We start from the raw sequence: 57,671 nt of genomic DNA, 5'->3' as shown, positions 1-57,671 counted from the left end.
TCGAGGTCAGGCGGCTGGACGGCGCGACGGCACGGACCCTGCGCACCGGCGGCCCTGAGGTCGAATCGGTCGCGGTGACCCCGGACGGCCGCGTCGTCGTCGCCGGGGACGACGCCGGTGGCGTACGGCTGTGGGACCGGGAAATCGTTTCCCACTACCGGTTCGGCGGCGCGGGCGCGGTCCACGTGGTCGCGATCTCGGCCGACGGCGAGCAGGTGCTGTCCGCCGAGGGCGAGATGGTCCGGTTGTGGGGGCGCAAGGGCGATCCGGCCCTCGTCTTCCCCGGGCACACCGGCGTGGTGCGGGCGCTGGCCTTCGGCGCCGACGGCAAATTGGTGCTTTCCGGCGGTTCCGACGGCGAAGTGCGCGTCCGCGAGATCGACGATCCACGGGACTACACACTCCTCAAGGGACATCAGGGGAACGTCCGCGCGATCGTCTGCACCGCGGGCAACGAGAAGATCGTCACGGTCGGGGACGACCGCACGATCCGGGTGTGGGACCGCTTCGGCAACCAGATCGACGGCACCGGTTTCGTCGAGCCCAAACCGGGCCGGGCGCGGCCGCGGATCACGCCCGACGTCGAAAGCCCGGTCGACCTGATCGGCTTCCACGACGACGTGCGCACCCTCGCCGCGGTCATCGCCGACCGCGAGACCAGCCCGCCGCTGTGCGTCGCGCTGCTGGGCCCGTGGGGTTCCGGCAAGTCGAGTTTCGTCCGCCAGGTGACCGACCGGGTGGCCGAACTGGCGCGCCGGTCCCGCGGCGACGCCGCGAACAGCGTGTTCACCGGTGAGATCCGGCAGATCCGGTTCAACGCCTGGCAGTACCACGACGACCATCTGTGGGTCGGGCTGGTGGACCACCTGTTCCGCAATCTCGGCGCGCCCGAGACGCACGCGGACGCCGGCGAGGTCCGCGCCGAACGGGAGGAGCTGCGGAACCGGCTCGCGGGGCTGAAGGCCGTCAAGGCGGATTCCCCGCTCACCTGGCGCTGGCGGCTGCTGGTCTCCGGGGTGGACCGGGCCGAACGCCGTCGGCGGAGGCTCGCAGTCGCCGGGTACGCGGTGCTGGGCGTGCTCGGTGTGGCCGCGGCGATCACCGGCTGGGCCTTGTGGCACAACGCGATCCTCGCCGCGGCGGGTGCCGTCGTCGCGCTCGGCGCCGTGCTGACCCCGGCGCTCACCACCGCCAGATCCGCGCTCGCGCCGGTCAAGTCCACATTGGACAGGCTGCGGCACGACGTCGACAAACGCGCGGAACGGTTCGACGCCGAGGTCCGGGAGACCGAGGAACGGCTGCGGCGGCTGGACGCGGCCAGCAGGCTCGGCGATCTCATCGAGGAGGCGAAAACCGGGAGATACGGGGACTACCAAGGGGTTTTCGCCCGGGTCCGGGAAGATCTCGCGAATCTGAGCGCCGATCTGGTGGACGCCAGGGAGGAATGGGCGCGGGCGGGCGGCAAGGGCAAGCCGCCGCTGGAACGGATCGTGCTCTACATCGACGATCTCGACCGCTGTCCGCCGTCGAAGGTGATCGAAGTGCTGGCCGCGGTGCATCTGCTGCTGGCGCTGCCCGCGTTCGTCGTGGTGGTCGCGGTCGACCCGCGGTGGTTGCGGCGCTGCCTCGACCAGCACCACGAGGAACTGTTCGGCGCGGGGGAGGCGCGGCGGGCGGAGTACCTCGACAAGATCTTCCAGATCGTGTTCGCCCTGCGCCCCATGGGAACCGCGGCGGACGAGCTGATCGACGCCCTGATGCCGATCGAGGAACGGGAACCGGAGCCGTCCGAGCCCGAAGAATGGCCGGAGGACGAGAGTGCCCCCGAAGACGGTGGAACAAGGGAGGTCGTCGTCCAGGAAACGGCGCCGCCGACGTTCTACAACATGCGGCCGGACCGGTTGCGGCTCACCGAGGTCGAACGCGCTTTCGTCCACGTACTGCGGAAAAGGCTGAACACGCCGCGCGAGATCCGGAAGCTGGTCAACCTCTACCGGCTCGTGCGCATCGGTATCCCGGACGCGGAACTGGCGCGGTTTGTCGACGGCCCGTACCGCGCCGTGCTCGTCCTCCTGACCCTGCTGGTCGCCGATCCGGACGCCGCGCGCAAGACGTTCATCGCCCTTTCCGACGGGGAATCGTTACGGGAGGCCTTTCCACCTGAATGGCGGCTAGACGCCGAATCCTTCGATGATCTACAGGTCTACCGGAATTGGGTGGGCACCCTCGCCCGCTTCAGTTTCGAGACCTACGATCTCGTGACCGAGGAGGCGGAACCGGGAACCATGTTGTAGCTACACTTGCCCGCTACGACGGCTAGGGGGCGGCGCATGCGGAGAACAGGCTGGCTTTCGCTCGTCTTCGGCGCGCTCGTCGGGACGCTCGTGATCGTCCTGCTCGCCACGGCGATCACCCCGCCCTCGAACGCGACCAGGCCCGACTGTGTCCGCCTCATCACCAGTTCTTCCACGGAGAAGGGTGATCTGATCGCCGAACTGGCCGAGCGGTACAACAACACCGGCCGGACGTTCGACGGCGGCCGGTGCGCGAGGGTCGAGGCGCACAAGAAGACCTCGGGCGCCACGCTCGACCTCATCGCCGACGGCTGGAACGACCTCGACCAGCACCACCCCGAGCCCCAGGTCTGGCTGCCCAGTTCGTCGCTCTGGCTCGATCTGCTGCGCCAGCGCGGAAAAGGCGAGCGGATCAAGTCCGGCCCGAAGACCTCGCTCGCGACCAGCCCGATGGTGATCGCGATGCCCGAGCCGATGGCGAAGGCGATGGGCTGGCCGGGCAAGACCCTCGGCTGGGGCGACGTACTGGAAGTGAACCGGAACGGCGGCTGGGCCTCGAAGGGCGCGGCGTACGCCCAGTGGGGGAACTTCACGCTCGGCAAGGACAACCCGCGGCGGTCGACGTCCGGGCTCGCCGCGACCATCGCGACCTATTTCGCGGCGACGGGCGGCGACTACGGCAAGATCGGCACCGCGGAGACCGTGCAGTTCGTCCGCGGGATCGAGGCGTCGGTCGCCTACTACAGCGACGATTCGGTGGCCTTCCTGAAGACGCTGTACGACGAGGACCGCAAGAAGCCGACGCCCTACATCAGCGCGATGGCGATGCAGGAGCAGATGGTCTACCTCTACAACCGCGGCGTGCCGACCGGGGATCCGGCGCAGCTGAAGGCGAACCCCGTCCCGCCGCTGCGCCCGCTGGTCGCCGTCCACCCCAGGGAAGGGACGATGCTGATCGATCATCCCTTCCTGGTCACCGCGAACGCGTCCCCGGAGCAGCAGTCGGCGGCCAAGGATTTCTACGACTTCCTCCTGGAGGCCGCCCAGCAGGACCGGTTCCGTGAGCTCGGATTCCGCGACCCCGGCGGTAACGGGACCCCGGAGCTGGCCGGGGTCGTGGGCACCCAGGGAGCCCAGGAGCCGCCGAAGATCGGCGTCCCCACCGGCGAACAGATCCAGAAGATGCTGGACGGCTGGGAGTACACGCAGCGGCGGGGCCGGATCCTGCTGGTGCTGGACCTGTCCGGCTCGATGAACGAACCGTTCGACAAGAACCGCAAGGACAAGCCGTACTCCGAAAGCCGGATCGCCCTGCTGAAACCCGCGATCCGGAAACAGCTCGAGTACCTGCATCCCGAGGACGAGGTCGGGCTGTGGACGTTCTCCGACGGGTACGAGGAGAAGATGCCGATCGGCAAGGTGAAGAACGTCCGCGGCCCGATGCTCGACCTGGTCGAGAACCTGACCCCGAAAGGCGATACGGCGCTGTACCAGACCGTGATGGCCGCCAACGAGAAGATGCGGCGCGAGTTCGACCCGAACCTGATCAACGCCGTCGTCTTCCTGACCGACGGCGAGAACACCGAGGCCGGGACGAAGGAGCAGGTGTTGCAGAACGTCGACGCCGAGCGGCTGGACAACTCCGTCCGCATCTTCACCATGGCCTACGGCGCGCAGGCCGACAGCCGCGTCCTCGACGAGATCGCGCAGAAGTCCAAGGCCCGCAGCTATCAGGCCGTCGACCCGCACGGCATCGACAAGATGTTCGTCAACGTGTTCAGCAACTTCTGACATGGCCGAGTACGACAACCGGCCGTTCCACGTCGTCGCGGTGGTGCTCGGCCTGATCGCCGGGATGATCGGCCGCGCGGTGACCTATCCGCATCCGCAGGCCTGGCTTTTCGGTGCCGTCGCGGCGTTGGCCGTGCTGGTCCCGGCCGAGACCGCGTTCTTTGTGCTGAACGGCAGGCGACGGAGGCCGGCGCGGGAGAAGCGCGCGCCGGAGCCCGCCGCCGCCTTCGATCACTACAGCCTGCTCGGGCGGGCGCTGACGGCCATCGAAACGGTGCGGCCCGGGGAGACGGAGCTGTCCGCCGTCTTCCGCCGGGCGGTGGCCCGGCTCGAAAACCGCAAGGACCGCAACGCTCCCGAAGTCGTCGAGCTGCGGGTGACGGTGAAACAGACCACCGAGAAGCTGGAGCGACACGCGCGGGACGAGAACCCTGATCCGGTGATGCTCGTCGAGCGGATGAGGCTGTACCGGGAAACGCTCGAAGACGCCCTCGCGGCGGTCGAACCACGGTGAGTGTTCGGTGGCGAACAGACTACGGCCGTGCGTCGTGCTGATCTGAGGGCATGCCGTTGATCGGGCGCCGGGTTGTCGAGGGCGTGGAACATGTGGTCGTACCGGTGGAGCACCGGTTCAGCCTGGAGGAGGCCGTGCTGGCGGTGATGGCCGCCAAGAGCACCGTGCGGCCCGCTCCGGGGATCAAGGTCGCTCCGCTGAAGGTGTCGGAGGTACGGTCAGCGCTGCTCTACGCGGCGAAGCACGCCGACAGACGACACCAGATCGTGGACAGCTACTTCGTCGAGGCCGAAGACGGACCGTTGCACCGGTTGGCCGAGTGGATCAGATCGGAACTGGTCCGGCTGGGCATCTTCACCACCCACGACGGTTCCGCCGCCGGATCGGGTGGCCGATTCGGTTACTCTCCGCGATAGGTGTTCACGACTGCCTGGGAGGGTGTTTCGTGGGTTTGGGCCAGGAGGCCGCCGAAGAAAGAGAACGTCCGTTCCTGGAGCGACTGGACGAACCCGTCCGCGCCCGGTTGCTGGAGATGGGCACCCCGCAGACCTACGAGGGACGGCAGGCGCTCATGCGGGCGGGCGAACCCGGCGACTTCGTCATGCTGCTGCGGCACGGCTACGTGAAGGTGACCAGCGCCGACCGGATGGGCGCGACGGTCATCCTCGACGTCGGGGTCCCCGGCGATCTGCACGGCGAGATCGCGGTGATCGCGGGCGGGATCCGGATGGCCGACGTCGTCGCCATCGAAGAAGTGCACGTCCGGCGCATCGCGGCGAGCGAGTTCAACCGGTTCCTGCTGGAACATCCGGCGGCGATGCGGGAGGTGCTCGTCAGTGTCGCCCGCCGGTTCGTGCTCGCCCAGCGGCAGCGGACCCAGTCGTGGAAACCGCAGGCGGTGGCCAGGGTCGCGACCAGATTGGACTACCTCGTCGACGTCTGTGGCATCCGGACACCCGCCGGCTGGCGGATCGGGATCCCGTTGAGCCAGGACGAACTCGCGCAGTTCATCCCGATGGGCCGGACCATGGTCGCGCAGGCACTGGACAAACTCCGGAAGGCGGGAGTGGTGGCCAGTTCGCGCCGTGCGATCACCGTCATCGACCGCGAGGCATTGCGGGTGGTCACGGAAAAAGGTGTGACTTAGCTCACTGGCGTTGACCTGCGCGAGGTCATGTTTTGTTCGGTTCCGAACAGAACTTCCGGTGAGGAGTGGGAACACTGCTTCCTGCCGCCAGTTTTCACCGATCAGGGGAGGGGTCGCAGAGATGCAGGTGCTGACCTCAGGCCGATACAACGCGCACACCCACGCCGTCCTGTCCGTCGACATCGTCGGTTCGTCGAAGGCCAGTGACGACCTGCTGGACCCGATGAAGACCGAGATGGAAACGCTGGTTTCCCGCTCGTTCACCGCCGTCGGGCTCGCGCCGGGGGAAGCGCGTCACTTCCGGGAGACCGGGGACGGGCTGATGGTCGCGTATCCGGACCACGCCGTCGGCCAGCTCTGCGAGGTCGTGTTCCACCTGGACCATCTCCTCCGGACCCGCAACCGCTACGCCCGGGTGCCGATGCGGGCGCGTGTGGCGGTCCACATGGGACCGATGGCGGACAACCACCGCTACCACCGCACGTACATCACGCTGACCCGGTTGCTGTGCGCCTCCACCTTCAACGACGCCGTGGGCTACTGGTGCCGTTCGGATCCCACGGGCGACAAGTTCGGCGCCGGGATGATCGTGTCGCAATCCGTGTGGCGCAACGTGGTCGAGCCGTTCGGGGTCGCGCTGGTCCCGCCCGCCCGCTGTGCCCGGATCAGCGTCACCACTCCGGATTTCGCGGACAGCGCGTGGATCCACCTGCCCGGCCTGGACGCGGAAGCGGTCCTCGCCGAACTGAACCCGGCCGTCGCGGTGCCGCTCGTGTTCGACCGGGTGAGCCGGTTGTCCACGACGGCCTGACCCAGACCGGGCGGTCCGGTTTCCAGGGAGGGAAAACCGTATCGCTCGCCGGTTCCCGGCCCGGTACCCCTACGCCGGGCCGGGAACCGGACCCCCGGCGCGGGGGTGGGGGCGCGGGTCATCCCCGCCGCGCCCCCACTTGCTCCGCTACTGCCGGCAGCGCTTCCCGCTGTTGACGCACTTCACCAGCTGGTTCATCAACCGTTGCGACATGACGTTCGCGAAGTCGTCGTGGTCGGAGCGGGGATTGTGCTTCTCCTGCGCGAACGCGTCGACCGCGTACTGTCCGGCGGCCTGCACCTCCGGCGGGATGTTGTAGACGAGCGTGATCCGCAGCTGCGGCACGTTCTTGAAGCCGCGCGGGCATTTCCCGTTGCGGTCGGAGAACACGATATGCGTCCGGTGGTTCGCGCTGTCGGTGTTCTTCCCGTCCCAGCAGTTCGGGAACGAGTGGATCCGCGTGACCTTGCTGCCCCGCGGGCAGATCGGGTACAGCTCGGTGAGCCGGTCTTCGAAACCGGTGCAGGTCCAGCTCGGCCGCGCGTTGGCCGGGCCGTTGGTGCTCTGCTTGGCGTCGCCGTAGAGCACGCGCAGGAACTTCGGCATCGCGACGACCCGGCGGGCGCCGCCGCTGGTGAAGGTCAGGTCGACCTTCTCGGCACGCTGGATTTCGCCTTCGTTGTTACCGATCTCGTTGTTGTCATCGACGCCGGGCAGGTCGGCGGCGTTGCCGTCGGACTTCTTCTTCTCGGCGTCGCCCGCGGCGTTGACGTTGCTGTTGTCGCCGCCGTTGTCGAGGCCGCCCTCGCCGTTCTGCTTCACCGCGCAACCGGCGAGCTGCTCCTCGTTCTTCGCGACCGGCCTGCCCGCCTGTCGCATGGTGTCGCCGATCTGCTTGATCGACGGCTTCCGCTTGTTCTTCAGCTCGTCGAGTACCTGGGCGGCTTGTTTTCCTTGCGCCAGCTGGTTGTTCGCGTTCTCGGACTCCTGGTCGAGTTTGTCGAGGTTCTCGTCGACCGCGGGCATGGCCTGGTCGGGGACCTCTTCCAGTTCACTGGCGACGTCGGGGCAATCGACCTGGGCGCCGGCCTCGTCCTTGGCCGCGTTCGCGCGGTCGGCGGCGAGTTTCTCCTCGTTCGCCGCTTCGTTTTCTTCCTCTTCTTCGGTGTTGATCCGGATGACCGGCCAGAAGTAGGCCGACTTGTCCCCGTTCTTGCACGTGGTGCCCGCGCGCAGCAGGCTCTTGTTGTTCGAGTCCGCGTTGGTCGACAGGTTCCCGACGTAGTCGTGCAGATGCTCGGCTCCATTGCGGACACCGGGCTGCGCGATGAAGTTGTCGCCGTTGAAGTGGCCGTTCTCGTTGCGGCCGCAGTCCACGGTGAACGTCCCTCGTGCGCCTCGTTTCGCGAGGTCGAGGTTGACGTTGTTGCCGCGAGGGACCTTCGTGATGTCGATGAAGAAGGATTTGTCCGCGCCGTCGGCCCTGGCGGCGTCGGGGGTTCCGGTCGTGTTGAGCACGACGATCCCGCCGACGGCGAGGGCGAGGGCGGTGGCGCCCGTGGCGACCTTGGTGCGGCGCGCCATGCGATGGCGGCCGGCGGTTCTTTGGTTACGGGGCATGAACTTGTTCACCTCGTTCGGTGTCGTTGCGCGGAGCCCGGGGGATGCGGCGCCGGCTGCACCGGCGTCACTGACTCCGCGTTGGCTGAAACGGCCCCGACCGACAGCCGGTTCAAAACGCGACCTCGCCGTTATGCTTTCGTTACCTTGCGGCGGTGGTGATAGGCGAGTCCCAGAACGATGGTGATCGGTCCCCACAAGGCGAGCGGCGCGATGCAGATCGCGGCCAGCGTTTCCCAGGCCTCGTTGACGTAGGCGGCGTTTTCGGCGACGCCGAAGAGGGTCAGCCTCCGACCGTCACCGAGGGGGATCGAGCTGAAGAGCGCGGTGAGGATCAACCCGCCGACGACAGCGGGGACGACGGCCGCGAGAGGCCGGATCTGTTTGCCGCCGAGGACCGGGATCCACCGGGGCGCCACCTCACCCCAGCCCCGGACCAGACCGATGGCCAGGATCGCGAGCACCTCGGAAAGCACGCTCAGCGTGAGGACGTACGGGATGCTCAACCAGAGTTCCGGCATCGCGCGATCCTGGACCTGCCCCATTTCGAAATGCACCGCGAAGGGCAGCCGCCACAGGCACGAAGGCAGCAGGAGCCAGGGGAGCGCGTAGGCCAAGCGAGTCGCCCAACGGGGAACCGGCCGTTCCGTGTCGCTGACGGCCGGGGCGCGGTGGAGGATCTTCATGAAGTCGATCCTGTCGCCGTGCGGCACCGGAAAGATCACTCGCGCGGACAAGCGTCCTCCTTCCGGAGAGGGAGAAGGCCCGGCCTCGGGGCAGTCGAGGCCGGGCCGGTTTCCCACCGATCAGACGTCCACCTTGTCCTTGGGCTCCGCCTCGGTGGCGGTGGGACGGGCAGGCAGGAAACGCTTGATCAACGGGAAGAACAGGATCACCAGGATGATCACGTAGACCACGATCGCGAACGGCGTGTTGAACAATCCGGTCAGGCTGCCGTCGCTCAGTTGCAGCGCGCGCCGCATCTGCTGTTCGGCTGCCGGGCCGAGGATGACGCCGATGATCGCCGGCAGCACCGGCAACCCGTAGCGGCGCATCGCGAAGCCGATCAGGCCGATCACGAACATCACCAGCAGATCGAAGATGTCCGCGTTGACCGCGTACGCGCCGACGCTGGCGAAGAACAGGATGCCCGCGTAGAGGTACGGCCGCGGGATCCGCAGCAGCTTCGCCCACAGCGGCGCCAGCGGCAGGTTCAGCACCAGCAGCAGGGTCAGCCCGACGAACAGCGAGGCGATCAGGCCCCACACCAGCGACGACTCCCGCTCGAACAGCAGCGGTCCCGGCTGGATGCCGTACTGCTGGAACGCCGCCAGCATCACGGCCGCGACCGCGGTGGTCGGCAGACCGAGCGTCAGCATCGAGACCAGCGTTCCGGCGGCGGAGGCCGACGCCGTCGCCTCCGGGCCCGCGACGCCTTCGATGGCGCCCTTGCCGAACTCGTCCTTGTGCTTCGAGAGCCGCTTTTCCGTGACGTAGGAGAGGAAAGTCGGGATCTCGGCGCCACCGGCGGGCACCGCGCCGAACGGGAAGCCGATGACCGGACCGCGCAGCCACGGCTTCCACGTCCGCTTCAGGTCGGCACGCGAGAGCCACGGCCTGCCGACCGGGATCGGTTTGAACGCGTTGCGCCGCAGATGCGCGGCGACCCAGAGCGACTCGCCGACCGCGAACAGCGCGACCGCCACGATCACGACGTCGATCCCGTCCGCCAGATGCAGCGAGCCGAAGGTCAGCCGCGACTGCCCGGTCATCTCGTCCAGGCCGACCAGCCCGATGGTGAGCCCGATCAGCAGTGACGCCACACCGCGGATCCGGGAACTGCCGAGCACCGAGGTGACCGCGATGAACGCCAGCACCATGATCGCGAACAGATCCGGCGCGCCGATGTCGACGGCGTGCTTCGCGATGATCGGAGCCAGCACGACCAGCGCGATCGTGCCGAGGATGCCGCCGACGAAATGCCCGATCGCGGCCGCCGCAAGCGCTTGCGCGCCCCGGCCCTTGCGGGCCATGGGGTTTCCGTCGATCGCGGCGACCACCGCCGCGCTCTCGCCCGGCGTGTTCAGCAGGATCGACGTCGTCGAACCGCCGAACATCCCGCCGTAGTAGATGCCGGCGAACATGATGAACGCGCCGGTGGGCTCCAGCCCGTAGGTCACCGGAAGCAGCAGTGCCACCGCCATGGCCGGGCCGATCCCCGGCAGGACACCGATCGCGGTGCCCAGCAGTACCCCGATCGCCGCCATCGCGATATGGGTGGGGGTCAGCGCGGTGCCGAAGCCGTCGATGAGTTGCTGGAACATCAGAACACCTCCATCAACGGGCCACCGGGGAGCGGGACTCCGAGCAGGTTGTTGAAGATCAGGAAGGTCACGACGGACATGCCCGCCGCGATCAGCGGGTCACGCACCAGGTTGCGGCTGCCGAGCGCGTACGCCGCGCCCCAGAACAGGATCGCGCCCGAGATCGGGAATCCGACCAGGCCGATCAGCGCCGCGTTGGCGAGGAAGGCGCCGCACAGCAACAGCACCGTGCGCAGGTCGGCCGGCGCGGTCAGGTCGACGTCCTCGCCGCCTTCGGCCTCGCCCTTGCCGCCGCGCAGCACGTCGCGTGCCAGCAGCACGGCGACGAGCAGCAGCAGCGAGCCGACCAGGATCGGCACCGCCTTCGGGCCCACCGGCCCGCGCTGGGCGAAGTCGGTGGGAATGCTCAGCGCGTCGGTGAGCACCAGGACACCGAGCACCACGAGCCCGACGCTCACCCCGAGTTCGGAGCGCTCCTTCAGCCATGTGGTCGTCATGCCAGACCCAGCTCTTTCAGCACCGTTGCCACTCGAGTGTTCTCCTCTTTGAGAAACGAGCCGAACTGCTCGCCTGGCGCGAACGCGCCGGTCCATCCGTTGCGCTGCAGGGCTTCCTGCCACTGCGGCGTCTTCTGCAACCGCTCGAACAGGCTCACCAGCTTCGCGCGGTCCGATTCGGTGATGCCGGGCGGCGCGACGATGCCGCGCCAGTTGGTGAACTTGACGTCCACGCCGGACTCCGAAAGCGTCGGCGCGTCGATTCCGGGGATCCGGTTCGCGCTGGTCACCGCCAGCACCCGGAGCGTGCCCGCCGCGATCTGGTCGCGGTACTCGCCGACCCCCGAGACACCGAACGCGACCTTGCCGCCGAGGACCGAGGCGAGCAGTTCACCGCCGCCGTCGAACTGGACGTAGTTGACCGCCTTGGGCGCGAGCCCGACGGCCTTCGCCATCAGCATCGGCGCCAGGTGGTCCGGCCCGCCGGGCGACGAACCGCCGCCGACCTGCACCGCGCCGGGGTCCTTCTTCCAGGCCTCGATCAGCTGGCCGATGTTCTGGTACGGCGAGTCCTTGCCGACCACGACGATGTCCGACTCTTCGATCAGCTTCGCCACCGGTGTGGTGTCGAGCAGCGAAGACGGCGACTTGTTCGTGAACACGCTGCCGACGACGCCGAGACCCATCGACATGACGAGCTTGCCGTTGCCGCGTTCGGCCACCGTGCGGCCGAGGCCGACCGTGCCGCCGGCGCCGGGGAGGTTGAACACCTCCGCGTTGCCGAGCAGGTCGGCGTCCTCCATGGCCTTGGTCGCGGTCCGCGCCGTGATGTCGTAACCGCCGCCGGGCGCGTTGGGCACGAGTACCCGCAACGACCGGATCTGGGAGCCCTCGTCGGCCTCGCCGCCCGGGGTGAGCAACGGTGGCACCAGCAAGACGGCGACGAGCGCCGCCGCGATGGCCAACCAGTTACTGGGCTTCACTGTGATCCCCGCCTCTCTGCCGCGTGGTTGGACATGTTGCACTCGTGTAAACAGAGATGTCTCGCTTAGACGCCTAAGGTTTCTTTTGTTCTTTGTGGTCACGCGGAGGTGGCGATGGGTGCTCGGGGTTCCTTGGCCCGCCAGCTCCTCGTGTGGCAACTGGTAGTCGTCACCTGCCTACTGTGCGCGGTGGGCGTGCTGGCCGTCGTCCAGGCGGGGAACAACTTCCGCACGACCGAGGGACGCCGGGCACTTTCGGTCGCCGAGAGTGTCGCCGCGCAGGGTGTCGTGGGCGACCTCGAGAACGGTCCGTACGAGCTGAACGCGCCCGCGGAGACCGCGCGAAGCCTGTCCGGGGTCGATTTCGTCGTGATCGCGGGAGCGGACCGTTACGTGCTCGCGTCACCTGATCCGGGCCAGGTGCGGACGCTGCTCGACATCGGCGAGAGCACCGTCCTCTCTGGACGGTCTTGGGTCGGCGAGCTCGGCGGTTCGATCGTGGCGCATGTCCCGGTGCTCGACGAAAAGGGCGGCAAGGTGGTCCGCATGGTCGCGGCGGGCTCGAAGTCGCCGGGCTTCTTCGCCGGTGTGCTCGATTCGCCGGACAACGCCCTGCGGGTGCTGGGGGTCGCGCTGGTGATCGGGGTGAGCGGTTCGCTGCTGCTCGCGCGGCGCGTGAAGAACCAGACGCTCGGCCTGGAGCCGCACGAGATCACCGCGCTGGTCGAGAACCGGGAGGCGCTCCTGCACGGCATCAAGGAGGGCGTCGTCGGCCTGGATCCGCAGCACCGGATCACCCTGGTGAACGATCAGGCCCGCGAACTGCTGGCGCTCCCGGAGGACGCCGTCGGCCGGTCGGTCGAAGACCTCGACCTCAACGAGCGGATCCGCGACCTGCTCACCGGCCGCGCGACCGGTGCCGACCAGATCGTGTTGCGGCAAGGGAAGGTGCTGACGCTGAACCGAATGCCGATCGACGTGCGAGGAGCCGTCGTCACCCTGCGGGACCGCACCGATCTGATGACCCTGCGGGACGAACTCGACGCCAGCAGGCACGCGACCGACACGTTGCGGGCGCAGGCGCACGAGTTCAGCAACCGGCTGCACACCATCTCCGGGCTGCTGGAACTCGGGGAATACGAAGAGGTTCGCGGCTACGTCAGCCGGATCAGCTCGGCGCAGGGGGAGTGGCGCGCGGAGGTCGGCTCCCGGGTCGGCGACCCGGCGGTGGCGGCGCTGCTGATCGCGAAGGCGTCGCTCGCCGCGGAACGCGGGGTCGGGCTGCGGATGGCCCCGGACAGCGAACTCGACCGCGTCGAGGACGCCCTTTCCACGGATTTGGTGACAGTGCTGGGAAATCTCGTCGACAACGCCCTGGACGCGCTGGGCGGGGAACAGGGCTGGATCGAGGTCGGGGTGTGGCAGGAGGAGGACGAAGTGCGCGTGGAGGTCCGTGACTCCGGGCCGGGGGTCGCCCCGGAGATCGCGGAGGAAGTGTTCGAGCACGGCTTCACCACCAAGGCCGCCGCGCACGGCCAGCGCGGCCTCGGGCTCGCGCTGATCCGGCAGGCGTGCGTGCGGCGGGGCGGCTCGGTCGAGGTGCACAACTCCGGCGGCGCGGTGTTCACGGCGAGGCTGCCGCGATGATCAAGGTGCTCGTCGTCGACGACGATTTCATGGTCGCGAAAGTCCACAGTGGATACGTCACGCGCACGGAGGGGTTCGCCGTGGTCGGGGTCGCGCACACCGGTGCCGACGCGCTCCGCCTGGCACGGGAACTGAAACCGGATCTGGTGCTGCTGGACGTCTACCTTCCCGATCTCGACGGGCTTTCGGTGTTGCGGGAACTGCGCGCGACCGAGGACGTCGACGTCATCCTCATCACCGCCGCGACCGACGTGGAAACCGTGCGGCAGGCGATGCGGGGCGGTGTCCTGCACTATCTGATCAAGCCGTTCGAGTACGCGTCGCTGCGCGATCAGCTCACCCATTTCGCGTCGCTGCACCAGCGGCTGGACCGGCTGGACGAGGCCGGTCAGGCCGATGTCGACCAGGTCTTCGGCGCGCGGCCGAGCGCGAAACCCGTGCTGCCCAAGGGACTCACCGTCCAGACCGCGAGGCTGGTGGAGACCGCGCTGCGGGGCGCGTCCGGCGGGATGTCCGCGAGCGAATGCGCCGAGGCGACCGGCGTCGCGCGGGTGAGCGCGCGCCGGTACCTGGAGCATTTCGTGGCGACCGGGAAGGCCGAAGTGACCCTCAAGTACGGCGGGACGGGACGCCCCGAACGGCGCTACCTCTGGTCCTGACGCATTTCGTCCTCTAAATGCGAGTCGTCAGCAGCCTCGCCCGGCGCTGATGTGTCGCGAAAGCCACTTTCGGGACATCAGACGTCGCGAAAGTGGCTTTCGCGACGCTTCCGCGGGCGGCGGGCTCGCGTGTGCGCCGGTCACGACTCACCGGACCGACGCACCGCCCTCCCGCATTTCGTCCTCTAAATGCGGGACGTGAGGAGGTCGTTGAGGGTGCCGTAGTCCACGGAATCCTCGAGACGCGAGTACGTGCCGGTTGAGAAGAGTTCCCGGGCGCTTTCCCGCACGACGGCGTACGCGGCCTGGCTGATACCGGAGCCGACGCTCACCCGAGCGACTCCGAGCCCAGCCAATTCCTTGACACTTGGCGCGCCAGGGTGGGCCATCACGTTCACCGGCGCGTCGATGCCCTCGACGAGCGCGGCGATCACGGCGGGGTCGGTGGCGCCGGGAACGAAGATCCCGTCCGCGCCCGCCGCGATGTACGCGGCCGCGCGCTCCAGCGTCTCCGGCACCCCGCCCAGCCCGCGGAGGAAGGTGTCGATCCGGGCGTTGACGAAGACCTCGTCGCTCGCCGCGCGGGCCGCCGCGATCCGCGGGACGACCTCTTCGGGTGGTCGCGGGCCGTCCTCGATGTTGATGCCGGCCGCGCCCGCTGCGACCACCGCGGCGACGGTCTCGGTGACGCCGCCGGGTGTGTCCGCGTAGCCGCCTTCGATGTCCGCGGTCACCGGAACCGTTGTCACGCGGGCGATCCTGGCGATCAGGTCCACCGCGAGTTCGCGTCCGAGGCGGTCACCGTCGGGGGCGCCGAGGCTCCACGCCACCCCGGCACTGGTGGTGGCGATCGCCGCGGCGCCCGCGTCCTCGACGAGCCGGGCGCTCGCGACGTCCCACGCGTTGGCGAGCACCAGCGGGTCGGACGGGATGTGCAGGGAACGGAACAGCCGGGCGGTTTCGCTTGTCATGGCGTCAGTCCAGCAGCTATGCGACATCCTGGTCTGGCGGATTCGCGACATCGACGTCGGCGCGGAGCCCGGCGATCAGCCGCGCGAGACCGTATTCGAAGGAGGCGGCCGGGTCCTCGTCGTGGTCGCCCTCGGCGTGCTGTTGTTCGTCGATCGCGCAGCCGAGCGTGTACCGGCTGATCGCGAGGATCGCGTGCGTCGCGTCCTCTTCGGTGAAACCCGCTCGTAGCAACGGTTTGATCAGCGGCGTCATCGCCGATCGGTCGGTCGGGCGGGAGCCGGCGTGCAGGCGTGCGCCGTCCCGGTAGGACAACAGCGTGCAGCGGATGGTGCGGGCGCGCCGGGCCAGCCACTCGCCCCAGTCGTCCATCGCCGAGGGATCGTCGAGCGGGGCGAGCCGGTCGTCCAGCATGGTTTCGGCCATCTGGTCGAGCAACGCCTGCTTGCTCTCGAAATGCGTGTAGAGCGCGGGACCGCGCACGCCGAGCTTCTCCCCGAGCTTGCGCAGGCTCAATCCGTCCAGCCCGACCTCGTCGAGGAGTTCCAGCGCGGCTCGGACGTACCCGTCCCGTCTCACGACCATGCGCACACCTTCGCCGGTCCGTATCGGAGTTGACAACTCGACCGTATCTTATCACCGTTAAGATCTTAACGGTGATAAGATAGGCAGGTAGGATGATCGGAAGGTCAGATGAGGAGCGGGTGACCCCGGCGTTGTGGGGAATGGCCGCGATCCTCACCCTCGGCGGGTTCCTCTCGATGTTCACGTCGACCGTCGTCACCGTCGCGCTCGGCACGATCGCGGCCGGATTTCGTGCACCGCTCGATACCGCCCAGTGGACGGCGTCCGGCTATCTGCTCGCGCTCGCCGCGATGGTGCCGGTCAGCGGCTGGGCGAGCCGCCGCTTCGGGACGACGCGGCTGTGGCTGGTGTGCGTCGGTCTGTTCGCGGTCTTCTCCGCGCTCTGCGCGACGGCGGGTTCGATCGAAACGCTGATCGCCTTCCGCGTTCTGCAAGGCGCCGCGGGTGGACTGCTGGTCCCGGCGGGACAGATCCTGTTCGCGACGGCGGTGGGGCCGAAGCGGCTCGGCCGGATGATGGCCGTGCTGAGCATCCCCATCTACCTCGCGCCCGTGCTCGGCACCCTGGCGGGCAGCGTGCTCGCCGAGCGGTTCGGCGTGCCGTGGCTGTTCCTGGTGAACGTGCCGCTCGCGCTGCTCTGCCTGCTTTTGGGCCGGAAACGGCTGCCGCGGGAAAGTCCCGTCGACAGCCGTCCGCTGGATCGGCGCGGACTGGTGCTCACCGCGACCGGGCTGCCGCTGCTCGTGTACGGCCTCGCCGAAGCCGCTCCGATCGCGGCGGCCGCCGGTGCGCTCCTGCTCGCCGTCTTCGTGGTCACCGCGCTGAGGTCTCCGGCACCGTTGCTGGAACTGCGGCTGTTCCGGGACCGGAGGTTCTCCTCGGCCGCCGCCGTCATCTTCGGAATGGGGATCGCGCTGTTCGGCGCGATGATCGTCCTGCCGCTGTACTACCTCGAAGTCCGGCAAGAAAGCCTCGTCGCCACCGGATTCCTGACCGCGCCGCTGGCACTCGGCACGGTGCTGGCGCTTCCGCTCGCGGGCAGGCTGACCGACCGGATCGGGGGCGCGCGGGTGATCTTCGCCGGGTTGATCGTCACGGTCACCGGGACGGTGCCGCTCGCGCTGCTCACCGGATCCGACAGCTATTGGTGGCTCTCGGCCGTGCAGGTCCTCCGCGGCTGCGGCATCGGGCTGACCACGACCCCGGCACTGGCCACCGGGCTGGTGTCGGTGCCCAAAGAGCGAATTTCCCACGCGATGCCGCTCTTCGCCATGCTGCAACGGATCGGCGGCTCCTTCGGCACCTCGATTCTCACCGTGCTCGCCGCTCCGGGGACCGTGGCGGCCATCGCGCACGCCCACTGGTGGATCGCCGGGATCACCGCGATCGTGCTGATCCCGGCGTGGCTCCTCGTGCGCGCCGAAGCGTCCACAAAGGACTGACCGGAGCCGGTGGGTTTGTTCCCGTCCGATACGCCCCGAAGGTTCCGAGTGGCATTCGGGACAGCGGGTGGACAACGCCGTAGGCTCAGGTGAATGAGCACGGCATCCACCTCGGAGCATCCGATGGTCGAAACCCGGCACCAGACCCAGCTGCTCACCCTGCTGCGGGATGAAGGACCGATGTCCCGGGTCGAACTGGGGGAGCGGCTGGAGCTGCCGCGCGCCCGGGTGGGGGCCGAGGTCGCGCGGCTGGCCGAGGTCGGCCTCGTCGAGACCGCCGGACCGTCGGCGAGCCGTGGCGGCAGGCGGTCCACGCTGGTGCGGCTCGCGGGAGACCTGCGGGTGCTGTCGGTGGACGTCGGCGCGACGTCGGTCGGGGTCGCGCTCACCGACGCTTCGTGCGAGGTGCTGGTGCACACCGTCGAGGACTGTGACGTCCGGCAGGGGCCGCACGCCGTGCTGAAACGCGTGGTCGCGCTGGCGGAGAAGATCCGCGAAGAGGCGCCGGGCAAGCTGATCGCCGCCGGGATCGGCCTTCCCGGCCCGGTGAGTTTCGCCGAGGGTATGGCGGTCGCGCCGCCGATAATGCCCGGCTGGGACCGGTTCTCCGTGCGCGACCATCTCGGCGGGTTGCTGCGCTGCCCGGTCACGGTCGACAACGACGTGAACTCGATGGCGCTCGGGGAGCGGCACGCCGGGGTCGCGCGCTCCATCGACGACCTGGTGTTCGTCAAGATCGGTACCGGTATCGGCTGCGGGATCGTGCTGGGCGGCAAGGTGTATCGCGGCGTCGCCGGCACGGCGGGCGACATCGGGCACATCCGCCTCGACGACTACGGGCCGACCTGCGCCTGTGGTGAGACGGGCTGTCTCGAGGCGTACTTCGGCGGCGCCGCGCTGGCCCGCGACGGGCTGACGCTGGCGCGAAGCGGCCGCTCGACGTACCTCGCCGACGTCGTCGCGGCCCGCGGCGCGATCACCGCGCAGGACGTCGGCCGCGCGGCGGCGTCGGGCGATTTCGGCGCGGTCAACCTGATCCGCGACGGCGGGCGGCGGCTCGGGCAGGTCGTCGCCTCACTGGTGAGTTTCGTGAACCCGGGCATGGTCGTGATCGGCGGCGGCGTGGCGCAGCTCGGACATCAGCTGCTCGCCGAGATCCGCAGCTCGGTCTACCGGCGGTCGCTGCCGCTCGCGACCGGGAACCTGCCGATCGTGCTGTCCGAACTGGGCGACACCGCGGGCGTCATCGGGGCCGCCTGGTCCGCCACGGACCGGGCCTTCACGCTGAGCAGCTGACCCACCCGGCCCGACCCCTCGCGGCACGTTGGGCACTCACCTGATTCCGATTAGTAACGTCAAGATCGTGCAGACTTTCGCTTGAAAAGTACAAAAGTCTGCACCGAACCGGACGGCTATTCGGGTGACGGAGGGCTTTAGTCGACATTTCTGTCCTGTTGTCACCTTGACGGGTGACGGGCGCCACCCTACTTTCGCTGGCTAAGTAACAAAGTTTGTTACGGCCGATTCGTAAGTGAGGCGTCGTCAGATGAGGCAGTGTGGCCGCGACTGAACCCGGGCAGCTCGACCCGGTCAGCCCACGCACCGCGAACCTCGCCGCGCTCCTGCGGGCGTTGCGCGCGGGGCCGCTCTCGCGCACCCAGCTCGCGGCGCGCTGCGGACTCACCAAGGCGGCCGTCTCCGGGTTGATCACCGAGCTGTCCGAACGCGGTCTCGTCCGCTCGGCCGGACTCCAGGGCGGCGGCAACGGCAGGCCCAGCCAGCTGGTCGAGCTGAACGGCGCCAGCGCCTGCGGGCTCGCGCTCAGTGTCGAGGCCGACCGCTTCGCCGCCGTCGTCACGAATCTCGACGGCCGAGTCGTCGCCGAACGCACCGAAACCGCCGACGTCGCCGCGCTCGGGCTGCACCGGAGCATGGACGAACTCGCCTTCCTCGCCCGGACCGTGCTGCTCGACGACCAGCCGGTCGGGGTCACCGTCTCGGTGCCAGGCCTGGTCGATTCGGCCGCCGCCGTGCTGCGGTTCGCGCCGACCCTGCGCTGGCGCGACGCCGAGATCGCCGACCTCCTCGCCGCCCGGCTCGGGCTGCCCGCGGACGCCATCGCCGTCGACAACGAGGCCAACCTCGGCGCGATCGGCGAGGCCGTCGCCGGAGCGGGCCAAGGCGTGCGGGAGCTCTTCTACCTCAGCGGCGGCACGGGCGTCGGCGGCGGACTCGTGTCCGGCGGCGCGATCCTGCGCGGTGCCAGGGGTTTCGCGGGCGAGGTCGGGCACATCACCGTCGACCCGTCCGGCGAGCAGTGCCAGTGCGGCCGGGTCGGCTGCCTGGAGACCAAGGCCGGGCTCAACGCGGTCCTGCGCGGCGCGGCTTCGCCCGGCGACCCGCTGCACGATCCCGCCCTGGGCGTCGACGGCCGGGTCGGGCTGCTCAAGCACCGTGTGCAGCGCGGTGACCAGCGCGCGGTCGTCGCGGTCTCGGAACTCGGGGTCGCGCTCGGCATCGCGGTGTCCACTGTGGTCGATGTACTCGACCCGGACGTCGTCGTGCTCGGTGGCTACTTCGCCGAACTGGGGGAATGGCTGGTCGAGCCGGTGCGCCGCGAGCTGTCCGCGCGTCCGCTCGGCCACGAGCCGACCTGCCGCGTCGAGCCGTCCCCGCTGGGCACCACCGCCCCGCTGCGCGGCGCCGCGCATCTCGCCACCGAACGGCTTTTCGCCGACCCGACATTAGTTCCTTTCGAGACCGAGGAGGCTCCGGCATGACCCTGCTCTCCGTCCGGGGGATCGTGAAGACCTTCCCGGGGGTGCGTGCGCTCGACGGGGTTGACTTCGACGTCGAACCCGGCGAGGTGCACTGTCTCCTCGGCCAGAACGGCGCGGGCAAGTCCACGCTGATCAAAACGCTCGCCGGCGCGCATCGCCCCGACGGCGGCGAGATCTTCTGGCAGGGCGAACCGGTCACGCTGCCCTCGCCGGTCGCCGCGCTGAAGATCGGCATCGCGACCATGTACCAGGAACTCGACCTGGTGCCCGGGCTTTCCGTGGCGGACAACATCTTCCTCGGCCGCGAGCGCGCGTCGTTCGGGTTCACGCGGATCAGCGAGTCCCGCGCGATGGCCGCGAAACTCATGGCCAGGCTCGGTCACCCCGAGATCGCGCCGTCGACCGAGGTCGGCAAGCTCTCCGCCGCGGGCCAGCAGCTGGTCTCGATGGCGCGGGCGCTCGCGTACGACGCGAAGCTGCTGGTGATGGACGAGCCCACAGCGGCCTTGGCGGGGGAAGAGGTCGACAACCTGTTCCGCATCGTCGGCGAGCTGACCGCCGAAGGTGTCGCGATCATCTACATCTCCCACCGGCTCGAAGAACTCCGCCGGATCGGCCACCGCGTCACCGTGCTCAAGGACGGCAAAACCGTCTCCACCGGCCTCGACGCCAAGGAGACGCCGACCTCCGACCTCGTCGCGCTGATGGCGGGCCGCAAGGTCGAAACCGTGTTCGGCCCGCGCCACCAGGAGCACGTCGACCCGGACCGCGAGGTCCTCAAGGTGGAGAACCTGACCACCGTCGGCGAATTCGAGAACGTGAACTTCACCGTGCACGCCGGCGAGGTCGTCGGGATCGCGGGCCTCGTCGGCTCGGGACGCAGCGAGCTGCTGGAGACGATCTTCGGCGCGCGCAAGCAGGACACCGGCACGGTGTCGGTCGACGGCGAACCGGTCCGGCCCGGCAGCGTGTCCGCGGCGGTCAAGGCCGGGATCGGGCTGGCGCCGGAGGAACGCAAGAGCCAGGGCCTGCTGCTGGACCTGCCCGTCGTGCACAACGTGACCCTGGCGAGCCTGAGCAAATACGCGACGTTCGGGTTCACCGAGCGGGGCAGGGAACTCGACGACGCCGGGGAAAGCCTGCGGCGCCTCGATCTCCGGCCCGCCGACCCGCACCGCATCATCCGCACGCTGTCCGGCGGCAACCAGCAGAAGGCGGTGCTCGCCCGCTGGCTGGTCCGGGGCTGCCGGGTCCTGCTGCTGGACGAGCCGACGCGCGGGGTCGACGTCGGCGCGCGGGCGGAGCTGTACCGGTTGATCGAGGAACTGGCCGCGACCGGGGTCGCGATCGTGCTCGTCAGCAGCGAGATCCCCGAAGTGCTCGGACTGTCCGACCGGGTGCTGGTGCTGCGTGAAGGACGTGTCCTGGCTGAAAAGCCGTCTGCGGAGCTGACAGAGGCGGATGTGCTCGACGTGATTCTCGAGGGGAGTGCGGCGTGACCGACCAAGCCGAATCGGTGCGTACGGGACCCGCCGTGGAACCTGTACGACCCAAGGAAAAGCGAAAGTTCTCGATCGACACCCGGCTGCTCGGGCTGGGCGGGGTGCTGGTGATCCTGTGCATCGTCGGGCAGGTGACCAGGCCCGACCAGTTCTTCACCGACGGCAACATCTCCACGATCCTGCGGCTCGCCGCGGCGATCGGGGTGGTCAGCGTCGGGATGACGTTCGTGATCATCGCCGGCGGCATCGACCTCTCGGTCGGGTCGATCGTGGCGCTCTCCAGCGTCTGGCTGACCACGTTGGCCACCCAGTCCTACGGCCCGTTCGTGATGATCCTTTGTGGACTCCTGGTGGGCCTCGGCTGCGGTCTGATCAACGGGATCCTGGTGTCCTACGGGAAGATCGTGCCGTTCATCGCCACACTGGCGATGTACGTCTCGGCCCGCGGGCTCGCGGAACGCATCAGCGGCCGCCGCACGCAGGTGGTGTCGGAGGCGGGGTTCCTCGACTTCTTCCGCGGTGACCTGCTCGGCATCCCGGTGCTGATCTGGATGTTCGCGCTGGTGTTCGTGGTCGGCTGGGTGCTGCTGAACCGCACCACGTTCGGCCGCCGCACCTTCGCCGTCGGCGGCAACGCCGAGGCGTCGCGGCTGGCCGGTATCAACGTCAAGCGGCACACCGCGCTCGTCTACGGCGTCGCGGGCCTGTGCTGCGGTATCGCGGCGCTGATGGTCGTCGCCCGCACCACCGCGGGAGCCTCGACCAACGGCATGCTCTACGAACTCGACGCCATCGCGGCGGTCGTCATCGGCGGCACGCTGCTCACCGGTGGCCGCGGTTCGCTCATCGGCACCCTGATCGGCGTGCTGATCTTCACCGTGCTGTCCAACATCTTCACGCTCAACAACCTGGACACCGACATCCAGAACATCGCCAAGGGCGTGATCATCGTCCTGGCCGCGCTACTGCAGTTCCGCTCCGTGAAAAAGACAAAGACGAGTACTTAGCGGGGTCGTGAGTGGCGTTTCGGGTTAGAACCCGAAACGCCACTCACGACCACCTGGACCACCGCCGTCACCGTGGATGGAGAGTCGTCATGACCGAACAATCCCTGCACCGCCGCCGCTTCCTGCTGGGAGGCGCGGCCGTCGGAGCGGGCGCGCTGCTGACCGCGTGCACCTCGAACGAGGCACCGGCGCAGAACAACGCGGCCAACGTGGCCAACGCCGGGGCCAACTCGCAGCCCGGAACGCCCGTCACCATCGGGTTCTCGGCGCCTGCCGCGGACCACGGCTGGATGGCGGCCATCACCAAGAACGCCCGCGCGCAGGCGCAGAAGTTCAGTGAGGTCACGCTCAACGCGACCGAGGGCACCAACGACGTCAACCAGCAGATCTCCCAGGTGGAGACCTTGATCAACGCCAAGGTCAACGTCCTGGTGATCCTGCCGTTCGACGGCAAGGCGCTGACCGCGGTCGGCCAGCAGGCGATGGACGCCGGGATCCAGGTGATCAACCTGGACCGCGTCTTCGACACCCCGCTCGCGTACCGCACCTGGATCGGTGGCGACAACTACCGCATGGGCGTCAACGCCGGGAACTACATCGCCCAGCAGATGAAGGCGAAGAACATCGCCAGCCCGGTGATCGGCGAGGTCGCGGGGATCGACTCGCTGCCGCTGACCCAGGAACGCAGCAAGGGTTTCAAGGACGCCTTGGCGCGTCAGGGTTTCCAGGTGGGACCGCGTGTCTCGGCGCAGTTCACGCCGGAGTCGGGCGAGCAGCAGACCTCGAACCTGCTGCAGTCGGCGTCCAAATTGGACGCTCTCTGGAACCACGACGACGACCAGGGTGTCGGCGTCATCGCGGCGATCAACAACGCCAACCGCAAGGACTTCCTGATGGTCGGCGGCGCGGGTTCGAAGAACGCGATGAACCTGATCAAGTCCGATGCTGAGCCGCTGAAGGCGACCGTGCTCTACAGCCCGTCGATGGCGTCCACGGCGATTTCGCTCGCGCGCCTGCTCGGCCAGGGCAAGGGGGCGGGCGACTTCGCCGAGCACGAGATCCCCGCCGAGATCACCACGTACTCCGCGGTGGTCACCAAGGAGAACGTCGACAAGTACATGGACGTCGGCTTCGACTCGTAAACCCGCGTACCCGACACAAGCACGCGCATCTAGGAGGGGCATGAGCACGGCAAAGGAAACGATCGGGATCGGCATGGTGGGCCACGCGTTCATGGGTGCGGTGCATTCGCACGCGTGGCGCAGTGTGCACCGGTTCTTCGCGCCACCACTGATCCCGAGACTCGCCGTGCTCGGCGGCCGCGACGAGGTGCGGGCGAAGACCGCGGCCGAACGGTTCGGCTGGGAGGACGTCGAGACGGACTGGCGTGCGCTGATCGCCCGCGACGACGTCGACCTGGTCGACATCTGCACGCCGGGCGACAGCCACGCCGAGATCGCGATCGCCGCGCTCGAGGCCGGGAAACACGTGCTGTGCGAGAAGCCGTTGGCCAACACTCTCGCCGAGGCCGAAGCGATGGCCGAGGCGGCGGCGAAGGCGCGGGCCAACGGCGTCCGGTCGATGGTGGCGTTCAACTACCGCCGGGTGCCCGCGCTCGCGCACGCCAGGAAACTGGTCGCGAGCGGGGCGCTCGGCGAGATCCGCCACGTGCGGTCGGTGTATTTGCAGGACTGGCTGTCCGACGCGCAGGCGCCGATGACCTGGCGGCTGCACAAGGACAAGGCGGGCTCGGGCGCGCTGGGCGACCTCGGCGCGCACATCGTCGACGCGGCCCAGTTCGTCACCGGCGAGACGATCACCGGGGTTTCCGCGCTGACCAACACCTTCGTCAAGGAGCGGCCGGACGGTGATGGCGGCACCGGCCAGGTCACCGTCGACGACACCGCGCTGTTCCTCGGCCGGTTCACCGGCGGTGCGGTGGCGAGTTTCGAGGCGACCCGGTTCGCGCTGGGCCGCAAGAACGCGATGCGGCTGGAGATCAACGGTTCGAAGGCGAGCCTCGCGTTCGACTTCGAGTCGATGAACGAACTGTCCTTTTTCGACGGTGGCCAGCCCGCCACCGAGGCTGGGTTCCGCCGGATCCTGGTCACCGAACCCGAGCATCCGTACGTCGGGGTGTGGTGGCCGCCGGGGCATCTCCTCGGCTACGAGCACACCTTCACCAACGAGGTCGCCGATCTGCTCACCGCGATCGGCGACGGCACGGATCCCGAACCGTCCTTCGAGGACGGGTTGAGGGTTCAGCAGGTCTTGGCCGCGGTCGAGCGCAGCGCGTCCGACGACGCGCGATGGATCGCTGTGCCCGCCGTCACCACGAAGGGGAGTAACTGAGCGAGAGATCCAGCCGAAAGTCGCATGACGACTATCACTGCGACTTGGTTCGATCCGAAACATCCGACCATCGGAGGTTGGTGTTCTCGGGCTGGGAAAGGTGGAGGAAATGCCTGCTCACGAGCGTACGGGCGTCTGGTTGATCGGGGCGAGGGGGTCGGTGGCCACCACGGCCGCCGTCGGGCTCCTCGCGCTGCGCGCTGGGGTGACCGGCGGTGGCGGCTGCGTCACCGAGCTGCCCGCGTTCGCCCGGGTTCCGTTGCCGGGCTGGGACGATCTGGTCCTCGGCGGGCACGACATCGCGCATACGCCGCTGGAGAAGCGGGCCGAGCAGCTGGCGCACGCCGGCGTGTTCGGGCACGCGGTGTTCGCCGCGGTCCGGTCCGGGCTGGCCGAAGTGGACGCCGAGATCCGCGACGGTTACCACCCGGCGGCGCACACCGGTGCCCAGGCCGACGCGGCCGCCCGGCTGACGGCGGACATCCGGGCTTTCGCCGACCGGCACGACCTCGCGCGGGTCGTGGTGGTCAACGTGTCCTCCACCGAGGCCCCGTGCCCCCACCTGCCCGAACACGACGACCTCGACGCGTTGGAAGCGGCTTTGGTGGATCCGGCACGGGCGGTGCTCCCGCCGAGCTCCCTGTCGGCTTACGCGGCGCTGAAGGCTGGAAGCCCGTACGTCGAGTTCACGCCGTCCGCCGGGGTCACCCTGCCCGCGCTGCGGCAGCTCGCTGAACGGGAAGGCCTGCCGTACGCGGGTTGCGACGGCAAGACCGGCGAGACGCTGCTGCGCACGGTCCTCGCGCCGATGTTCAGCGCGCGGGCGTTGAAGGTCCGCTCCTGGGCGGGCACCAACCTGCTGGGCGGCGGCGACGGTGAGACCCTCGCCGACCCGGTGACCGCGAACAGCAAGCTGGAATCCAAGGCCCGCGGGCTCGCGGCGCTGCTCGGCGAGGACGTCACCGCGCCGCTGCACATCGACAACGTGCCCGACCTCGGCGAGATCAAGACCGCGTGGGACCACGTGTCGTTCGAGGGTTTCCTCGGCGCGCGTATGAGCCTGCAGTTCACCTGGACCGGCTACGACTCCGCGCTCGCGGCGCCGTTGATCCTCGACCTCGCGAGGCTGGTGACCGCTGCGCACGCCGGTGGCCAGAGTGGTGCGCTGACCGAGCTCGGCTTCTTCTTCAAGGATCCGCTGGGCAGCGACGAACACCGGTTCGCCGAGCAGACCGCCCGCCTGATCGCCTGGGCGGGAACCCTGTGAAGGCTTACGTGGAGCTCGTGCGGGCGCCAGCCGCGTTGACGGTGCTCGGCGACACGGTCGCCGGATCCGCCGCGGCGGGGCTCAAGATGACCGGGCGACGGCTGCTGCTGCCGTTGTCCTCGGTCGCCTTCTACTGGGCCGGGATGGCCCTCAACGACTGGGCGGACCGGAAGCTCGACGCCGTGGAGCGTCCCGAGCGGCCGATCCCGTCCGGGCGGGTGAGTGCCGGCGCGGCGCTCACCACCGGGGCCGCGCTGACCGCTGCCGGGCTCGGCCTGGCGGCGCTCGGCGGCGGTCGCCGGTCGATGCGGGTCGCGGTCCCGCTCGCGGCGGCGGTGTGGGCCTACGACACCGTGCTCAAACCGACGCCGGCCGGGCCGGTGGCGATGGCGGCCTGCCGCACGCTCGACGTCCTGCTGGGCGCTGGTGACTCGCCGAAGAAGGCGGCCACCGCCGCGGCGGCCGTCGGCGTCCACACGCTCGGCGTCACGGCGTTGTCCACCGGGGAAGTGCACGGCGCGAACCCGGCGACCGCCCGGGCGGCACTGGCCACCAGCTGCGCGGCGACAACGTTGGCATTGACCGGACCGGCACGTGGGGGCTGGCATCGCGCGGCCTCGATGGCGGCCGGTTCGGGCTACGCGGGCCTGGTCGGAAGGGCGCAGGCGGACGCCGTCCGCGACCCGTCGGCGAAGTCCGTGCGCTCGGCGACGAAATCCGGCATCCACGGCATGGTCCCGCTGCAGGCGGCGGTCACGGCCAAGGGCTCGGTACTGGGGGCGGCGCTGGTCGCCGCCGCACTCCCGATCGCCCGCAAGCTGTCGAGGAAGGTGAGCCCCACATGACGTTTTCCCTCGGATACGGCACCAACGGCTTTTCCAACCACCGCCTCGACGACGCGCTCGCGGTGATCGCCGACCTCGGCTACACCGGGGTGGCGCTGACGCTGGACCACGACCATCTCGACCCGTTCGCCGACGATCTGGCGCGGCAGGTCGACCACGTGGCCTCGCGGCTTTCGGCGCTCGGCCTGAACCGCGTCGTGATCGAGACGGGCGCGCGGTACCTGCTCGACCCGTGGCGCAAGCACTCGCCGACGCTGCTTTCGGACGATCCCGCGTTGCGGATCGACTTCCTGGCACGGGCCTTGCGCATCGCCGGGGATCTCGGCGCGGATTGCGTCTCGTTCTGGTCCGGAGTGTCCACTGTAGACAATGATCTTGCCTGGTCCAGGTTGCGTGACGGCGTCGCGGCGGTCCTGGAACACGCCGCGCGGCTGAACGTGCGGCTGGCGATGGAACCCGAGCCCGGCCACCTCGTGCAGCATCTGGGCCAGGTCCTGGACCTGCGCAAGGAACTCGGCGAGCCGGAGCTGTTCGGGGTCACGCTCGACGTCGGGCACTGCGTCGCGGTCGAGCCGGTCAACGCGGCCGAATGTGTCCGCCTCGCCGGTCCGCTGCTGTGGAACGTGCAACTCGACGACATGCTGCCGAGGGTCCACGAACACCTGGAGTTCGGCGACGGACATCTGGATCTGCCGGGGACGCTCGCCGCACTGGCGGAGATCGGCTACACCGGGCTGGCCGCGGTCGAACTGCCCCGGCACAGCCACGCCGCGCCGGACACCGCGCGCCGGGCGTTCGAGGCGCTGACCGCCGCGATGCCGCAGACGTGGTCGGCCAAGGCGGAACGCCGGATCCGGGAGAAGCCGTCGGTGATCGGCTCGCTCTTCCCGGCCGTCGGCCGTGAGGTCGGCCGCGAGGCGCTGCGCCCGGACACCGACCCGCGGGGGCTCATCCACGGCACCGTCGACGACCGGGCGCGGGTCCGGCTCGTGAAGGTGCTGGCCGACGTCCTCGACGACGCCGCGCTGGCCACGGAACTGCACGATCTCTACCGCTACGGCGACGACGCCGAGCGGCGCGGGGTCCTGCGGGCGCTCAACGCGCTGGAGTTCCCGGGCGCCGAGGTCACCGACACCGGCATCAGGCTGGTCGAAGACGCCTTGCGCGCCAACGACATCAGGCTGGTCGCGGCCGCGATGGGGGCTTTCGCCCGGTTCCTGGACGACCACACGTGGCGCCACGGCGTCCTCAAATGCGTCTTCGTCGGGGTGCCGCTGGCCGCCGTCGCGGACCTCACTTCCCGCGCGGACGACGAGCTTCGAAGAATGCTCGCCGATTTCGCCGACGAACGCAGGGCGGCCGGACGTGACGTTCCCGCCGACGCCCTCTCATTGCTCAAGGAAGGCCGCTGACCGTGCGTATCTTCGATCCCCACATCCACATGTCCTCCCGGACCACCGACGACTACGAAGCCATGTACGCGGCCGGTGTCCGCGCGCTGGTCGAGCCCGCGTTCTGGCTGGGGCAGCCGCGTACCAGCGTCGGCTCCTACACCGACTACTTCGACGCGCTCATCGGCTGGGAACGGTTCCGCGCCGCCCAGTTCGGCATCCGGCACCACTGCACGATCGCGCTGAACCCCAAGGAGGCCAACGACCCCCGCTGCCGCGAGGTGCTCGACGTGCTCCCGAGGTATCTGGCGAAGGACGGCGTGGTGGCGGTCGGCGAGGTCGGCTACGACTCGATGACCAAGGAAGAGGACGAGGTCTTCTCGCAGCAGCTGGCGATGGCGCTGGAGCACGACCTCCCCGTCCTGGTGCACACCCCGCACCGCGACAAGCTGGAAGGCACCAAGCGCACCCTCGACGTCGTGCGGGAGGCCGGCGTCGCGCCCGAGCGCGTGGTCGTCGACCACCTCAACGAGGTCACCGTCAAGCTGGTCAAGGATTCCGGTGCCTGGATGGGTTTCTCCATCTACCCGGACACCAAGATGGACGAGCACCGGATGGTCGAGATCCTGCGCCAGTACGGGCTGGATCAGATGATCGTCAACTCGGCCGCCGACTGGGGTCGCTCCGATCCGCTGAAGACCGCCAAGACCGGGCAGGCGATGCTCGACGGCGGGTTCACCGAGGCCGACGTCGACAAGGTGCTGTGGCAGAACCCGGTCGAGTTCTACGGGCTCAGCGGCAGGCTCACGCTCGACCCGCTGCCCGGTTTCACCGGCGAGGCCGTCACTTTCGAGGGCAACTCGGTGCTGCGAGGTGCCCGCAAATGATCTCCTACTGTACGAACGTCCACCCCGCCGAAGACGTCGACGGCATCGTCGCGCAGCTGGAGCGATACGCGCTCCCGGTGCGCGAGCGGCTGGGCGCCGATCGGCTCGGCGTCGGACTGTGGCTTTCCGCGCCGGTCGCGCGCGGGCTCGCCGAAGACGCGGGAGCACGCAAGCGTTTCCGCGCCGAACTCGACGCCCGCGGGCTTTCGGTGTACACGCTCAACGCCTTCCCGTACGGCGGTTTTCACGACGACGTCGTCAAGCACGCGGTCTACCGTCCTGAGTGGACGAACCCGGACCGGGTCGCGTACACGATCGACTGCGTGAACGTGCTGTCCGATCTCCTCGCCGAGGATGCTTCCTACGGCAGCATATCGACGCTGCCGTTGGCTTGGCGTGAACCATGGAACGAACAGGACGACCGCCGCGCGGCCGAAGCCTTCGGTGAGGTCGTCCGCGCGATCGGTGACCGGCCGATCAAACTGGCGGTCGAACCGGAGCCCGGCTGTGTGCTCGACACCGTGGCCGACGCGCTGGGCTGGCTTTCCGGCCGTGTCGACCCGGAGTACGTCGGGTTGTGCCTGGACACCTGTCATCTCGCGGTGTCGTTTGCCGACCCGGCGGAGACGCTCAAGGCGATCGCGGAGTCCGATGTGGACATCGTGAAGGTGCAGGCCTCCGCCGCGTTGCACGTCGAGAAGCCCGCCGAAGCGCGTGAGGCGTTGGCCGCTTTCGCGGAACCGCGGTACCTGCACCAGGTCCGGGAGTTTTCCGGTGGTGTCGTGCGGAAGGCCGACGACCTGCCCGAAGCCTGGACCGAGCTGCCGGGGGAGGGGCCGTGGCGCGTGCATTTCCACATGCCGCTGCACCAGGCCCCGGCCGCGCCGCTGTCCACCACCACGGACGTGCTGCGCACCGTCGCCGCCGGACTGCCCGGCGAACCGCATATCGAGGTCGAGACCTACACCTGGAGCGTGCTCCCGGACGCGGGTGATCTCGTCGGCGGGATCGCCGCGGAACTCGAATGGGCACAGGCCAACCTCGTCAAGGAAGGGGTGTCCGCGTGAAACCCTTGGTCGTCATCGACGTCGTGGGGCTGACCCCGAAGGCGTTGCGGGACATGCCGAAACTGTCCGCCGTCGCGCGAGACGGCTGGCAGGCCGAACTGGGCACGGTGCTGCCCGCCGTCACCTGCAGCGCGCAGTCGACGTTCCTCACCGGGCTCATGCCCGCGCAGCACGGGATCGTCGGCAACGGCTGGTACTTCCGCGAACTCGGCGAGATCTTCCTGTGGCGCCAGCACAACCGGCTCGTCGGCGGCGAGAAGCTGTGGGAGACCGCGCGGGCGGCGCATCCCGGGTACACGTCGGCGAACGTCTGCTGGTGGTACGCGATGGGGATGAGCACCGACGTCACGGTGACCCCGCGGCCGATCTACCACGCCGACGGCCGCAAGTCGCCGGACGCCTACGTCCGTCCGCCCGAGCTGCACGACCAGCTGACCGGCGCGCTGGGGGAGTTCCCGCTCTTCCAGTACTGGGGCCCGACAGCGTCGCTGAAGTCGAGCAAGTGGGTCATCGGGGCGTCGCGGCAGATCCTGCGCGAGAAACGGCCGGATCTGCTGCTGACCTACGTCCCGCATCTCGACTACGACCTTCAGCGCTTCGGCCCCGACGCGCCGCAGGCACGCAAGGCCGCGCGGGAGCTGGACAACGCGCTCGCGCCGCTGCTCGACGACGCCCGCAACGCCGGGGCGACCGTGGTCGCGCTCAGCGAGTACGGGATCACCAACGTGCACCGGCCGGTCGACATCAACCGGGCGCTGCGGCGCGAGGGCCTGTTGGAGGTCTACACCCAGGCGGGGATGGAGTACCTCGACCCGTGGGCGTCGCGCGCGTTCGCCGTCGCCGACCACCAGGTCGCGCACGTCTACGTCCGCGACTCGGCCGATCTCGAGCGGGTGCGCTCGATCGTCGGCGAGCTGACGGGCGTCGACGAGGTGCTCGACCGCGAGGCACAGGCGCGGTACGGCATCGACCACGAACGGGCAGGCGAACTCGTCGCGGTCGCCGAGCCGGACTCCTGGTTCACCTACTACTACTGGCTCGACGACGAGCGGAAGCCCGACTTCGCGCGCGGCGTCGAGATCCACCGCAAACCGGGTTACGACCCCGCCGAGCTGTTCTTCGACCCGGAGGACAAGTTCGCCAAGGCGCGGGCCGGGCTCAACCTGGCGAAGAAGTTCGCCGGGCTCCGGTACGCGATGGACGTCGTCCCGACCGATCCGCGCTGGGTGCGCGGCTCGCACGGACGCCTGCCGGATTCCACAGAGGACGGTCCCGTACTGCTGTGCTCCGACCCGGCCTTCGAGCCGTCCGGTCGGGTGGGTGCGACGGACGTTCATCCGCTGTTGTTGTCGCTGCAAGGCCTGAAGTAGGAGGTGGCGGGGTGGTGTGGCCGGTGCGTGTCGCGAAAGCCACTTTCGCGACGTCTGATGTCTCGAAAGTGGCTTTCGGGACATGGTCGCCCGCACCCGCCGGTCCCGACGTTGCGAAAGCCACTTTCGCAACCTCCAACGTTGCGAAAGTGGCTTTCGCAACATCCCGAATCGGCTCAGCCCCAGCGAGCCGCCCGGTCCAGGGGGTCGTGAGTGGCGATTCGGGTTAGAACCCGAATCGCCACTCACGACCAACCCGACCTCCTCCCCACCCGCACCCTCCCTCCCCACCCCACCTCACGAAAGGACGCTCCACCCGCAAGTCCTTCCTTGATCGCCGCCGCTCATCGAAAGGATCGCCACTGCTATGTCTTTGAAACGACGACTAGGTGTGCTCGTCACATCCGTGGTCACGGCTCTGACAGGCGTCGCGCTACCGGTGCAGACCGCATCGGCGCACGAAGCGGCCACGGTGCTCGTGTTCTCCAAGACCGCGGGCTTCCGGCACGATTCGATCCCCGACGGGGTCAAAGCGATCAAGGACCTTGGGGCGCAGAACCACTTCGGGGTGGAAGCGACCGAGGACGCGGCCGCCTTCACCGACGCGAACCTCAAGCGTTTCGACGCGGTGGTCTGGCTTTCCACCACCGGTGACGTGCTGAACGTGGACCAGCAGGCCGCGTTCGAGCGGTACGTGAAGGGAGGCGGCGGGTACGTGGGCGTGCACGCCGCCTCCGACACCGAATACGACTGGCCCTGGTACGGGGAGCTGGTCGGGGCGTACTTCAAGTCCCACCCGCAGATCCAGCAGGCGAACGTCAAGATCGAAGACCACGACCACGTGTCCACTGTGGATCTTCCGGAGACGTGGCCACGCACGGACGAGTGGTACAACTACCGCGAGAATCCGCGCAGCGACGTCCACGTCCTGGCGAGCCTGGACGAGAAGAGCTACCAGCCCGGTGACGGCGCGATGGGTGACCACCCGATCGCCTGGTGCCACGAGAATTCCGGCGGCCGCTCCTGGTACACCGGCGGGGGGCACACCAAGGCCTCCTACGCCGAACCGGCCTTCCTCAAGCATCTGGCCGGCGGCATCAAGTACGCCACCAAGCTGAGCGAACCGGGCTGTGCCAAGCAGCAGGAAGCTCCGGTCGACGCGGACTTCGACCAGATCACCCTGGCCAAGGGCGAGGAGAAGACCGGCGAGCCGATCGCGCTTTCCGTGCTGCCCAACCGCGACGTCCTGCACACCTCGCGCGACGGCCGCGTCTGGTACACCAGCTCGTCGGCGACGACGTCGCTGGCCGGGCAGATCCCGGTCTACAACCACGACGAGGACGGCCTCCAGGGTGTCGCCATCGACCCGGACTTCGCCAAGAACCGCTGGGTCTACCTGTACTACGCGCCCAAGCTGAACACCCCGGCCGGTGACGCGCCGGAGAACGGCACCCCGGCCGACTTCGAGCCGTTCAAGGGCTACAACCAGCTCTCGCGGTTCAAGCTGGGCACCGACAACAAGCTCGACCTCGCGAGCGAGCAGAAGATCCTCCAGGTCCCCGCCGAACGCGGGATCTGCTGCCACGCCGGCGGCGAGATCGACTTCGATGCGCAGGGCAACCTGTATCTGTCCACAGGGGACGATTCCAACCCGTTCGCCTCCGACGGGTTCACCCCGATCGACGAACGCGCCGACCGCAACCCGGTGTACGACGCGCAGCGCACCTCGGCCAACACCAACGACCTGCGCGGCAAGGTGCTGCGGATCAAGGTCGGCGCGAACGGGAAGTACACGATCCCCAAGGGCAACCTGTTCCCGCGCGGCAAGGCCAAGACCAAGCCCGAGATCTACGCGATGGGCTTCCGCAACCCGTTCCGCTTCGCCGTCGACCGCAAGACCGGCTGGATCCACCTGGCCGACTACGGTCCCGACGCCGGCGCGGCCGACCCGAAGCGTGGTCCCGGTGGCACGGTCGAGTTCAACCTGATCAAGAAGCCCGGCAACTACGGCTGGCCGTACTGCATCGGGGACAACCAGCCGTTCATCGACTACGACTTCGCCACCAAGCAGTCCGGTGCGGCCTTCGACTGCGCCAAGCCGAAGAACACGAGCCCGCGCAACACCGGGCTGACCGATCTGCCGCCGGTCGAGAAGGCGTGGATCCCGTACGACGGAGGTTCGCTGCCCGAGTTCGGCACCGGCCCCGAGTCGCCGATGGGCGGCCCGGTCTACCACTACGACGCCAAGAACCCGTCCCAGACCAAGTTCCCGGAGTACTTCGACGGCAAGACCTTCGCCTACGAATGGGAACGCGGCTGGATCAAGGAGATCACCGTCGGACCGAACGGCGAACGCGGCGCCATCAAGCCGTTCTTCGACTCGATGGACCTCGTCCGCCCGATGAACGTCGAGTTCGGCCCGGACGGCGCGATGTACGTCCTCGACTACGGCACCGGGTACTTCGGCGGCTCGAAGGAATCCGCCGTCTACCGCATCGACTACACCAAGGGCCGCCGGACACCGATCGCCAAGGTGGCCGCGGACAAGACGTCCGGGCAGGCGCCGCTGGCCGTCAAGTTCGACCCGGCCGGGACGAACGACCCCGACGGCCAGGCGCTGACCTACGCCTGGGACTTCGACGGCAACGGCACGACCGACTCCACCGAGGCCACCCCGGTTTCCCACACCTACGCCGCGAACGGCCAGTACACGGCGAAGCTCTCGGTCACCGACTCCACCGGGCTGACCGGTTCGGCGAGCGTGGTGGTCACCGTCGGCAACACCGCACCGGTGGTCACGCTGAAGACCCCGGTCAACGGCAGCGTGTTCAGCTTCGGCGACATGGTCCCGTTCAAGGTCGAGGTGACCGACGCCGAAGACAACCCGATCGACTGCTCGAAGGTGACCGTCGAATACATCCTCGGGCACGAGGGCCACGGGCATCCGCTGAGCCGTGCGACCGGTTGTGAGGGCACCATCGCCACGCCCGCCGACGAAGGACACGGCGCGGACGCCAACGTCTTCGGCGTCATCAACGCCAGCTACACCGACAACGGCGGAAACGGCGTGCCCGCGCTCACCGGCGAGGCCGAGTCCATCCTGCAGCCGAAGCTGAAGCAGGCCGAGTTCTACACGCAGTCCAGCGGGATCGAGGTCGTCGCGCACGCCGGCGCCAGTGGCGGCAAACGCGTGGGCCACATCGAATCCGGTGACTGGATCAAATTCGACCCGGTGAACCTCGTGGGTGTCGGCGGCATCGGCTACCGGGTTTCCTCCGGTGGCGCGGGCGGCACGATCGAGGTTCGCTCGGGCGCGGTGGACGGGCCGCTGGTCCAGACGGTCGCCGTCGCCAACACCGGCGGCTGGGACACCTATGCCGACATCCCGGCGTCCGCCATCACCGACCCCGGCGGGACCGGCCCGTTGTTCCTCGTGTTCAAGGGCGGTTCCGGCGGCTTGTTCGACGTAGACGCGATCACCTTCGAGGAGAACTGATGAGCCGTCCGATCACCCTGTTCACCGGCCAGTGGGCGGATCTCCCGTTCACCGAGGTGTGCAGGCTCGCGAGCGAATGGGGCTACGACGGCCTCGAGATCGCGTGTTCCGGCGACCACTTCGAGGTCGATCGCGCACTGTCCGAAGAGGACTACGTGCCCGGCCGCCTGAAGCTGCTGGCCGAGCACGGCCTCAAGGTGTGGGCCATCTCCAACCACCTCGTCGGCCAGGCCGTCTGTGACGACCCGATCGACGAACGCCACCAGGCGATCATCCCGTCCAGGGTGTGGGGCGACGGTGAACCGGAAGGCGTCCGGCAGCGGGCGGCGAAGGAGATGGCCGACACCGCCCGCGCGGCGGCGAAACTCGGCGTGGACACGGTGATCGGCTTCACCGGCTCGAAGACCTGGAAGTATGTCGCGATGTTCCCGCCGGTGTCGCAGGCGGTCATCGACGACGGCTACTCCGACTTCGCCGACCGGTGGAACCCCATCCTCGACGTCTTCGACGAGGTGGGCGTGCGGTTCGCCCACGAGGTCCACCCGTCGGAGATCGCGTACGACTACTGGACCACGAAACGTGCGCTCGAAGCTGTCGGCGACCGTCCGGCATTCGGGCTGAATTGGGATCCTTCGCATTTCATCTGGCAGGACCTCGACCCGGTCGGCTTCATCCTCGACTTCGCCGACCGGATCTACCACGTGGACTGCAAGGACACCAGGAAGCGGTTCGACGGACGGAACGGACGGCTCGGCTCGCATCTCCCCTGGGGAGATCCCCGACGCGGCTGGGACTTCGTTTCGACCGGGCACGGCGACGTGCCCTGGGAGGACTGCTTCCGCGCACTGAATTCGATCGGCTACGCCGGTCCGATCTCGGTGGAGTGGGAGGACGCCGGCATGGACCGGCTCCGGGGCGCGGCGGAGGCCGTGACCTTTCTGCGGGGGCTCCTGTTCGACAAGCCGTCGGCGGCCTTCGACGCGGCTTTCAGCAACCAGAAGTGAGGGCGGTTTCATGTGCGGTGAAGAAGCTGAGCAGTTCCACTCTCGACGGGCACTCCTCCGCGGCGCGGCGACGGCGGCCGTCGCGGTGGGCGCGGCGGTAGCCCTGCCGAGCCTGGCCAGTGCGGCCACCGAGGCGGAGACCCAGGGACACGGCCACCACGGTCGAGGCCGTGTCCCGGTGGACAAGATCAGCATCCAGCTCTACTCCCTGCGCACCGCGCTGCAGGCCGATCTGCCGGGAACCCTGTCCGCGCTGGCGGACATCGGCTACCGGAAGGTCGAACTCGCGGGCACCTACGGCCGTTCGGCCGAAGAGTTCCGCGGTCTGCTGGACAAGAACCACATCAAGGCGACGTCCACCCACGTCGGTATCGACGGTGACCTCGACAAGACCATCGCGGACGCGAAGATCCTCGGGAACACCCGCGCCAACGTGCCGTGGGCGAACTTCGACACCATCGACGGCTGGAAGCAGTTCGCCGGACGGATGGACACGGCGGCGCGGAAGTTCCGCCAGGCCGGTATCCCGCTCGGCTACCACAACCACGCGCACGAGTTCGCGCCCATCGACGGCGTGCGCCCGTACGACGTGCTCACCAGGAACACGAACCCGCGGTACGTGCACCTGGAGATCGACCTGTTCTGGGCGGTGGAAGGCGGGATGGACCCGGTCTCGCTGTACCGGCAGCACTGTCCGCGCGTGGTCCAGTACCACGTCAAGGACCGGACCGCGGCCGGCGAGATGGTCGACCCCGGCAAGGGCGTCATCGACTTCCCGCGCATCTTCCGCCACACCCGTCCCCACCTCGCCGAATACATCGTCGAGCACGACAACCCCACGGATCCCCTGAGCACCGCCCAGACCGGATTCACCTATCTCCGCAACGTCCGCTTCTAGCTGGGGAATCCACAATGGACAAGAAGAACCGCGGGCTGTCCCGCAGATCGATGCTCGCGGGCACCGCGGCCGGGGTCATCGCCCCGGTCGTGGTGTCGGCCAGCGCGGGTTCGGCGCCGGCCGCCGCGGCCGGGATGACCCGCAACATCACCATCTACGCCGACTACGTTCCCGGTTCGACCCGGGTCGGTTACGGGCTGGAGCCCGGGAAACCGACGATCCCCGGACCGCTCCTGGAGTGCTACGAGGGTGACACGCTGGTGATCGAGCTGGTCAACAACACCGACCAGCGGCTGTCGATCCACCCGCACGGCGTCAACTACGACACCAAGTCGGACGGCTCGCCGTTCAACGATTCCTTCAACAAGCCCTACGAGACCAAGACCTACACCTGGAAGACCCGGACGGCCTACCAGACGGCCAACGGTTTCTGGATGCCCGGCAGCGCGGGGTACTGGCACTACCACGACCACGCGTTCGGCGGCGACCACGGCACCGCGGGACTGATGAAGGGTCTCTACGGCGGACTCATCGTGCGCAAACGCGGGGATCTGCTGCCCAGCAAGCAGTTCACCGTGGTGTTCACCGAAATGTGGGTCAACCACCAGGTCGCCCCGAACACACCGATCTTCGAGGCGAACCTCGGCGAACGCGTCGAGTTCATCTGCATCGGGCACGGCAACCTGATGCACACCTTCCACCTGCACGCGCACCGCTGGGCGGACACCCGCACCGGCATGCTCACCAGCGCGACCGACAACGCCCCGATCGTCGACAACAAGACCCTGGACCCCGGCAACTCCTTTGGGTTCCAGGTGATCGCCGGTGACGGCGTCGGGCCGGGCGCGTGGATGTACCACTGCCACGTCCAGCAGCACTCGGACGACGGCATGTCCGGGGTGTTCCTGGTCCGCAACGCCGACGGCGGGATGCCCGCGGGCGCCCAGGAGGCGATCGACCGCTTCAAGGGGCACCAGCACACCACGTCCACGCCGAACGCCACCGGCGCCTCGGCCCACCACCACTAGTCTTGAAAGGAGCGAGAACTTGAGACGAGTATTTTCGCAACGCCGGCTCCGCAGACGGTCGCTGGCCGCGCTCGCGGTCGGCGCCGTCGTCACCTCCGGGCTTCCGCTGGCCATCGCACCGGTGACCGCCGAAGCCGCGACGAACGTCCCGGTCAACGTCCTGGTCTTCCACGGCACCGCCGCGGACCAGAAGGACCCCGTCTTGCGCGCCACGGACGCGATCGCAAGCCTGGGCCAGGCGAACGGGATCTCCGTTTCGTCCTCTTCGGACCCCGCGGTGTTCACGCAGGCGAACCTCGCGAAATACCGCGGCGTCGTCTTCCTGTCCGCGCAAGGCATCACGCTGAACCGCGACCAGGAAACCTCGCTGCAGAACTACATGAAGGCGGGCGGCGGCTTCCTCGGCCTGTCCGACGCCGCGCGGGCGCAGGACGGCTCGCAGTGGTTCTCCGGGCTGATCGGCGCCCGTCCGGTGGGGGCGCGTCCCACGCCGGAGGCGGTCGCCTCGGTCACCGCGAGCGCGGAGAACGCGCCCAACGAGGGCAAGGAGAAGCTCGCCGACAACAACGAGAACACCAAGTGGCTGGCCTTCCAGCCGACCGGCTGGGTCGCCTACAAGATGGTCGCCCCGGTCGCCGTCAGCAGCTACGACCTCGTTTCGGCGAACGACTTCCCCGGCCGTGACCCGAAGAGCTGGACCCTGCAGGGCTCCAACGACGGGACCACGTGGACCGATCTGGACACTCGCACCAACGAGACGTTCGCCGACCGGTTCGTGAGCCGCAAGTTCACCTTCGCCAACACCACGGCGTACGCGAACTACCGGCTGAACATCACCGCCAACGCCGGTGACCCGCTCATCCAGCTGGCGGATTGGAAGCTGTACAAGGACAACTCGACCACCCCGCCGCCGCCGGAGGCCCCGCCCGCCGAGGCAACGGTCGACGTCCTCGACAAGGCGAACCCGGCCACCGCGGGCCTGCCGCAGAAGTGGGTCCGCACCGACCGGTGGCTCAACTGGGAGGTCAACCCGGTCGGCACCGTGCACACGGTCGCGCAGGTCGAGGAATCGACCTACAAGCCGGGTGTCGGCGCGAACGGCGCCTTCCACCCGATCTCGTGGTGCCGTGACTACGACGGCGGCCGCTCCTTCTACACCGGCATGGGCCGGACCGAGGCCAGCTACGGCGAAGCTCAGTTCCGCAGCCACATCCTCGGCGCGCTGAAGTGGACCACCGGCATGGTGCGCGGTGACTGCAAGGCGGGTATCGCGGCCAACTACAAGGTCGAGCGCCTGACCGGGATCAACCAGCCCGGCCAGCTGGACCAGATGGGCGAGCCGCACGGGCTCACCATCGCGCCGAACGGCCGGGTCTTCTACATCGGCCGCGCCGCCTGCGCCGGCAACGTCGTCCCCGCGCCGAACGACTGGACCAACCCCCAGATCGGCGCCGGCTGCGGCACGATCCACCAGTGGGACCCGGTCACCAAGAAGCCGAAGCTGCTCACCACGCTGAAGGTGATGGGCAACCGCGGCAGCGGCGACGAACTGGTCAAGAACGAGGAAGGCCTCCTCGGTCTCGTGCTGGACCCGAAGTTCAGCGAGAACGGCTTCATGTACGCCTACTGGATGCCGCACGAGTCGGTCGACATCGACAAGCGGATCGGCAAGCGCACGGTCTCGCGGTTCACCTACGACCTGAAGAACCAGACGCTGGACCAGGCGACCCGCAAGGACCTGCTGTCCTGGGACGTCCAGGTCCACAGCTGCTGCCACGCCGGCGGCGGGATGGACTTCGACAAGGACGGGAACCTCTACATCGGTTCCGGCGACAGCAACTCGTCGCAGGGTTCCAACGGGTACTCCGGCAACAACTGGACCCAGGACTACAAGGGCGTCTCGTTCCAGGACGCGCGCCGCACCGCCGGTAACACCAACGACCTCAACGGGAAGATCCTGCGGATCCACCCGGAGCCGGACGGTACCTACACCAACCCGGCGGGCAACCTGTTCCCCGAGGCCAACGACCCCGGGAACAAGACCAGGCCCGAGATCTACGTGATGGGCGTGCGGAACATCTCGCGTCTGCAAGTCGACAAGAAGACCAACTGGCTGACCGCCGCGTGGGTCGGCCCGGACGCGTCCTCGCCGAGCCCGGAACTCGGCCCGGCCAAGTACGAGACCGCCACGGTCATCACCGAGGCGGGTAACCACGGCTGGCCGTACTGCATGGGCAACAAGCAGCCGTACCGCGACCGCAGCAGCACCGACGCCGCGGTCCTCACCGGCTGGTACGACTGCGACAACCCGGTCAACACCTCGCCGCGCAACACCGGCCTGGTGAACCTGCCGCCGATCAAGAAGAACATGATCTGGTACGCGCCGGACGGCGGCGGGCCGGTGTTCCCCAACCGCCCCAACAGCTCCGTCCCGACGTACAACGCGGCCGAGGCCACCTACACGCAGCCCTACCTCAAGGGCGGCGGCCAGGCGGTCATGACCGGGCCGACGTACCACCGCGAACTGGTCAACACCAACAGCGGCGTCGCGTGGCCCGCCTACTGGAACGACAAGTGGTTCATCGGTGACCAGAGCAACGGGCAGAACCGGATCGCGGTCACCCTCGACCCGAACGGCGTCGCGAAGCAGGATCCGCCGGTGTTCGCCGAGACCGTGCGGCAGATCATCCCGACCGGTGGTGGCGACACCAAGCTGAACCAGTGGATGGACGCCAAGTTCGGGCCGGACGGCGCGCTGTACGCGCTCGACTACGGCGGCGGCTTCTTCACCCTGACCAACAACCAGAAGCTGCTGAAGATCAGCTACATCGGCGGCGAGGCCACCCCGTCCGCGGCGGCGTCCTCGACGATGGTGCAGAACAAGCCGCTCACCGCGGCCTTCACCGGGTCGAAGTCCGGCGGTGTCTCCTACAAGTGGGAGTTCGGCGACGGCACGTTCTCGACGCAGCCCGACCCGCGGCACGCTTACCCGCGCACCGGGCTGTACACCGCCAAGCTGACCGTGACCTACGCGAACGGCGAGACGGTGACCACGCGGAACTCGGTGAGCGTCGGGTGTCTCGTGGCGGATCCCAGCGCCACGGTGACCATCGGCGACACCGACACCGGGGTGACCAACCGCAACGCCGGTGGCGGCTGCACGGTCGACGACATGATCGACGACGACTCCACGTGGACCTCCCACGCCGGATTCGTCAACCACGTCACCCAGGCCGTGGACCGGCTGGGCGACCTCGGTGTGCTGAACGCGGCCGAGTCGGACAAGATCAACGCCGCGGCCGCCGCGTCGCCCATCGGCAACAAGGGCGTCACCGGCTACGACGCGATCTACGACGGCACGCCGGAGTCGTTCCGGAACTGGTCGCAGGCGCCGTCCGGGCAGTTCGCCATCCAGCCGGACGGGTCACTGCGACCGTCGGGCGGGCTGGGGATGCTGTGGTACTCGGCACGGCAGTTCGGCAACTTCTCGGTGAAGCTGCAGTTCAAGGACATCGCGCCGAACGGCAGCGCCAACAGCGGTGTGTTCGTCCGGTTCCCGGATCCGCGCACTCCGCTGGAGCAGCGTCCGCCGGGCAGCTGCGGCACGGTCGGTTCGGCCAGGACGTCACAGGCCTGGGTCGCGATCTACTGCGGTCACGAGGTCCAGCTGTACGACGGGGCCACCGGTGAACCGCAGAAGACCGGGTCGATCTACAACTTCGACCCGCGGCCGCTGGACCAGGCGGGCGTGAAGCCGAAGGGGACCTGGAACGAGTACGAGGTCAAGGTCGTCGGGCAGAAGTACACGATCATCCGCAACGGTGTGGTGATCAACGAGTTCGAGAACGCGCCGGGGATCTCCTCGTCGCGGGCGGGCGATCCGTCCACCGACTTCCGGCAGTTCGTCAGCGGGTTCATCGGTCTGCAGAACCACGGTGACAACGACCTGATGGAGTTCCGCAACATCCGGGTGCGGCAGCTGTAGCGCGAAAGCCGGCCGGGCGCGCGACTTCGCGTGCCCGGCCGGTCTCCCTTGTACGGAAGGTTTCCCTGCGATGTCTCCAAGAACCCTCGTCGTGGCGCTCGTGGCCGCGACACTCGCGCTGGCGGGCCTGGTCCTACCGGGCTCGTCCGCTCCCGCCTCCGCCGCCCCCGTCCAGACCCTGGAATGGACCGCGGGCGACAGCACCGACCACTACCTCAGCGCGCCGTCGACCGCGGTGGCCGGTGAGACCACGATCGTCTTCAAGAACACCGAAGAGCTCGGCTCGACGATGTCGCACACGCTGACGTTCGACACGTCGACCGCGGGCTACAACCACGACGTCAACCTCAACATCCTCGCCAACCCCTACGACGACAAGAACGGCGTGCACCAGGCCACGGTGACGCTGACCCCTGGCAAGTACCGCTACTACTGCACGATCCAGGGCCACACCAAGATGATGGGCGAGTTCGTCGTCACCGGCGAGCCGACCCCGGACACCACGCCGCCGACGGTGACCGCGAACGTGACCGGTACCAAGGACACCGCCGGGAACTACGTCGGTTCCGCGACGGTGAACCTGTCCGCGTCGGACAGCCAGTCCGGTGTGGACAAGGTCGAGTACCAGCTCGACGGCGGCGCCTGGACCGCGTACACGGCACCCGTTGCGGTCTCCGCCGCCGGCGCGCACATGGTCCACTACCGCGCTACCGACAAGGCCGGAAACGTTTCGCCGGAAGGGATGTCGTCGTTCACCGTCGTCACCGGGCAGCCCGGTGACACGACACCGCCGACGGTGACCTCCGAGGTGACCGGCACCAAGGACACCGCGGGCAACTACCTCGACACCGCCACCGTGAAGCTCACCGCGACCGACACCGGCTCCGGCGTCGACAAGGTCGAGTACAAAGTGGACGAAGGCGCGTGGACCGCGTACACCGCTCCGGTCGCGGTCACCGCGCCGGGCATGCACATGGTGCACTATCGCGCGTCGGACAAGGCGGGCAACGTTTCGCCGGAGGGCATGGCGCACTTCACCATCGTCAGCAGTGACACCACCGCGCCGACCGTGACCGCCGAGGTGACCGGGACCAAGGACACGGCCGGGAACTACGTCGGCAAGGCGACCGTGACCCTCGCGGCGACCGACGCCGGTTCGGGTGTCGGCAAGGTCGAGTACCAGCTGGACGGCGGCCCATGGCTGACGTACTCGGCGCCGCTCGCGCTCACCGTCGTCGGCGCGCACACGGTGAAGTACCGCGCCACCGACAAGGCGGGCAACGTCTCGGCGGAAGGCACGGCGACGTTCACCATCGTCGAGGGCGACGACAGCACCGCGCCCGCCGTTTCGGTGGTGGTGAGCGGTGATCTGGACGGAAGCTGGTCGTACATCGAAGACGCGACCATCAACCTGACCGCGACGGACACCGGGTCCGGTGTGGACAAGATCGAGTACAAACTGGACGGTGGGGCCTGGACGGTCTACACCGCGCCGGTGAAGGTGACCGAGCTCGGCACGCACACGCTGACCTACCGCGCGTCGGACAAGGCGGGCAACGTCTCGGCGGAACAGGGCGGCGCGTTCACCATCGTCGCCGCGCCGCCGGGCCCGGACGCCTGCCCGGACTCCGACGTCCGGGACACGGTGATCCTCGGCACGGCGGACAGCCAGGTCGAGAACCGCGACACCGGTAACGGCTGCACGATCAACGACGTGATCGACGACGAGTCGGACTACTCGTCGAACGACCAGTTCGTGACCTACGTGCGGGCCGTGACACAGGAACTCCTCGACGGCGAGGTCATCTCGTCCTACGAGCGTGAACTGATCGTCACGGCTGCGATCGACTCCGGTATCGGCGGCACGACCGCCGAGCCGGAGCCGGAGCCCGAACCCGGCAAGACGAAGAAGCCGAAGACGTCGAACCCCGGGATGAAGAAGGTCGTGAAGACGCCGATCCGGGACGTCTGAGCGAAGTCGGTTACCTTTCTCGCGTCGCGCTCGTCATGTCCATGACGGGTTCGGCGCGAGAAAGGTATCGACATGACCGGCGAAGCCCTGGCCAGCGCGTTCGAGGAGCAGCGCGGGCGTCTGGTGGCCGTGGCGCAGCGGATGCTCGGCTCGCGCGCGGACGCCGAGGACGCCGTCCAGGAGGCCTGGCTGCGGCTGGCCCGCCAGGACGCCGACACGATCGACAACCTCTCCGGCTGGCTGACCACCGTCGTCGGCCGCGTCTGCATCGACGTCCTGCGCTCCCGCAAGACGCGCCCCGAGGACTCCTACGACGAGCCGCCCGAGCTGCTGGTGCTCGAGGACTCGCCGGAAGAGGACGCACTGCTCGCCGAATCGGTCGGGGTGGCGCTGGTCGTGGTGCTCGACACCCTCGGCCCGGCCGAGCGGCTGGCCTTCGTCCTGCACGACCTGTTCGGGGTCCCGTTCGCCGAGGTCGGCGAGATCCTCGGCAAATCCGCGGACGCGGCCAAGATGCTCGCCAGCCGGGCCCGCCGGAAGGTGCGGGGACAGCGTCCGGCCGACGAGCCCCGGCAGCACGCGGTCGTCGAGGCGTTCCTCGCGGCAGCGCGCGAAGGAGACTTCGAAAGCTTGGTCGAGATGCTCGACCCCGACGTGACGTGGCGTTCGCGGAGCCGTCACGGCGAGGTCGTACGGCTCGGTGCGTACGAGGTGGCCACGCGGGTCCAGCGCGGGGCGCGCGCCGTCGTCACCACCCGTCCCGCGCTGGTCGACGGCAAACCGGGAATCGTGTCGTGGAGCCGGACCGGCAAGCTGCTGGGCGTGATGTCCTGCACCATCGTCGACGGCCGCATCGTCGAAATCGATTCGGTGAGTGACCCGCGTCGCCTCGCGGCCATGGGTGTTACCTCTCGGGAGTCCTCCTCGTCGGAGTAAGTGAAGACCGACGAGAAGGAGAAATCCCATGCAGGCAAGGATCGATTACCTCAAGACCGCCCTCGCGCCGAAGCTGGTGAAGCACCTCGTTTCCGCTGCGAAAGTCCTCGACGGCAGCGAACTTCCTTTGGCGACAAGGGAATTGGTGAACATCCGGGCCAGCCAGATCAACGGCTGCTCGGGCTGCCTCGACATGCACACCAAGGACGCGGCGCACGCGGGGGAGACCACGACCCGGCTGAACCTGGTGGCGTGCTGGCGTGAGGCGACGGTCTTCACCGAGGCCGAACGCGCCGCGCTGGAACTCACCGAGCAGGGCTGCCGCCTCGCCGACGGCAGCGGCGTCACCGACGAAGCGTGGGCGGCCGCCGCCAAGCACTACGACGACGAGCAGCTCGTCGCGCTGGTGACCCAGATCGCCCTCATCAACGCCTTCAACCGGCTGAACGTCATCACCCGGCAGCCGGCGGGTGACTACACGCCCGGCCAGTACGCGGGGCATTGATGGACACCGCGCTGTGGGTCGTCGCCTGGCTGCTGGCCGTCATGTACGTCGTGTCCGGCGTCGGGAAACTGTTCCTGCGAAGGGAAACGATCGCAGGAGTGGGCTCGGCCGCGGGCTGGGTGCTGGATGTCGCCCCTGGCACCGTGAAGTTCATCGGGATCGTCGAGATCCTGGGCGCGGCCGGCCTGATCCTCCCGGCCTTGCTGGACATCGCGCCGGAACTCGTGCCGCTGGCCGCCCTCGGGCTGGCGCTGGTGATGGCGGGCGCCGTGGTCGTTCGCCTGCGTCGCCGCGAGCCGCTGGTCGCGCTGCTGGATCTCGGTTATCTCGCGTTGTGCGCGTTCGTCGCCATCGGGCGCGCCTGACACGCGTGAAGGCCCCCTTCCCTCGGCTCAGCAGAGGGAAGGGGGCCTTCACGCGATTCAGCTCAGGTGCGCTGCTTCGCCCGCCCGAGGATGCGACGGCGTCCGCCGTGGCTGTTGGTGCGTTCCTCGTGGAGTTCCTTCAGCGACAACATCATCGCGTCTTCCTGTTTCATCAGCGGGTCGTTGCGCAGGTCCTTCCAGACCGAGACGCACAACCCGACCATCACGAACACGAACGGCACCGCGATCAGGATCGTGAGGTTCTGCAGACCGGTCAGCGCCTTGTCCCCGCCGACGAGCAGCATCACCGCCGCGACGGCGCCCATCAGCACGCCCCAGAAGATCACGACGGTCTTCTTCGGATGCACGCTTCCGCGCTGGGACAAGGTACCCATCACCACCGACGCCGCGTCCGCGCCGGAGACGAAGAAGATGGAGACCAGGATCATCACCAGGATCGCGATCGGGATGAACCACGGCAGCGTCTCGAGCAGTTCGAACGTCGCCGACTGGGCACTGCCCGCGCCCGCGATGTCCGTCCCGGCCCGTTGCCTGCTGATCGCCGCGCCGCCGAAGATCGCGAACCAGATCAGGCTCACGACGCTCGGGATCGCGATGACACCGAAGATGAACTGCCGGATCGTGCGGCCGCGCGAGATCCGCGCGATGAACATGCCGACGAAGGGCGTCCACGAGATCCACCACGCCCAGTAGAAGACCGTCCAGCCGCCGAGCCAGGTCTGCATCTCCGCGCCACCGGTCATCCCGGTGCGGCCGGACATCTCCGCCAGCTCGCGGAAGTAGTCGCCGATGGCGCCCGGCACGATGTTGAGGATCAGCACGGTCGGCCCGACCACCAGCACGAACACCGCGAGTACCGCGGCGAGCACCATGTTGATGTTGGACAGCCACTGGATGCCCTTGGCCACACCGGAAACCGCCGAAGCGATGAACGCGATGGTGAGGATCGCGATGATCGCGACCAGCAGGCCCTTGCCGGGGTCGTCGATCCAGCCGACGGCGCCCATACCGCCGCCGACCTGGAGCGCGCCGAGGCCGAGGGAAGCGGCGGAACCGAACAGCGTGGCGAAGATCGCCATGATGTCGATCGCCTTGCCCAGCGGGCCTTCGGTGCGGCGCTTGCCGATCAGCGGCGCGAACACCGAGCTGATCAGCTGGCTGCGGCCCTTGCGGAAGGTGCTGTAGGCGATCGCGAGACCGACGACGGCGTAGATCGCCCACGGGTGCACGGTCCAGTGGAACAACGTCGTCGCCATCGCGGTGTGGACGGCTTCGTCGGAGTTCGGGGCCGCGGTGCCCGGGGGCGGGCTCGCGAGGTGGGAGACCGGTTCGTACACCCCGAAGAACATCAGGCCGATGCCCATACCGGCGCTGAACATCATCGCGATCCACGACGACGTCCGGAATTCGGGCAGTTCCTTGTCCCCGCCGAGCGGGATCCGGCCGTAGCGGCTTATGGCCAGACAGACCGCGAAGAGCACGAAACCACTCGCGGTCAGCACGAAAGCCCAACCGCCGTAAGGGATCACGGCGTCGTTCAGCAGGGTCGACGCGACACTCGCGAGGTTTTCCGGGGCCAGCACGCCCCAGACGATGATCGCGAGCGCGAGCACCGCGGCCACACCGAAAACGGTCTTGTCGGTCTCCGCGGGTCGTTCGGCGGCGAGGTCGAGGGGGACGTGCTCATCGGGCGGGTGGCCCGGACCCGTCGTGTCCGGTGCGTGGGCAAGGTCGGTCGCGGTCTCCGCGACGACCTCTTCTTCCGCTTGTTTACCGTCCTGCGAACTCATGTTCAGTGACGCGCCGACTGCGGCGCGCGCTCCTTCCGCCCGATGTTAACCCGTTTGCACCACTGCACCCTAACCAGAAAACTGGTAACCGGCAGAAAATACGGGCGAAGTGGTTTAAAGCTGTGATTGCGGGCTTGACCTCGGCGGATGCGGGTCCGGTCGGCGGTCTCGGCGGGGAACGTGGCGCTCGTGACACCGGGCCGCGGTGGCCCGGTGTCCTCAGATCGTGGTGCCACCCCTCCAGAAGGGGCGACCGAGCGGGTCGCCACCTGCGGCGTCCGGACGTCCTTGCCGCGTGTGGTTGCGGTTCAAGAGGTAGGTGACGAGGGCGATCAGGGCGAGGGTGACGATGATTGCGGTCATGGCAGTAAGTTTGCGCCACTCGACATCCTGCCAGAAGTGGCAGTTCTGTCGTTGTGCGGCAAAATCCTGCCAGCTATGCTCCGGTCATGCTGAAAAGCGTCGCCGTGGTGCTGTTGGACGATTTCGCCGCCTTCGAGTTCGGTGTCGTCTGCGAGGTGTTCGGCTACGACCGCACCGATGACGGAGTGCCACTGCTCGACTTCCGCGTGTGCGGGGAGCGGGCCGGAGAACCGCTCAGTCTCGGGCACGGCGTCAAAGTGACTCCGGAACACGGTCTCGAAGCGACGGAGGACGTGGATCTGGTCGTCGTCCCCGCGTGCGACGTCCGCGACGAATATCCGCCGGCGGTACTCGACGCGCTCCGGGCGGCTTCGGAGCGCGGCGCCACGCTGCTTTCGGTCTGCACCGGCGCGTTCGTGCTGGGCGCCGCGGGCTTGCTCGACGGACGGCGGTGCACGAACCACTGGCGGCACAGCGCGGCATTCCGGAAGCGGTTCCCGCAGGCGCAGCTGGATCCGGACGTGCTGTTCGTCGATGACGGCGACATCGTCACCAGCGCGGGAACGGCCGCCGGCATCGACGCGTGCCTGCATCTGGTCCGGCGCGAACTCGGCTCCGCCGCGGCCACCGTGATCGCCCGGCGCATGGTCGTGCCGCCGCAACGGGAAGGCGGGCAACGGCAGTTCGTCGAGGTGCCGATCCCGGAATGCACCGGGGACAGTCTTCAGCCGGTGCTCACCTGGATGCTCGAGAACATCGCGCACGACCATCCGGTCGCCGACCTCGCCCGCCGGGCCCGGATGTCCGAGCGCACTTTCGCGCGCAAGTTCGTCGCGGAGACGGGCACCACACCGCACCGATGGCTTTCGACACAACGGGTCCTGCACGCGCGGTCGCTGCTGGAGGAGACGACGATGAGCATCGACGAGGTCGCGCGCCGCTGCGGCTTCGGCTCGGGAGCCTTGCTGCGGCACCATTTCCACAAGGTCGTCGGCGTTGCCCCGCAAGACTACCGGCGGACTTTCGCGCCACAGCGCGTCTGACCCGGCGGTCAGCCGGCGCGCCGCCCGACGGCCTCGAAGATGTCGTGAGCCAGCAAAGCGGCGCCTTCGGTGAACCCGTTGATGAGGATCTTCCGGCCGTCGGTGAGTTTGACGAGACAGCCGACGTCGCCGCCGAACGCCTTGGCGAGGGCGTTCGTCTTGGCGTGGTCGACGGCCACCTCCACCTTGGTCCACGGCACGACGGTGGTCGATTTTCGCCAGGTGTGCACGAATCCCTGTTCGTACAAGGTGAAGATCTCGCCCCGTTTGCTGATGGCGTGCCAGCAGCCCCAAGCGCCCATCAGCGCCAGCCCCAGCCCGCAGCCGATGACGAGGCCGATGACCATCTCCCCACCGGAGACCCCGGCCTCCTGTCCCAGCACGAACACGACGACACCGAGCGCCGCGATCGGCGTGCCGATCACGATCGCGGCCACACCCCGGAGCGCGCGCCTGCGGCAATTCGTCTCGAAGCGTTCGACGTAGGCACCCAGCTCGGTCACGGCCAGCACGCTAACGGCGGGTGCGGGGACCGGTCCCTAATCCTTCGGCGCCTTGTTGAACAGGCCGAGGGATTGGGCGAACGCCGCCCCGCCTGCCAGGAAGACGAGCGGCAGCGTCTTGGCCCAGAAGGCGCCGACGTCGAGCGAGATGAGCAACGCGAGCAGCCCGCCCGCCAAGGCGGCCAAGATGAGCATTCCCAGTGCGAGGCGGGGTTTCGAGACCATGAGTCCTCCAGGAAACGGGTTCGGAGGAGCCAGCCTCGCGACGATCCCGCCGCGAAAAGAGGTCATTTTTGCCGCACCGGGAATTCAGAGCGAACCCCAGGAGCGGGCGCGTTCCAGCAGCCTGTCGCGGATGAGGGTCACCACGGGCCGCGCCGTCCCCGACCGGAGCGCGAGATAGATCGTGTTCAGCGGTGGCACCACCGGCGTGTGCACGATCGACACCGAGCCCGCTTCGAGCGCGGCCGCGGCGATGTAGCGCGGCAGCACGCTCACCCCGGCGCCCGCGACGACGACGGCGAGGATCGCGCGCAGGTCGGGGACGACCATCGCGACGCGGTTCGGTGGCCGCCGCCCGAATTCGCTGCGCCAGTAGCGGCGGATGATCGGCAGATCGTCGGCGTACGCGATCAGCGGCAGATGCGCCAGCGCGGGTACCGGGTCGGTCTCGAGCAGCGCGGGATCGACGCTCCGCGCGAGGGCCGGAGCCGCGACGAGCACGAATTCCTCGTCGATCAGCGGAATCGCGGTGATACCGCGCTGCCGTGGGCGGACCGAGGAGACGACGAGGTCCAGACGTGCGGCTTCGAGCGCGGACAGGAGTTCGTCGGCGAGTCCGAGGGTGACGGTGACGCGCAGCCCGCGTTCGGTCAGCGGGGCGAGCGCGGGCAGGAACCGCGTGGCCATGCCGTCGCTCGCGCCGCCCAACGCCACCGTTTCGCGGTACTGGACGTCGTCGTCGCCGGCCGTCAGCGCGCTCCGTAGTTCGTCGATGCGGGTGCCGATCCTGGCGGCGAGTTCGGCCGCGCGGGCGGTCGGCGCCGCGCCCTGGCGCGACCGGACGAACAACCGCTCGCCGAGCTCCTCCTCGAGTTTGAGCAGCTGCCCGGTGACGGCGGGCTGGGTCAGGCCGAGTTCCTCGGCGGCCGCGGAGAGCGAGCCCTGACGGTAGATGGCCAGGAAGGTCGCCAGCCGATCCAAGTTGGGCATGCAAGTCACCTTCCATAAGAAATCTTATGGATCGTAGCTGCCTCCGCGGAGTACGCGCGGCGAAGACCTCGTTGAAGCCGGCAGTGGGGCACACCGCCCCGGAGAAACGAAAGGAACAGTCATGGCGCGGATCCTCATGATCGTCTCGGCCGCCGACCACGTGCGGCTCACCGACGGCACCGACCACCCGACCGGGTTCTGGGCCGAAGAGGTCGCCGAATCGCATCGGGTGCTCGCCGAGGCGGGGCACCAGGTCGAGATCGCGACGCCGTCCGGGCTCCGGCCGACCGTCGATCCCATCAGCCTCGACGAACGCGGCGGCGTCGACCCGGCCGAGGGCGCGAAGTTCGCGGAATACCTCAAGGGACTCGATCTTTCGGCGCCGCTCAAGCTTTCCGACGTCTCGGTCGACTCCTACGACGCCTTCTACCTGCCAGGCGGGCACGGTCCGATGACCGACCTGGTGGGCGACAGTGATCTCGGTACCCTCCTGAACGACGCCGATGCGCGCGGCAAGACCATCGCCGCCCTCTGCCACGGACTCGCCGCCTTGCTCAGCGCGCGCGGCGAAGACGGCTCGTTCACCTTCGCCGGCCGCTCGATGACGTCGTTCAGTGACGAAGAGGAACGCCAGGGCGGGCTTGGCGACAAGAGCCCCTTCTTCGTCGAGACCCGGCTTCGGGAGCAGGGCGCGATCGTCACTCCGGCTGCCGCCTGGTCGAGCGAGGTCGTCGTCGACGGAAACCTCGTCACCGGCCAGAACCCGCAGTCCAGCGTCGCGACCGCGGACCGTGTGGTCGAGCTTCTCAAGGCGGCCTGAGCAGCGGGGTTTGCGCCGCGGCCGGATCCGGGCATACGATCAGGGCAGTCGTACAGGACTAACGCCCTAGGAGATGAACCGGTGGCAGGATCCCCGGCCGCGGCGCGCGGTCAGCTCGTCCGGCGGCGGTTGCTCGAAGCGGCCGTCGCCCTCGTGCCCGAGCTCGGCTGGTCCGCGGTGAGCACCCGGATCCTGGCCGAACGCGCGGGTGTCACGCCGAGCGTCGTGCACTATCACTTCCCTTCGCTGCAGGCCTTGTTGATCGAGGCCGTGCTGGGGGCGATGCGCGAGGTCGCCCTCGCTTTCGAGCCGGCACTGGAGACCCTCGAAACGCCCGCGGACGCGGTGGACGCGCTGCTGGCGTCGGTCGGCGGGTACTCCGGCACCGACCCGATGTCGTTGCTGTTCGCCGAGTCCTACCTCGCCGCGACCCGCGACGACACGCTGCGCCAAGGCATCCGCGAGCTGCTCGCCGACCTGCGCACCCGGCTCGGCGGCTGGCTGGCGCAGCGTGGGGTGGCCGACGCCGAGGACACGGCCGCGGTTCTTTTCGCGGCGGTGGACGGGCTTCTGCTCCATCGGGCGCTCGGGCCGGGATCGGGCGAAGTCTCTCCGGCCGTCCTGCGCCGGCTGGTCGACTGAACCGAAAGGGAGGAACCCCATGAAGGTGGCGATCTGCGGGGCCGGAATCACCGGGCTGGCGCTGGCGAACCGGCTCGCGGCACTCGACGTCGAGGTCGTTGTGCTGGAACGGGCCGAGGGGCCGCGGGAACAGGGCTACATGATCGACTTCTTCGGCCCCGGCTTCGACGCCGTCGAGGAGATGGGCCTGCTTCCTCAGGTCGAAGACGTGGCGTACCAGGTGGACGAGGCGAGCCTGCTGGACGAGCGCGGCCACCGCCGCGCCTCCATCGACTACGTCCAGTTCGCCAAATCGGTGGGCGGCAGGCTCTGCAGCATCATGCGGCCGGATCTGGAACGCGTCCTGCGCGCCGCGCTTCCGTCCACAGTGGACGTCCGGTTCGGTGCCGGTGTCACGGACGTCGAGGATCTCGGCGACCGGGTCCGGGTCACGTCGGCGGACGGCGAGACGCTCGAAGCCGATCTGCTGGTCGGGGCCGACGGGATCCATTCGACCGTGCGCCGGCTGGTCTTCGGCGAGGAGAGCCGGTACTTGCGTCATCTCGGGTTTCATACGGCGGCCTTCGTTTTCGAGGACGAGGAGATCCGTGCGCGGGTGGGGGAGCGGTTCTGCCTGACCGACACGATCGGGATGCAGATGGGTTTCTACGGTCTCCGTGACGGCAAGCTCGCGGCGTTCGCCGTGCACCGCACCACCGATCCGGCCCTGCCGGACGACGCGCGAGCGGCCCTGCGCGCGACTTACGGTTCGCTGGGCTGGGCGGTGCCGCAAGCACTCGCTCTGTGTCCGCCCTCCGGGGAGGTGTACTACGACCAGGTCGCGCAGATCGAGATGCCGTCATGGAGCCGCGGCCGGGTCGTGCTCGTCGGCGATTCCTGTTATGCCGTCTCCCTTCTCGCCGGACAGGGCGCTTCACTGGGGATCGCGGGCGCGTTCGTACTGGCCGAACAGCTCACCCGGTCACCCTCGATCGAGACCGCGCTCGCGGCGTACGAAGAACTGGTCCGCCCGGTGGTGACCGAAAAGCAACAGGTCGCCCGCCGCGGCGCGCGATGGTTCCTGCCCGCCAACCGCTTCCTGCTCCAGGCGCGCCGGTTCTTCCTTCACGTGGCACACCTTCCCGGGCTCGAACGGCCGCTCGCGGCCGCTGTCACGGGCAAGTCGACCGCGCTGGTGACGAATCTGAAGCGGGGGGCCGAAATCCGGAGCCGGTGACGTCGGGGCGCGCCTCGATGCCGCTGCGGTTCTGGGAGGTTGCGGCTCCGGATGGTGGTGGTTCAGGTGCCCGGTCCCGGCGGGAGCCCTACGTTGGTTGCCAAACTGGGAGTCGGCTTTCTGGTCACCATAATTCGTCGAGGGTTGCGAGTTGTCGCCGGAAGGTTCTGGCGTCCCTGGGCGGAAGGGCGTTTGCGACGAGGTCGAGGGTTCGTCGCAGTTCGGCCGGGTCGGGGCAGCATTGCGGCACACCGCAGCCACCGCGAGGGTCCCAGAGTCGATGCATGGGTTCATGGACGAACAGTCGCCAAGCTTGAAGTGCTTCGGCGGAGGCGCCGGGCCAAAGCCGGGTGCGTTCAAGGCGGGCGATGCCGGCTCGCCCTCGGGGTGAGAGGCCCTGAAGCGTGAAAATCCGCTCGTCAGTGCGGCAGCGGCGATGAGTATCGGCCCGGACACGGGCCGGCGATCTACGCGGCATTGCCCTTTCGGATGGTCGACATAGCGTTGATTGTGCCATGCGCGGACTAGTGGGTTTGGTCGCGGAGCATGGCGTGGAGGACATCGCAGCGTCGTCGGGTGAGGCAGATGTGGCGGCGTTGTGCGTCTTGCCTTCCGCGCATTTGCGCTGGAGGTACGCGCGGCTGCTGGGGTTGGAGGGAGCCGCGAAGGTGGAGAGGAAGAACGCGCGTTGAGCCGGCGGTTGCCGGTTCGCGTGGGGTGTTCGCCTTTGTTCGAGGTGATGACAAGGGCGATACCGGCGTAGGCGGCGAGGCGACCGGAGGACTTGAAGCCAGAGGCGTCGCCGATTTCGTGGAAGATCCGTGCGGTGGTACTGACGCCGATGCCGGGCATCGAGGTCAGGACCTGGTCGAGGGCGCGCATCAAGGATCTCCTCAATCTCGGCGGCGACGGTTTTCCGTTGTTGCGGAATGGTTTTCGGGCTGTCGGAAAGTCTGGGCAGGATCGGGCCGTGAGAGGTGAGTTCGTCGAACATCGCCCGCAGCTCCGGTTTTCGGCCAGTCCGAACCGACGGCGTCCAGGTTTCGATGCTGGATGGCGGTGATTACGGAGGGAACGTTTTCGGCGGTCGCGGCGCGTAGCGGTTCTGGACGCCATCGGTCCCGGCGGGTGCCTGATGGCGGCGGCTACGAGAGGTTGCTTCCGGTGTCGTCGGACCGGGCGAGATGCGGTCCGACGTAGAAGCCGCGCAGGCCGATGTCAAGGCCCGGCGTTGCCGGGTCGACTCGGTTTCGGAGGTTTCACGGGGTCGGCCTATGTTCTGAGGTGCATGGTGTTGCGTCTTGGTGTGCTGGTGGGTCGAGGTAGCTAGGCGGGGTGAATTCGGGGAGTCCGTCTTGGGCGATTTGGACTTTCCATTCGCTGTGGTGGATCAGGCGGTGGTGTTTGGTGCAGAGTAGGACGAGGTTGTCGATTTTGGTTTCGCCGTGGTGTCGCCAGAAGACGATGTGGTGGGCGGTGCAGCGGGGTACGGGCATGTCGCAGCCGGGGAACGCGCAGCCGCCGTCGCGGATCGTCAGCGCGTATTTCTGCGCCAATGACACGGTGCGTTTCGACCGCCCGATGTCCAGCGGTTCTCCGGCGGTGCCGAGAACACCGGGCCGGACACGGGCGTCGCAGGCGAGGATGCGCGCGTCGGTGGCGCTGATCGGGCCGACCAGATCCAAATGCGCCTCGCCGAGATCGTTGATCAAGTCCTCGTACGACATGGTGACCAAAATGTGGGTCGCCTCGCCCGCTTGGCCCGGAAGGTTGCGGCTGGTGGTCTTCAACCGGACGTAGTCGGTGAAGGCGTCTCCGTAGCGCTCGTCCTGGGTGCGGGAGTCCCGCACCCCGTCGACGGCCTTATGCGGCTTGGCCATCGGGTCCAGATCGGACTTCAACCGCGCATAGGTTTCCAGGTCGAGAGTGCCCTTCAAACCGAGGGTGCCGTCGCGGTGTTTGACGAACCGCAGCTCCGGCCGGGTGTCCTTCGGGTCCTCGTTACGGGGCTCTTTGCCGTCGGGGTCGAGTTCGTCCAGCAGGCGGCGTCCGGCGCGGGCGATCTGCCGTGGCCCCGCCCGGCGCGCCAGCTCCACCAGGATCGCCTCCCCGGCCCGCACGTCCTCCTCGGGCACGGTGGAGGGGATGCGGGCGAGGGTGCGGATGATCGCGTCGATCTGGCTACCGCCGATCGCCCCCTCCGCGGCAGCCTGGGCGGTCAACGGTGCCAGGGGCGGTTCAGGCTCACCGCCGATGGCGGGGCCGGGGTGCAGGGCCAGGACGCGGTCGGCGCGGGCGCTGGCTTCCTTGTCCGTCACCAGGAAGTCCTCGAAAATCAACGCGGCCAACGTCGAATGACCGCTACACCCACGCACCCCACGGGAATTGATTTCCGCCAGGATCTCGTTCTGCTCCGCATCCGCTTGGCGCTTCAGGATTTCCAGTTCTTGTTTGCGGGCGTGCAGCGTCGCGGTGTCGACGCGCCACCACTCGGTGGACGTCCCCTGGGGTGCATCGTTGCTGGCCACGACCTCAAAGCTACTCCGAATCGAACACCTGCGCTAGCCCGAACGGCCCAGCGAAGAGAATTGCCGAAAAATGGCAACCGCGAAGGGAATCTTAAAGCAGCGAAGCGCCTTTAAGGGCGCGAAGGGGGTTAAAGAACGCGAAGCAAGCCCCAGTGAGACTACGTGTCAGAGCTGAAGTGCAGAATCGAGCGACCAACTGAACATGAGCCACCACCACGCCGAATTGCCACCAAAGAACGCGAAGCAAGCGGGCCGAATCCCCGATCACCACGTCGGACGCGCCGAGACGCCACCGTCCACGGTCAGGTTGTGCCCGGTGATCCAAGCCGCGAGCGGCGACGCGAGGAACAGGCAGGCGTTCGCGACGTCGTCAGGGGTGCCGAGTCTGCCGAGGGGTGCTGCCTGTTCCCAGCGGCGGACGCCCTCCGGCCAGCTGTCGCCGAGGCCGGGGCGCTCGATCAGGCCGGGGGAGACGGCGTTGACGCGCAGGCCTCGCGGCCCGTATTCGAGCGCGGCCGCGCGGGCGTGCATGACCAGGGCGGCCTTCGCGCTGCTGTAGTGCGCGTGCCCTGGCGCGGGATGGGCCGCCTCGATCGAGGCGATGTGGATGACGCTGCCGCCGTCCATCACCTCGGCGGCGGCCTGCGTGCACGAGAACGCGCTGGTGAGGTTCGCGTCGAGGACGGCGTGCCAGCTCTGGGCCGACATCTCCGGCAAGGGCTCGATCGGCTGCACGCCGGCGTTGTTGACCAACGTGTCCAGCCGCCCGGTCCAGGCCGCGGCGGCGGCCACGAGACGTCGGCATTCGGCGTCGTCGGTGAGGTCGGCGGAGAACGCCTTGGCGGCGCCGCCCGCCTCCTGGATCCGCTCGACGACGGCGAGCGCGGAGGCTTCATCGCGGTGGTAGTGCACGGCGACGGCGCTGCCCGCTTCGGCGAAGCGCCGGGCGATACCGTGGCCGATGCCACCGCTGGCCCCGGTGACGAGGGCCGTCGTGCCGCTCAGGTCGAGCATCGTGGTCCTTTCCGCAGCGCGAGAACGGCCGCGACGACGAGGAAGACCAGACCCGCGACGACATAGCAGTTCCCCAGCCACTGCTGGGCTGTCGTCCACGTCTGGCCAGGCCGGTCGAAGGCCGGGAAATACCGGAACGGCGCCGCGACGAAGATCGTGGCGCCTGCTCCGGTGACGGCGAGCCAAAGCATCGCCCGGCGTCTGAGTGCCACGTAGGCGGCAGTAGTGAACAGCGCCGGGGCGATCCACACCCAATGGTGTGACCACGACGTCGGCGAGACGAGCAGCGCGAAGGTCGCGTTGAGCAGCAGCGCCGGCACGACGGCCGAGCGATACATGGTCACTGCCACCAGAACCAGCAGAACGCCGGTGATGCCGATCCAGAGCGGCTTCGCGGCGCCCTCGACGCCGAACCGGGCCAGTACGGCCTGCAGGGTCTGGTTGGTGTGGAACGAGGTGCCGCTGATTCCGGACGCCCCGGCGAAGCCGCCGAACCAATACCGCGCGGAAGCCTCCGGGGCGACCGCGAACGCGACGGCGGAGGCCGCCACGAACGTGCCCATGGCGGTCAGTGCGCCG

Annotated in this window: 48 protein-coding genes and 2 pseudogenes (2 of these 50 only partly in view); 34 read left to right on the top strand and 16 right to left on the bottom strand. The window is 68.5% G+C overall.

Annotation, left to right across the window (positions count from 1 at the left end; all coding sequences use genetic code 11):
* The 6 genes from NQK81_RS16030 to NQK81_RS16005 form a co-directional block, all read left to right on the top strand.
* Positions 1 to 2,294 carry the 3' portion of a P-loop NTPase fold protein gene (locus NQK81_RS16030; protein WP_257488844.1) on the top strand. Its footprint begins 328 nt before the window's first position, so only the last 2,294 of its 2,622 coding nucleotides appear in the window; the start codon falls outside the window, past its left edge; the stop codon is at positions 2,292 to 2,294.
* A gap of 36 nt (positions 2,295 to 2,330) precedes the next feature.
* Entirely contained in the window at positions 2,331 to 4,085 is a 1,755-nt protein-coding gene (locus NQK81_RS16025) for a substrate-binding and vWA domain-containing protein (RefSeq protein WP_257488843.1), read from the top strand.
* 1 nt (position 4,086) lies between these two features.
* The gene (locus NQK81_RS16020; protein WP_257488842.1) at positions 4,087 to 4,599 is read left to right on the top strand and encodes a hypothetical protein; all 513 of its coding nucleotides are present in this window, start codon (positions 4,087 to 4,089) and stop codon (positions 4,597 to 4,599) included.
* Between the two features lie 50 nt (positions 4,600 to 4,649).
* Positions 4,650 to 5,015 (top strand): hypothetical protein, encoded by a 366-nt coding sequence (locus NQK81_RS16015; RefSeq protein WP_007034234.1) that lies wholly within the window; start codon positions 4,650 to 4,652, stop codon positions 5,013 to 5,015.
* A 29-nt stretch (positions 5,016 to 5,044) separates the two neighbouring features.
* Positions 5,045 to 5,746, top strand: coding sequence for a Crp/Fnr family transcriptional regulator (locus tag NQK81_RS16010; RefSeq protein ID WP_125680634.1), 702 nt, complete (start codon positions 5,045 to 5,047; stop codon positions 5,744 to 5,746).
* A gap of 121 nt (positions 5,747 to 5,867) precedes the next feature.
* The gene (locus NQK81_RS16005) at positions 5,868 to 6,557 is read left to right on the top strand and encodes a hypothetical protein (RefSeq protein ID WP_034317906.1); all 690 of its coding nucleotides are present in this window, start codon (positions 5,868 to 5,870) and stop codon (positions 6,555 to 6,557) included.
* A gap of 147 nt (positions 6,558 to 6,704) precedes the next feature.
* Here the strand turns inward: NQK81_RS16005 and NQK81_RS16000 are convergent, their stop codons facing one another.
* From NQK81_RS16000 to NQK81_RS15980, 5 genes are all read right to left on the bottom strand, one after another.
* A complete protein-coding gene (locus NQK81_RS16000; protein ID WP_371878900.1) occupies positions 6,705 to 8,141 on the bottom strand; it encodes a DUF1996 domain-containing protein in 1,437 nt (478 codons plus the stop codon).
* A 167-nt stretch (positions 8,142 to 8,308) separates the two neighbouring features.
* Positions 8,309 to 8,914: a hypothetical protein gene (locus NQK81_RS15995; protein ID WP_257488840.1), complete on the bottom strand. Its 606-nt coding sequence runs from the start codon at positions 8,912 to 8,914 to the stop codon at positions 8,309 to 8,311.
* Positions 8,915 to 8,983: 69 nt separating this feature from the next.
* A complete protein-coding gene (locus NQK81_RS15990; protein WP_126733958.1) occupies positions 8,984 to 10,501 on the bottom strand; it encodes a tripartite tricarboxylate transporter permease in 1,518 nt (505 codons plus the stop codon).
* Positions 10,501 to 10,998, bottom strand: a complete 498-nt coding sequence (locus NQK81_RS15985) for a tripartite tricarboxylate transporter TctB family protein (RefSeq protein WP_126733957.1) — start codon at positions 10,996 to 10,998, stop codon at positions 10,501 to 10,503. The genes NQK81_RS15990 and NQK81_RS15985 overlap by 1 nt, the downstream gene beginning before the upstream one ends.
* Positions 10,995 to 11,963, bottom strand: a complete 969-nt coding sequence (locus NQK81_RS15980) for a Bug family tripartite tricarboxylate transporter substrate binding protein (protein ID WP_257489767.1) — start codon at positions 11,961 to 11,963, stop codon at positions 10,995 to 10,997. The genes NQK81_RS15985 and NQK81_RS15980 overlap by 4 nt, the downstream gene beginning before the upstream one ends.
* 132 nt (positions 11,964 to 12,095) lie before the next feature.
* On the opposite strand from NQK81_RS15980, the gene NQK81_RS15975 reads away from it, so the two are divergent.
* Both NQK81_RS15975 and NQK81_RS15970 read left to right on the top strand, forming a co-directional pair.
* On the top strand, positions 12,096 to 13,628 hold the full coding sequence (locus NQK81_RS15975) for a sensor histidine kinase (RefSeq protein ID WP_257488839.1): 1,533 nt from the start codon (positions 12,096 to 12,098) through the stop codon (positions 13,626 to 13,628).
* Complete coding sequence (locus NQK81_RS15970; protein WP_126733955.1) at positions 13,625 to 14,287, top strand: response regulator; 663 nt, start codon at positions 13,625 to 13,627, stop codon at positions 14,285 to 14,287. Before NQK81_RS15975 ends, NQK81_RS15970 begins: the two co-directional genes overlap by 4 nt.
* Before the next feature lie 185 nt (positions 14,288 to 14,472).
* Here NQK81_RS15970 and NQK81_RS15965 read toward each other — a convergent pair whose 3' ends face one another.
* Both NQK81_RS15965 and NQK81_RS15960 read right to left on the bottom strand, forming a co-directional pair.
* Entirely contained in the window at positions 14,473 to 15,258 is a 786-nt protein-coding gene (locus NQK81_RS15965; protein WP_257488838.1) for an isocitrate lyase/PEP mutase family protein, read from the bottom strand.
* 16 nt (positions 15,259 to 15,274) lie between these two features.
* Complete coding sequence (locus NQK81_RS15960; protein ID WP_257488837.1) at positions 15,275 to 15,841, bottom strand: TetR/AcrR family transcriptional regulator C-terminal domain-containing protein; 567 nt, start codon at positions 15,839 to 15,841, stop codon at positions 15,275 to 15,277.
* Between the two features lie 92 nt (positions 15,842 to 15,933).
* Here NQK81_RS15960 and NQK81_RS15955 point away from each other — a divergent pair, with 92 nt between their 5' ends.
* The 22 genes from NQK81_RS15955 to NQK81_RS15850 all read left to right on the top strand — a co-directional run bounded on the left by NQK81_RS15955 (position 15,934) and on the right by NQK81_RS15850 (position 45,940).
* The gene (locus tag NQK81_RS15955; protein WP_257488836.1) at positions 15,934 to 17,283 is read left to right on the top strand and encodes a DHA2 family efflux MFS transporter permease subunit; all 1,350 of its coding nucleotides are present in this window, start codon (positions 15,934 to 15,936) and stop codon (positions 17,281 to 17,283) included.
* A gap of 93 nt (positions 17,284 to 17,376) precedes the next feature.
* Positions 17,377 to 18,579 (top strand): ROK family transcriptional regulator, encoded by a 1,203-nt coding sequence (locus NQK81_RS15950; RefSeq protein WP_007034224.1) that lies wholly within the window; start codon positions 17,377 to 17,379, stop codon positions 18,577 to 18,579.
* A gap of 260 nt (positions 18,580 to 18,839) precedes the next feature.
* Positions 18,840 to 20,063 (top strand): ROK family transcriptional regulator, encoded by a 1,224-nt coding sequence (locus NQK81_RS15945; RefSeq protein WP_257488835.1) that lies wholly within the window; start codon positions 18,840 to 18,842, stop codon positions 20,061 to 20,063.
* Complete coding sequence (locus NQK81_RS15940) at positions 20,060 to 21,562, top strand: sugar ABC transporter ATP-binding protein (RefSeq protein WP_257488834.1); 1,503 nt, start codon at positions 20,060 to 20,062, stop codon at positions 21,560 to 21,562. Before NQK81_RS15945 ends, NQK81_RS15940 begins: the two co-directional genes overlap by 4 nt.
* Before the next feature lie 35 nt (positions 21,563 to 21,597).
* Positions 21,598 to 22,572: an ABC transporter permease gene (locus tag NQK81_RS15935; protein ID WP_257488833.1), complete on the top strand. Its 975-nt coding sequence runs from the start codon at positions 21,598 to 21,600 to the stop codon at positions 22,570 to 22,572.
* A gap of 89 nt (positions 22,573 to 22,661) precedes the next feature.
* Positions 22,662 to 23,714, top strand: coding sequence for a substrate-binding domain-containing protein (locus NQK81_RS15930; RefSeq protein WP_126733950.1), 1,053 nt, complete (start codon positions 22,662 to 22,664; stop codon positions 23,712 to 23,714).
* A 40-nt stretch (positions 23,715 to 23,754) separates the two neighbouring features.
* Positions 23,755 to 24,924, top strand: coding sequence for a Gfo/Idh/MocA family protein (locus tag NQK81_RS15925; protein ID WP_257488832.1), 1,170 nt, complete (start codon positions 23,755 to 23,757; stop codon positions 24,922 to 24,924).
* A gap of 109 nt (positions 24,925 to 25,033) precedes the next feature.
* Positions 25,034 to 26,191 carry an inositol-3-phosphate synthase gene (locus tag NQK81_RS15920; RefSeq protein WP_257488831.1) on the top strand — a complete coding sequence of 386 codons (1,158 nt, stop codon included), beginning with the start codon at positions 25,034 to 25,036 and terminating at the stop codon, positions 26,189 to 26,191.
* The gene (locus NQK81_RS15915; protein WP_192746325.1) at positions 26,188 to 27,036 is read left to right on the top strand and encodes an SCO3242 family prenyltransferase; all 849 of its coding nucleotides are present in this window, start codon (positions 26,188 to 26,190) and stop codon (positions 27,034 to 27,036) included. Before NQK81_RS15920 ends, NQK81_RS15915 begins: the two co-directional genes overlap by 4 nt.
* Positions 27,033 to 28,448, top strand: coding sequence for an EboA domain-containing protein (locus NQK81_RS15910; RefSeq protein ID WP_257488830.1), 1,416 nt, complete (start codon positions 27,033 to 27,035; stop codon positions 28,446 to 28,448). Before NQK81_RS15915 ends, NQK81_RS15910 begins: the two co-directional genes overlap by 4 nt.
* A 2-nt stretch (positions 28,449 to 28,450) precedes the next feature.
* Entirely contained in the window at positions 28,451 to 29,314 is an 864-nt protein-coding gene (locus NQK81_RS15905; protein WP_257488829.1) for a TatD family hydrolase, read from the top strand.
* Complete coding sequence (eboE, locus tag NQK81_RS15900) at positions 29,311 to 30,381, top strand: metabolite traffic protein EboE (RefSeq protein WP_257488828.1); 1,071 nt, start codon at positions 29,311 to 29,313, stop codon at positions 30,379 to 30,381. Before NQK81_RS15905 ends, eboE begins: the two co-directional genes overlap by 4 nt.
* Positions 30,378 to 31,751: an alkaline phosphatase family protein gene (locus tag NQK81_RS15895; RefSeq protein ID WP_257488827.1), complete on the top strand. Its 1,374-nt coding sequence runs from the start codon at positions 30,378 to 30,380 to the stop codon at positions 31,749 to 31,751. The genes eboE and NQK81_RS15895 overlap by 4 nt, the downstream gene beginning before the upstream one ends.
* A gap of 367 nt (positions 31,752 to 32,118) precedes the next feature.
* Positions 32,119 to 35,247, top strand: coding sequence for a ThuA domain-containing protein (locus tag NQK81_RS15890; RefSeq protein WP_306856042.1), 3,129 nt, complete (start codon positions 32,119 to 32,121; stop codon positions 35,245 to 35,247).
* The gene (locus NQK81_RS15885) at positions 35,247 to 36,251 is read left to right on the top strand and encodes a sugar phosphate isomerase/epimerase family protein (protein WP_126733941.1); all 1,005 of its coding nucleotides are present in this window, start codon (positions 35,247 to 35,249) and stop codon (positions 36,249 to 36,251) included. Before NQK81_RS15890 ends, NQK81_RS15885 begins: the two co-directional genes overlap by 1 nt.
* A 10-nt stretch (positions 36,252 to 36,261) precedes the next feature.
* Positions 36,262 to 37,149 carry a sugar phosphate isomerase/epimerase family protein gene (locus NQK81_RS15880; protein WP_257488825.1) on the top strand — a complete coding sequence of 296 codons (888 nt, stop codon included), beginning with the start codon at positions 36,262 to 36,264 and terminating at the stop codon, positions 37,147 to 37,149.
* 14 nt (positions 37,150 to 37,163) lie between these two features.
* Positions 37,164 to 38,177 carry a multicopper oxidase domain-containing protein gene (locus tag NQK81_RS15875; RefSeq protein ID WP_126733939.1) on the top strand — a complete coding sequence of 338 codons (1,014 nt, stop codon included), beginning with the start codon at positions 37,164 to 37,166 and terminating at the stop codon, positions 38,175 to 38,177.
* Between the two features lie 19 nt (positions 38,178 to 38,196).
* Complete coding sequence (locus tag NQK81_RS15870; RefSeq protein WP_257488824.1) at positions 38,197 to 42,162, top strand: ThuA domain-containing protein; 3,966 nt, start codon at positions 38,197 to 38,199, stop codon at positions 42,160 to 42,162.
* A gap of 70 nt (positions 42,163 to 42,232) precedes the next feature.
* On the top strand, positions 42,233 to 44,134 hold the full coding sequence (locus tag NQK81_RS15865; RefSeq protein WP_257488823.1) for an OmpL47-type beta-barrel domain-containing protein: 1,902 nt from the start codon (positions 42,233 to 42,235) through the stop codon (positions 44,132 to 44,134).
* 72 nt (positions 44,135 to 44,206) lie between these two features.
* Positions 44,207 to 45,070 carry a sigma-70 family RNA polymerase sigma factor gene (locus NQK81_RS15860; RefSeq protein ID WP_257488822.1) on the top strand — a complete coding sequence of 288 codons (864 nt, stop codon included), beginning with the start codon at positions 44,207 to 44,209 and terminating at the stop codon, positions 45,068 to 45,070.
* 28 nt (positions 45,071 to 45,098) lie between these two features.
* A complete protein-coding gene (locus tag NQK81_RS15855; protein WP_126733935.1) occupies positions 45,099 to 45,575 on the top strand; it encodes a carboxymuconolactone decarboxylase family protein in 477 nt (158 codons plus the stop codon).
* Positions 45,575 to 45,940, top strand: a complete 366-nt coding sequence (locus NQK81_RS15850; protein WP_257488821.1) for a DoxX family protein — start codon at positions 45,575 to 45,577, stop codon at positions 45,938 to 45,940. Before NQK81_RS15855 ends, NQK81_RS15850 begins: the two co-directional genes overlap by 1 nt.
* Positions 45,941 to 46,002: 62 nt before the next feature.
* Here the strand turns inward: NQK81_RS15850 and NQK81_RS15845 are convergent, their stop codons facing one another.
* Together NQK81_RS15845 and NQK81_RS15840 are read right to left on the bottom strand one after the other, a co-directional pair.
* The gene (locus tag NQK81_RS15845; protein WP_257488820.1) at positions 46,003 to 47,751 is read right to left on the bottom strand and encodes a BCCT family transporter; all 1,749 of its coding nucleotides are present in this window, start codon (positions 47,749 to 47,751) and stop codon (positions 46,003 to 46,005) included.
* A 219-nt stretch (positions 47,752 to 47,970) separates the two neighbouring features.
* On the bottom strand, positions 47,971 to 48,114 hold the full coding sequence (locus NQK81_RS15840; protein WP_185927166.1) for a hypothetical protein: 144 nt from the start codon (positions 48,112 to 48,114) through the stop codon (positions 47,971 to 47,973).
* A gap of 86 nt (positions 48,115 to 48,200) precedes the next feature.
* Here NQK81_RS15840 and NQK81_RS15835 point away from each other — a divergent pair, with 86 nt between their 5' ends.
* Positions 48,201 to 49,157 (top strand): GlxA family transcriptional regulator, encoded by a 957-nt coding sequence (locus tag NQK81_RS15835; RefSeq protein ID WP_257488819.1) that lies wholly within the window; start codon positions 48,201 to 48,203, stop codon positions 49,155 to 49,157.
* Between the two features lie 8 nt (positions 49,158 to 49,165).
* Here NQK81_RS15835 and NQK81_RS15830 read toward each other — a convergent pair whose 3' ends face one another.
* The 3 genes from NQK81_RS15830 to NQK81_RS15820 all read right to left on the bottom strand — a co-directional run bounded on the left by NQK81_RS15830 (position 49,166) and on the right by NQK81_RS15820 (position 50,872).
* Positions 49,166 to 49,660, bottom strand: a complete 495-nt coding sequence (locus NQK81_RS15830) for a hypothetical protein (protein ID WP_257488818.1) — start codon at positions 49,658 to 49,660, stop codon at positions 49,166 to 49,168.
* A gap of 36 nt (positions 49,661 to 49,696) precedes the next feature.
* Positions 49,697 to 49,885 carry a hypothetical protein gene (locus tag NQK81_RS15825; RefSeq protein ID WP_126733931.1) on the bottom strand — a complete coding sequence of 63 codons (189 nt, stop codon included), beginning with the start codon at positions 49,883 to 49,885 and terminating at the stop codon, positions 49,697 to 49,699.
* Between the two features lie 84 nt (positions 49,886 to 49,969).
* Complete coding sequence (locus NQK81_RS15820; protein WP_257488817.1) at positions 49,970 to 50,872, bottom strand: LysR family transcriptional regulator; 903 nt, start codon at positions 50,870 to 50,872, stop codon at positions 49,970 to 49,972.
* A gap of 121 nt (positions 50,873 to 50,993) precedes the next feature.
* Here NQK81_RS15820 and NQK81_RS15815 point away from each other — a divergent pair, with 121 nt between their 5' ends.
* The 3 genes from NQK81_RS15815 to NQK81_RS15805 all read left to right on the top strand — a co-directional run bounded on the left by NQK81_RS15815 (position 50,994) and on the right by NQK81_RS15805 (position 53,550).
* Complete coding sequence (locus NQK81_RS15815) at positions 50,994 to 51,692, top strand: type 1 glutamine amidotransferase domain-containing protein (RefSeq protein ID WP_257488816.1); 699 nt, start codon at positions 50,994 to 50,996, stop codon at positions 51,690 to 51,692.
* Between the two features lie 81 nt (positions 51,693 to 51,773).
* Positions 51,774 to 52,334, top strand: coding sequence for a TetR/AcrR family transcriptional regulator (locus tag NQK81_RS15810; RefSeq protein ID WP_257488815.1), 561 nt, complete (start codon positions 51,774 to 51,776; stop codon positions 52,332 to 52,334).
* A gap of 19 nt (positions 52,335 to 52,353) precedes the next feature.
* A complete protein-coding gene (locus NQK81_RS15805; RefSeq protein WP_257488814.1) occupies positions 52,354 to 53,550 on the top strand; it encodes an FAD-dependent monooxygenase in 1,197 nt (398 codons plus the stop codon).
* 524 nt (positions 53,551 to 54,074) lie between these two features.
* On the opposite strand, the pseudogene NQK81_RS15800 reads toward NQK81_RS15805, so the two are convergent.
* From NQK81_RS15800 to NQK81_RS15785, 4 genes and pseudogenes are all read right to left on the bottom strand, one after another.
* Positions 54,075 to 54,514 (bottom strand): annotated as a pseudogene (locus tag NQK81_RS15800) (transposase); the annotation flags it as partial.
* Between the two features lie 308 nt (positions 54,515 to 54,822).
* Positions 54,823 to 56,078, bottom strand: a pseudogene (locus NQK81_RS15795) (HNH endonuclease signature motif containing protein).
* Between the two features lie 264 nt (positions 56,079 to 56,342).
* Positions 56,343 to 57,092, bottom strand: coding sequence for an SDR family NAD(P)-dependent oxidoreductase (locus NQK81_RS15790; RefSeq protein ID WP_257488813.1), 750 nt, complete (start codon positions 57,090 to 57,092; stop codon positions 56,343 to 56,345).
* Positions 57,080 to 57,671 carry the 3' portion of a glycosyltransferase 87 family protein gene (locus NQK81_RS15785; RefSeq protein ID WP_257488812.1) on the bottom strand. It continues 587 nt past the right edge of the window, so 592 of the gene's 1,179 nt are visible here — the last part of the coding sequence; the start codon falls outside the window, past its right edge; the stop codon is at positions 57,080 to 57,082. The genes NQK81_RS15790 and NQK81_RS15785 overlap by 13 nt, the downstream gene beginning before the upstream one ends.

The organism is Amycolatopsis roodepoortensis, assembly GCF_024628825.1.
In the GTDB taxonomy this organism is placed as follows: domain Bacteria; phylum Actinomycetota; class Actinomycetes; order Mycobacteriales; family Pseudonocardiaceae; genus Amycolatopsis; species Amycolatopsis roodepoortensis.
Note: the sequence above shows the minus strand (reverse complement) of the source record. Positions and strands in the feature narration are given on the sequence as shown.

Coding starts and splice junctions, on each gene's coding strand:
- NQK81_RS16025 (WP_257488843.1), top strand. CDS start 2,331: ATGCGGAGAACAGGCTGGCTTTCGCTCGTCTTCGGCGCGCTCGTCGGG.
- NQK81_RS16020 (WP_257488842.1), top strand. CDS start 4,087: ATGGCCGAGTACGACAACCGGCCGTTCCACGTCGTCGCGGTGGTGCTC.
- NQK81_RS16015 (WP_007034234.1), top strand. CDS start 4,650: ATGCCGTTGATCGGGCGCCGGGTTGTCGAGGGCGTGGAACATGTGGTC.
- NQK81_RS16005 (WP_034317906.1), top strand. CDS start 5,868: ATGCAGGTGCTGACCTCAGGCCGATACAACGCGCACACCCACGCCGTC.
- NQK81_RS16000 (WP_371878900.1), bottom strand. CDS start 8,141: ATGGCGCGCCGCACCAAGGTCGCCACGGGCGCCACCGCCCTCGCCCTC.
- NQK81_RS15990 (WP_126733958.1), bottom strand. CDS start 10,501: ATGTTCCAGCAACTCATCGACGGCTTCGGCACCGCGCTGACCCCCACC.
- NQK81_RS15985 (WP_126733957.1), bottom strand. CDS start 10,998: ATGACGACCACATGGCTGAAGGAGCGCTCCGAACTCGGGGTGAGCGTC.
- NQK81_RS15975 (WP_257488839.1), top strand. CDS start 12,096: ATGGGTGCTCGGGGTTCCTTGGCCCGCCAGCTCCTCGTGTGGCAACTG.
- NQK81_RS15970 (WP_126733955.1), top strand. CDS start 13,625: ATGATCAAGGTGCTCGTCGTCGACGACGATTTCATGGTCGCGAAAGTC.
- NQK81_RS15965 (WP_257488838.1), bottom strand. CDS start 15,258: ATGACAAGCGAAACCGCCCGGCTGTTCCGTTCCCTGCACATCCCGTCC.
- NQK81_RS15960 (WP_257488837.1), bottom strand. CDS start 15,841: ATGGTCGTGAGACGGGACGGGTACGTCCGAGCCGCGCTGGAACTCCTC.
- NQK81_RS15955 (WP_257488836.1), top strand. CDS start 15,934: ATGATCGGAAGGTCAGATGAGGAGCGGGTGACCCCGGCGTTGTGGGGA.
- NQK81_RS15950 (WP_007034224.1), top strand. CDS start 17,377: ATGAGCACGGCATCCACCTCGGAGCATCCGATGGTCGAAACCCGGCAC.
- NQK81_RS15940 (WP_257488834.1), top strand. CDS start 20,060: ATGACCCTGCTCTCCGTCCGGGGGATCGTGAAGACCTTCCCGGGGGTG.
- NQK81_RS15930 (WP_126733950.1), top strand. CDS start 22,662: ATGACCGAACAATCCCTGCACCGCCGCCGCTTCCTGCTGGGAGGCGCG.
- NQK81_RS15925 (WP_257488832.1), top strand. CDS start 23,755: ATGAGCACGGCAAAGGAAACGATCGGGATCGGCATGGTGGGCCACGCG.
- NQK81_RS15920 (WP_257488831.1), top strand. CDS start 25,034: ATGCCTGCTCACGAGCGTACGGGCGTCTGGTTGATCGGGGCGAGGGGG.
- NQK81_RS15910 (WP_257488830.1), top strand. CDS start 27,033: ATGACGTTTTCCCTCGGATACGGCACCAACGGCTTTTCCAACCACCGC.
- eboE (WP_257488828.1), top strand. CDS start 29,311: ATGATCTCCTACTGTACGAACGTCCACCCCGCCGAAGACGTCGACGGC.
- NQK81_RS15890 (WP_306856042.1), top strand. CDS start 32,119: ATGTCTTTGAAACGACGACTAGGTGTGCTCGTCACATCCGTGGTCACG.
- NQK81_RS15885 (WP_126733941.1), top strand. CDS start 35,247: ATGAGCCGTCCGATCACCCTGTTCACCGGCCAGTGGGCGGATCTCCCG.
- NQK81_RS15880 (WP_257488825.1), top strand. CDS start 36,262: ATGTGCGGTGAAGAAGCTGAGCAGTTCCACTCTCGACGGGCACTCCTC.
- NQK81_RS15875 (WP_126733939.1), top strand. CDS start 37,164: ATGGACAAGAAGAACCGCGGGCTGTCCCGCAGATCGATGCTCGCGGGC.
- NQK81_RS15865 (WP_257488823.1), top strand. CDS start 42,233: ATGTCTCCAAGAACCCTCGTCGTGGCGCTCGTGGCCGCGACACTCGCG.
- NQK81_RS15860 (WP_257488822.1), top strand. CDS start 44,207: ATGACCGGCGAAGCCCTGGCCAGCGCGTTCGAGGAGCAGCGCGGGCGT.
- NQK81_RS15855 (WP_126733935.1), top strand. CDS start 45,099: ATGCAGGCAAGGATCGATTACCTCAAGACCGCCCTCGCGCCGAAGCTG.
- NQK81_RS15850 (WP_257488821.1), top strand. CDS start 45,575: ATGGACACCGCGCTGTGGGTCGTCGCCTGGCTGCTGGCCGTCATGTAC.
- NQK81_RS15845 (WP_257488820.1), bottom strand. CDS start 47,751: ATGAGTTCGCAGGACGGTAAACAAGCGGAAGAAGAGGTCGTCGCGGAG.
- NQK81_RS15840 (WP_185927166.1), bottom strand. CDS start 48,114: ATGACCGCAATCATCGTCACCCTCGCCCTGATCGCCCTCGTCACCTAC.
- NQK81_RS15835 (WP_257488819.1), top strand. CDS start 48,201: ATGCTGAAAAGCGTCGCCGTGGTGCTGTTGGACGATTTCGCCGCCTTC.
- NQK81_RS15825 (WP_126733931.1), bottom strand. CDS start 49,885: ATGGTCTCGAAACCCCGCCTCGCACTGGGAATGCTCATCTTGGCCGCC.
- NQK81_RS15820 (WP_257488817.1), bottom strand. CDS start 50,872: ATGCCCAACTTGGATCGGCTGGCGACCTTCCTGGCCATCTACCGTCAG.
- NQK81_RS15815 (WP_257488816.1), top strand. CDS start 50,994: ATGGCGCGGATCCTCATGATCGTCTCGGCCGCCGACCACGTGCGGCTC.
- NQK81_RS15805 (WP_257488814.1), top strand. CDS start 52,354: ATGAAGGTGGCGATCTGCGGGGCCGGAATCACCGGGCTGGCGCTGGCG.
- NQK81_RS15790 (WP_257488813.1), bottom strand. CDS start 57,092: ATGCTCGACCTGAGCGGCACGACGGCCCTCGTCACCGGGGCCAGCGGT.